The sequence below is a fragment of the Paraburkholderia sprentiae WSM5005 genome (genome assembly GCF_001865575.2).
Classification (GTDB): domain Bacteria; phylum Pseudomonadota; class Gammaproteobacteria; order Burkholderiales; family Burkholderiaceae; genus Paraburkholderia; species Paraburkholderia sprentiae.
In genome coordinates this window covers 745,672-803,342 of sequence record NZ_CP017563.2, presented here as the reverse complement: position 1 = coordinate 803,342, position 57,671 = coordinate 745,672, and the positions used below count along the sequence as shown (strand labels likewise).

Sequence of the window (57,671 nt, the reverse complement as noted above, 5' to 3'; positions counted from 1 at the left end):
CTTTCGATGGCCCGCACGTAGTCGTCGAGCGACAGCGGTCCCGCTTCGGGCGGCACGTCGCGCGCGTCGGCCCAATCGGTCACGAATACGTCGCGTTCTTCGAGCAGCGTCTCGACGGTCTCGCGCAGCATGACCGAATGATGTCCGGCGAGCGGCGCGCACAGCAGCACCGGCAGTTTTTCGTCAGCGCACGGCGCAGGTGGGTTGCGCTTGAACCTGAGCAGCGCGCCGAGCGCCAGCGAGGCGACGACGCTTTCGTCGACGGTCACGCGGCTGCCGTTGCCGGCAATGGAGCGGATGTCGAATGGCGGCGTTTGCCCGAAAGCGCAGGTGGACCGCAGTAGCCAGCAGCTGAACGCGTCGGCTGCCTGTTCCGGGGCGAGCCAGCCCGCTTGCAGCCCCAGCCCCGATTCCGATCCGGATCGAACACCCCCGACCATCGCGCGCGCGAGGCGTTGCTGCGCATCGATGAAGGCGTACCACATGATGAACTCCAACGTTCGTCGATCATGAGGGCAGCGTTGCCGCACCGGTACGAACTCGTGATGCGGATACCGTTGGAAAGGTTACCGCGAAACGTCGGGGCGAGGGGCGGGAAATCGGTGCATGCGGCGCGGCAAGCATGCGCCGTGCACAGGGTGTTGCGTGTTTTCCCGCAGGGTTTGCATACGGTGGCATGCGTTCGGCGTGTAAAGCCGAACGGGCCCGCGCGATGTGGTGACGATTTGCGTCGTCAACCGAGCCACGTTTTGATCGTCGTCGCCATCGCCTTCGTCGAGATGCCGTAGCGCTCGTGCAGCGTCGGCAGCGCACCGGCGGCGAGAAACTCGTCAGGCAGCGCGATCTGGCGGAACGGTGGTGTCACGCCCGCGCCGAGCAACGTGCGCGCGACGGCTTCACCGAGTCCGCCGATCACCGTATGGTTCTCCGCCACGATCACCATGCGGCCCGAGCGCTTCGCCTCGCGCAGAATCGTCGCCGTGTCGAGCGGCTTGATGGTCGGCACATGCAGCACGGCCACGCCTACGTTGTCCGCCTCCAGTGCTGTCGCGACTTCGAGCGAGCGCATCGTCATGATCCCCGACGAGATCAGCAGCACGTCGTTGCCGTCACGCAGCAGCTTCGCCTTGCCAAGTTCAAAGCGGTAGTCGTATTCGTCGAGCACGGCGGGCACGTTGCCGCGCAGCAGGCGCGCATAGACCGGACCCCTGTGTGCGGCAATGGCCGGCACCATCTGCTCGATATCGAGCGCGTCGCATGGATCGATGACGGTCATGTTCGGCATCGCGCGCATCAGCGCGAGGTCTTCGGCTGCCTGGTGGCTCGGGCCGTAGCCGGTCGTGAGCCCCGGCAGCGCACAGACGATCTTCACGTCGAGATTGTCTTCGGCGATGGTTTGATGAATGAAATCGTAGGCGCGCCGCGTGCCGAACACCGCGTAAGTCGTGACAAACGGCTGCGCGCCCTCATGGGCGAAGCCGGCGGCCGCGCCCATCAGCAGTTGTTCGGCCATGCCCATCTGGTAGTAGCGCTCCGGAAATTCCTTCGCGAAGACATGCAGATCGGTGTACTTGCCGAGATCGGCCGTCATGCCGATCACGCTGGACTTCGCGCGCGCCAGTTCGACCAGCGCGTGGCCGAACGGCGCCGAACGCGTGAGCTGTCCTTCGGTCGCGATCGACGCGATCATCGCCGAGGTCTTCAGGCGCGGCTTGTTTGCAACGGTACTCATGCTTGTCTCCCGGCTTCGAGTGCGTCGAGCGCGAGTTGCCACTCGTGCGCATCGACGCGGATGAAATGGTTTTTCTCGCGGGCTTCGAGGAACGGCACGCCGCAGCCCATCTTCGTATCGCAGACGATGATGCGCGGTTGCGATTTGCCGTGATGGCGCGCGTTGTCGAAAGCGCGCTTCACCGCTTGAATGTCGTTGCCGTCCACGCGCTGCGTGTACCAGCCGAACGCTTCGAGCTTCTGGACCAGAGGCTCGAACGCCATGATCTGCGTCGATGGGCCGTCGGCCTGCTGGTTGTTCACGTCGACGATGGCGATCAGGTTGTCGAGCTTCCAGTGCGCGGCGGACATCAGGCCTTCCCAGATCGCGCCTTCGTCGAGTTCGCCGTCGGAGAACAACGTGTAGACGAAGGAGTCCGAAGCCTTGCGCTTCAGACCGAGGCAGCGGCCGACCGCAATCGTCAGCCCCTGGCCGAGCGAGCCTCCCGACATCTCCATGCCCGGGGTGTAGCTCGCCATGCCGGACATGGGCAGGCGGCTGTCGTCGCTGCCGTAGGTTTCGAGTTCCTCGGCGGGCAGGATGCCTGCTTCGAACAGTGCCGCGTAGAGGGCAATCGCGTAATGGCCATTCGAGAGCAGGAAGCGGTCGCGGCCTTCCCACCCGGGGTCTTCAGCGCGGTAACGCATCGCGCCGAAGTAAGCGACAGCCAGCACGTCGGCGATGTCGAGCGCCTGTCCGATATAGCCCTGCCCCTGTACTTCGCCCATCAGCAACGCGTTGCGGCGGATACGGTACGCACGCTCGGCGAGCGTGAACGACTCGGTGATGGTCTCACTGTCCATCGGTAACTCCTGTAGGTCGAGAAAGAGGATTATCGGTTCACGGATCGGGCGGGCACCAGAAAGACCAGCAAGGCACCCAGCGTCACCGCGACGGAAATGAAGATCAGTCCGGCGGTGGATTTGCCGGTCAGATCGTTGAGCCAGCCGACGATCGCCGGAGAGAAGAAGCCCGCGAGATTCGCGAAACAGTTCACGGCGGCGATGCCCGCCGCGGCGGACATGCCGCCGAGCAGTGCGGTCGGCAGCGACCAGAACTGCGACGACGACGCGAGAATGCCCGCCGACGCGACGCTCAGACACACGATCGACGCGCCGACGCTGCCGAGCAGCGGCAATGTCGCGAAGCCCGCGGCGGCGATCAGCATCGGAATCGCCAGATGAAAGCGGCGCTCGCGGCGGCGGTCCGCGCTCATGCCGACGATCGGCAACGCGACGATCGCGCACAGATACGGAATCGCGGTGAACGCGCCGATCCACAACGGATCGGCGACGCCGGCCTTGCGGATGATCGTGGGTAGCCAGAACGTCAGGCCGTACTGGCCCAGTACCACGCAGAAGTAGATCGCCGCCATCAACCACAGGCGCCGGTCACGGATGAAGTCGCGAATCGACACGTGCGAGACCGTCTGCTGCGCATCGCTCGCAACGTTGCGTGCGAGCAGCGTCTTTTCCGTATCGTTCAGCCACTTCGCTTTCGCGATGCTGTCGTCGAGATACAGCAGAATCGCGATGCCGAGCACGAGCGAGGGCAGTGCTTCGAGGAGAAACAGCCATTTCCAGCCCGACATCGCCCACGCGCCGTGCAGCGAATGCATGATCGCGCCGGACAGGGGTCCGCCGATGATGCCCGCGAGCGGAATCGCCATGAAGAACAGCGACAACGCCTTGGCGCGGCGCTCGGCCGGGAACCAGTAGGTCAGATAGAGGATCACGCCGGGCGCGAAGCCGGCTTCGGCCACGCCGAGCAGAAACCGCAGCACGTAGAAGGCGGTGGGCGATCTGACGAACACGAAGCTAGCGGAGATGACGGCCCACGTCAGCATGATTCGCGCGAGCCAGCGGCGCGCGCCGACGCGGTGAAGAATCACGTTACTCGGCACCTCGAACAGGAAGTAGCCGAGAAAGAAGATGCCGGCACCCATCCCGTACACCGTTTCGCTGAAGCGCAGCTCGTTGAGCATCTGCAGCTTCGCGAAGCCGACGTTAACGCGATCCAGATACGCGCCGAGGTAGCACAGCATCAGAAATGGAATCAGCCTGCGGGCGACTTTCGCATAGGTCCGCGCTTCGAACGTGAGCGCGTCGTTTCGCGGCATCACGTTGCCGGCAACGGTCGCGGTGTATTTCGCTTTCATCGATGTCTCCTGAGTGGGCCGCAGGTGCTGCTGCGTATTGCCGCGGCCACGTGCCCCGGATTGTGTTCCGGGTGCGTTGCTGGCGCCGTCTGGCGGCGCCCGGTGTCAGTGGATCAGCATGCCGCCGTTGACGTCGAGGGTGATCCCCGTCAGATAGCTCGACAGGTCGCTCAGCAGAAACAGGCACGCGTTCGCGACGTCCGCGGCGTCGCCCAGCCGGCCGAGCGGAATGCCTTTGATGATGTCCTCGCGCATCGCGGGCGTCAGTTTGTCGCCGGTGATGTCGGTTTGAATGAGGCCCGGCGTGATCGCGTTCACGCGGATATGGTTCGCGCCGAATTCACGCGCCATCGCTTTGGCCAGACCGAGCACGCCCGCTTTCGCGGCACTGTAATGCGGCCCGCCGAAGATGCCGCCGCCGCGCTGCGCCGATACCGACGACATGCAGACGATGCTGCCGCCGTTCTGCTCCTTCATCGCCGGAAGCACCGCTTGCGACATGTGCAGCGTGCCGCGCAGATTGACGTCGACGATCGCGTCGAAGTCCTTGCCGGTGATCTCGAGCGTGCGCACCGGCTGCGTGATGCCCGCGTTGTTGACGAGACCGTCGATGCGTCCGAAGCGCTGCAGCGTATCGCGCGCGGCGGCGATGCAGGCGTCCTTGTCCGTCACGTCGCAGGCGAGACCGAGATGCGCCGCGCCGAGCCCGGCGGCCGCGCTTTGCGCATCGTCGAGGCGCAGATCGAGGATCACGACCCGCGCGCCTTGCGCGGCTAGCGCGCGGGCCGTGGCCTTGCCGATGCCTCGCGGCGACGCCGCGCCCGTCACGATGATGGTCCGGTTCTCGAGCAGCATGGTTTGTCTCCTAGGTGTTGACTGGTGCCCAGAGTGTCGGCTCGCGAGGCGCCCGCATCAACGCGGAAACGTTCAGCAATGGCTGAGAAAAATTCAGATGACGGCCGCGGCCCGCGCCTGGCGAATGCCAGCCGCGAACGTGGGCGCGGATTCAGGCCCGCAAGTCGGCGGCGGCTTCGCGCTCGATCCACGCGAGAAAGCGCTCGACGCGCGGCAACTCCGCGTTCTGCGCCGGATAGACGAGATGATGGGCGCCGACTTCGACCGCAAAGCTGACGTCGAATACGGGCACGAGCAGTCCTTCGCGCATCTTCACCGAGGCGAGCATCAGGCTTTCGAGCGCGATGCCGAGCCCGAGCGCCGCGGTTTCGAGCGACATGTACGAGCGGTCGAACGAGAAATCGAACGTCTTGTGCGCGGCAGAGACGCCGGTTCTGCCAAACCACTGTTTCCACTGCACGAGCGGCGACTCGGAATAGATCAACCGATGCGCCAGCAGGTCTTCCGGCGTCTTCACCGGATGCAGTGCGAGGTACCTCGGCGACGCGAGCGGCGCGATGAACTCGCCACGCACCGTTTTGACTTCGACATGGGTCCAGTTGCCGTAGCCGTGGCGCACGTCGATGTCGTAGAAGCCGTTCGAGAACGATACGTTTTCGTATGAGCAAGCGAGGTTCAGCTGGATGTCGCCGTTCGCTTGCTGGAACGACGACAGCCTCGGCAGCAACCACATCAGGCCGAAGCTCGGGCTCGAATGCACGCGCAGGATGTCGACATCGGTGCGGCTCGACGCGCGTTCGGTTGCGCGGCTCAGATCCGCGAGCGAGCCCGTCACGTCGGCCAGATAACGCTCGCCGGTCGGCGTCAGCACGAGCCCGCGGCCGGAGCGCTGGAACAACGCCTGCCCGATGATCGACTCGAGGTTGCTCAGCTGATGGCTCACCGCCGACGCTGTCAGGCCGAGTTCATCGGCCGCGCGATTCACGCTTTTCGTGCGGGCAACGCTTTCGAACGCAATGATTGCCTTCAGCGGTGGGATGCGCATAGTGATTTTTTTAAGTTGCGGTTGAATGCACGCAAAACAGCGCATCTCTCTCCTGCGACTAGCTGCACGAACGCGCAATAACCCGTTCGCGCGCACCACGCCGAGTCGCGCTATTCAGACGTCGTTTCGGCGGGTTGGCGCGCGCCGGATCATGCGTGTCTTAGATCCCGGTCGTCGGATCGACACGTGTCGCGGGATCGTTTTCGACTACCTCGCGCGTGGCTTCCCAGTACGGGTCACGATGATAGAACTGATGGACCGACGTACCCCATGAGCGATCGGCCATCGCGGGCCAATGGTCCTTGTCGAAGCCCGGCGAGCTTTTCACCTGCTCGGCCGTGGCGTCCAGCTGGAAGCACTTGCGGTCCGTGTCGAGCGTCAGCGCACGCCACGGGATTGCGTGCAAGGTCCCGCCGATGCCGAGAAAAGCGCCCTCCGTCAGCACCGCGTACGCGATGCGGCCGCTGCGCACATCGAGCATGATGTCGGAGATCTTGCCGAGGTCCTGGCCATCGGAGGAGATCACCTTGTTGCCGTCGAGCGTCGCGGCGGCCATCACCTCGGGGCCGGGACCGTCGCCGACGCCGCCACCGGCGATACGTGCGCCGGCGGCCGGCTGCGCGCGAGGCGCGGAGGCGTTCGGATCGAGGGGATCAAGCGGATCGAGCGGTGCGGCGGGATCGAGCGGGTCCATGACGAAACTCCTACATTTTGACGGGATACCTGCACCGCGCAAGGCGCATGCCCGACGCAAGATTCGAACGGGCGGGCACTGGCGTCGAGCAGCCGGCCCGCCACCCGCTACGAAAACGTTCCGGGATAAAGACCCTCGCTCATGTCGAGATTGCCGGTCTGAGCATAGATCAGCGGCGCGCCGTCCGTGCCGACCAGCGCGCCATCGACGACACGCCCGATGACCACGCGATGATCTCCCGCCTCGATGTCGTCGACCACCCGGCAGTCGAAATGCGCGAGCGCATCGAGCAATAGCGGCGCGCCGGTCACGCCGGCACGCCAGCGAGTCGTCGCGAGCTTGTCGACGGCGCGGCCCGACTGCGTGCCGAAGTGCTCGGCGAGCTTCTGTTGATCCGCGCGCAACACGCTGATCCCGAACACCGCGCCGCTGCGCAGAAGCGCGTACGACTGATGCTCGGGACTGATGCAGATCGCGACCAGCAGTGGTGAAAACGAAACCTGCATCACTGAGCTGGCGGTGAACGCATTGCGGCGCTCGCCACTCGCTACGCCGATCACATACACCCCCGCCGTCAAATGCCGGAAAAGCTTCGCGATTCCGTTGCTCATAGGGCCTCCTGTTTTACTGCTCTGCAAGATGCAAAACATAAACATCGAATCGATATAAACATATCGAAACAGAATGATTCTCAGCGCGGTTGTTCGTCGTTACGCTGTACTGCATATCGACAGCGAGGACCTATGACCGCATCTGCTTCAACCTCAATTTCGACACGGCGGCGCACGCTCGTGCGTGCGCTGGCCGCGACGCCGTTCGCCGCGGTATCCGCGTTTGCCAGCACGCATGATGCCCGCGCCGCCGAAGGCGTGAGCGTGGTGCTCGGCGATCAGGCCGGTGGCACGCGCGCCGTCGTCGAAGCGGCGAAGGTGCTCGATGGCACGCCATACACATGGCGCTGGGCCGACTTCCAGGGCGCGGCACCGTTGTTCGAAGCGCAACGCGCCGGTTCGGTCGATCTCGCGCCGGCGGGCGACTTGCCGGTACTCGCGGCGGCGCTCGGCGACCCGTCGCTGAAAATCGTCGCGACGCGAATGGGATCGGGCGCGCAACTCGGCATTCTGGTCGCGCCGCATTCAGCGATCAGTTCGGTCTCCGATCTGAAAGGCAAGACGGTGTTCGTATCGTCGGCGCGCGGCAGCATTTTTTCGGAGACCCATCTTGTCAACGCATGATTTCACCCTGACGGAGCGTGACGCCCGCTCGACTCGATCTCACGCTGTCGAACCGGCCGGCTTTCCCGACGCCGCCGGGCACGTCGCGCGCGAACGACGCAAGCGCGTCGTCGCGGTACTGGCCGCGCTTGGCTGGCTCGCCGGCGCCGCGCTCACGCGATGGTGGCCCGCGCTCGACGATTGGCCGTACACGCGCGAACTGCTGATGTTGAAGCTCGTGCTCGCGGCGGCGTCGCTGGCAATCGGCGTGGCCGGCTGGCGCGCGCGCAGCGCGGCAAAAGTTCGCCCAACCGTCGCGGCGGGCGCAGCGCTGAACGCACGGTTCGATCCGATGCCATGGCTACTCGCGTTGTCGCTCGGCATCACCGGATGGGAAATCGCCACCGCGCAACTCGAATGGCTGCCACGGCCGTTCTTCGCGCCGCCGCAGGCCCTGATCGCCGTCTACGCCGACGATCTGCCGCGGCTTGCCGCGAGCGTCGCCCATTCATTCGTGCTGCTTGCTTACGGCTACGCCGCCGGTGCGTTGACTGGCTTCGTGATCGGCGTCGCGATCGGCTGGTCGAAGGCGGTCGGCTACTGGGTGCATCCCATGCTGCGGCTGATTGGGCCGCTGCCCGCCACCGCGTGGCTGCCGCTCGCGTTCTTTTTCTTTCCGTCGAGCTTCAGCGCGAGCGTGTTCCTGATCGCGCTGGCGACCGCGTTTCCGGTTGCCGTGCTGACGTGGTCGGGCGTCGCGAGCGTCGACTCCGCTTACTACGACGTGGCCCGCACGCTCGGCGCGCGGCCGTCGTTCCTGATTCTGCGCGTGGCGATTCCGGCCGCGTTGCCGTCCGTGTTCGTGGGTCTCTTCATGGGCCTGGGTGCGTCGTTTGCCGTGCTGTTCGTCGCGGAGATGATGGGCGTGAAGGCGGGACTCGGCTGGTACTTGCAATGGGCGCAGGGCTGGGCCGCCTATCCGAACATGTATGCCGCGCTGCTCGTGATGGCCCTGATGTGCTCCACGCTCATCACGTTGCTGTTTCGCGTACGCGATCGTCTGCTGGCCTGGCAGAAAGGAATGCTGAAATGGTAACGGCCTCCGAAGCGCACTTCGCCGCTCACACACGGCAAGGCGCACGCCTCGACGTGCACAACGTCAGTCACCGCTTCGCGCTGCGCGGCGCCGCGTTGCCAGTGCTCGACGACGTCAGTCTGTCGATCGAGCCCGGCGAATTCGTTGCGCTGCTGGGACCGAGCGGCTGCGGCAAGTCGACGTTGCTGCGTCTCGTGGCCGGCCTCGATGTCCCGGCGCAGGGCACGATCCACGCCGACGGCGAGCGCGTCGGCGGCCCCGACCCATCGCGGGTGGTGGTCTTCCAGGACCCGACGCTGTTCCCGTGGCGGACCGTGCGCGACAACGTCGGGCTCGGTCCCGACGCGCGTCGCATGAAGCGCGACGCCGCCGCGCGCATCGATGCCGCGCTCGAACTGGTCGGCCTGTCCGAATTCGCGAACGCGTTCCCGCATCAGCTGTCCGGCGGCATGGCGCAGCGCGCGGCGCTGGCGCGCGCGCTCGTCAACGACCCGCAACTGCTGGTGCTCGACGAACCGTTCGGCAAGCTCGATTCGCTCACGCGCATGCGCATGCAGGGCGAACTCGTGCAACTGTGGCAGGCGCAGGGCTTTTCGGTGCTGCTCGTGACGCACGACGTCGAGGAAGCGCTGTATGTCGCGAATCGCGTGATCGTGTTCAGCGAGCGGCCCGCGCGCATCGTCGCGCAGGTGCGCAACGACGCGCCGTATCCGCGGCATCGCGACGACCCCGCGCTCGTCGCGCTGCGCCGACAGGTGCTGGCGCAGCTTGGCCTCGACACCTGAGACGGGTTCCGGCATCTCTAATCCGCTCACTCATCACCACACCTCCGGGGAAGCAAAGCAATGAATCATTTCGACGACGACCGCGTGCCGACGAACCTCGCGCGCCGCGCATGGCTCGGCCGCGCGGCACGGGCCGCGGGCGCGGCCGCGTTAGGCGGCGCCGCATTCGGGTTGCCGGGCGTACGCGCATCGGCCGATGAAGCGTTGAAGCCGCTCAAATTGTCGTGGAACGCGGGCGCGATCTGCACGGCGCCGGTGCCGGTCGCCGCGCAGCAAGGCTTTTTCCGCAAGCATGGGCTGCAAGTGGAGCTCGTCAACTTCGCCGGTTCGACCGACCAGTTGCTCGAAGCCATCGCGACCGGCAAGTCCGATGCCGGTGTCGGCATGGCGCTGCGCTGGATCAAGCCGCTCGAACAGGGCTTCGACGTGAAGCTGACGGCGGGCATCCACGGCGGCTGCATGCGGCTGCTCGCGACGCGCGCATCGGGCATCGTCGATCTGCAAGGGCTCAAGGGGCGCACGGTCGGCGTCAGCGACATGGCGAGCCCGGCGAAGAATTTCTTCGCGATCACGCTGAAGAAGCTCGGCATCGATCCCGATAACGACGTGCGCTGGCGCCAGTATCCGGCGCCGCTGCTCGGCGAGGCGCTCAAGAAGGGTGAGGTGCAGGCGATCGCCGACGGCGATCCGACCATCTGGACACTGCGCGAGACCGACCATCTGCACGAGGTGTCGAACAACCTGTGCGGCGAGTACGCGAACCGCGTGTGCTGCGTGCTGGGCGTGCGCGGCTCGCTGGTCCGCAAGGACCGCGCGAGCGCGCAGGCACTCACGCAGGCGCTGCTCGAAGCAACCGAATGGACCGCGAATCATCCGGCCGAGGCGGCGGCGATTTTCGCGCCGAATGCACCGGGCGCGAACGTCGCGCAACTGACCGAAATGCTGAAAAGCCACACCGATCGTCACCATCCGGTCGGCGATGCGTTCAAGCAGGAAATCGCGCTTTACGCGGACGATCTGAAATCGGTCGGCGTGCTCAATGCGGGCACGAGTTCGCAGCGCTTCGCGACACGAGTGTTTTCCGACGTGCTGGCTTGAGAGGGGGCCGCGCGCTTAACGCGCGGGCCGAATCTATGGAGTAGTAACCCCGGCAACCCCTGCAAACGCGGCGCGCCCGAGCTTGCCGAGCACCGTATCGTTCTGTGGCGTATGAATGCGCGCGCACAGCACGTCGCGGTAGTGGCGCTCCAACGGGTTGTTGCGGCTCAGTCCCGGATTGCTGCTCGCTTCGAGCGCCAGCTGCACGGCTTCGATCGCGTTCTGGCTGACCAGATACTTGATCGCCGGCGCCTGCGCCGCATCGACGAGACCGCCCGCGCCCGCGTCGAGCAGCGTGCGGTTGTTGAACAGTAACGCGTCGATGCGGCCCGCCGTCTGCTGAAACCGATCGAGGCTCGACAGCGGCGCGTCGAGTCCGGAAGGCGCGCGCTGCGCGGCCCATTGCACGAACCAGTCGCGTGCGGCGCGCGCAACGCCGTCGTAGATCGACGGCACCAGCACGTTCATCCAGATGCCGGTCAGCGGGTCCATGCCGGTGGCGTGCTGCGGCGGCTGCAGGTCGACCGCGTGGTCGAGCGGCACGCGCACGTTGTCGAAGATCACCTCGTGGCTACCGGTCGCGCGCATGCCGAGATGATTCCACCGCTCGCCGAAGCGGATGCCGGGCACGTCGCGATGCACGAGCCATGTGCCGACGCGCGGCGAGGCCTCGTCCGTGCGGCCCCAGACAGCGAACCATGTGAGGCCCGGGCTGCCGGTCGAATAAAGCTTGCGGCCGTTCAGCAGCCAGTGACCGTCTTCGCGCCGTCCGATCGTCGCAGGCAGGCCGCCGCGCGACGGCGAGCCGAGCTCGGGCTCGACGCGCAGCGAGTTGATCAGCGCGCCGCGCTCGGCGGCATCGCGCGCGATGCGTTCCTTCAGCGCGGCAGGCCAGTTCGGATTGGCCTGTAGACGCAGGTGATACAGGCATTGCATGACGAGAATCAGCGCCGTCGACGGCTCCGCGCGTGCGACGGCGCGGACCACGCGCAGCGTTTGCGCAAGCGTGGCTTGCCGTCCGCCGAGCGCGCGCGGCACGGTTAGCGACAGCAGGCCGGCGCGACGCAGGCGCGCGAGGTTGTCGTGCGGGAACAGCGGGCCGGCGTCGAGCGCGGCCGCGCCGGCCGCGAACTCGCGGGTCAGCGCGTCGAGCCACGCGGCGGCTTGCGCACTGTCGAGATCGGCGAGCGCATCGAGCGCAGCGGCGTCGCGCTCGGCTTCGGCAAGCGCGCTATCAGGGGGACGGCTGGTCATCGTGGAGAGATCGGTTGTGATTGCGACTGCGGCTTGCCGGGGCGTTTGCGATGTCATGGCGCGTCGAGCGGAAATTGCCGGTCGAAGCTTGGCGTGACGTCGAGGCGAGTCTTGATCACGTCCGCGCGGTGATAAAGATCGGCGGTCTTTTGCTGCTCGGCGATCAGGCCGTCGTCGATCGCGACGGGTCGCAATTGTGCGCGCTGGTAGACCGTTTTCAGCACGTCGGGCGGCAAGCCCGTCACCTTCGATTGCATGGCGGCGACTTCGTCCGGATGTGTGAGCGCCCAGCGCTGGCCGGCGGCGACGCGCTTCAGGAAGTCGGCGATTTGCGCGTGCTTGTCCTTGATCGACGTCTCCGTCGCCGCCTGAAAGCTGAGTCCGGACGAAAGATCGATGCCGTTGGCGATGCTGCGGTCATGATCCTTTTGCTCGGCGAGCGCGACGTACGGGTCCCACGTGGACCACGCATCGACGTTGCCCGACGCGAGGGCCGCTTTCGCATCGGCCGGCTGCATGAAACGCAGGGATACGTCGGACAGCTTGATGCCGGCGCGCTCCAGCGTCGCGATCGCCAGGTAGTGGCCGATCGAGCCGCGGGTCGTCGCGATGCGCTTGCCCTTGAGATCGGTAGCCGTTTTGATCGGCGAGCCGTCCGGCACGATGATCGCGAGATCGCACGGAATCGAGCGAGTCGCCGCCACCGCGCGCACCCGCGCGCCCGCGGCGTAGGCGAAGATTAGCGGCGCATCGCCGAGACCGCCGACGTCGATCGCGCCCGCATTGAGCGCTTCGCCAAGCGGCTGGGCCGCGGGGAAGTTGAACCACTCGATCGGGTACGGAAGATTGTTCAGTTGTCCAGACGCTTCGAGAATGCCGCGAGTCTGCAACTGCTGGTCGCCCACTTTGAGCGTGGAACCGGCGATAGCCGACAAGGATGCGAACGCGCCGAGCGCGCCGAGCAGAAGACCGAAAAACTTCATTGGAAACCGATTCGCAGGATAGGACATGGGAAGCGTTGCTCGGGAAAAATGGAAAAACACACGGTACGCCGTCAAGAAGAACGACGACGCCTGCGTTGCATACGTCGATCAGATCACGAAGAAGCCATGCGTGCCGTCGCGCTCGAGTTGCGCGACGAGACCGTACTCCCATTCCAGATAGGCGTTCATCGCTTCGCGCGCGTTGTCGGTGCCTTCGTACGGACGCCGGTAACGATCGATGCGTGGCGACGCGAGATGAGCGTCGCCGGCTTCTGTCGGCTGCCCCGCGCGAATCCACGCTGACGTGCCGCCTTCGAGCACCTGTACGGGCTTGCCAGTCAGCGCGGCTATCTCCGGCGCGGCGAAAGCCGCGAGCGCGCTGGTCGCGCACGTGACGACGTAGCGTTTCGCATCGGGTAGCGTGCGCAGATCGTCGACCGTGTCGGAGAGCCGCGAGCGCACGAGCCACCAGGCGCCCGGAATGTGGGCTTTCACATGATTCGCGCTGGCCGTCACGTCGATCACCACCGTGCCGCTCGATGGGTCTGCGAGGAGCGCCGCCAGTGCTTCAGCGCAGACGGTTGGCGTGGGCGCCGCCTCGTGCTTCGCGCCGCGCCACGCGCCGCTCGCGCTCAGCTCTTGCGGTGCAGCCCCGTCGACGACATACACGTCGACGTTCATCTGCGCGAGCCATGAGGCCGTCATGTTCGCGCGCACGCCGTCGTCGTCGAACAGCACGACACGCGCGCCGCGAACCGGCGCGAACACGTCGGTTTCCTGCACCAGCTGACCGCCCGGTGTGCCTTGAAAGCCGGGCGCATGCGCGCGTTCATATTCGGCGGGCGTGCGCACGTCGAAGCGATAGACGGTGCGCGACGCTTCGGCGGCCCAGCGCGCGGCTTCGGCCAGTGTCGTGCGGCTCACGCCCGCGCGCTGCGCCAGCGCGCGCGCCGCGCCACGCGACGCGGCGAGGTTCTGCGCATCGAGTCCGGCTTGCGGATCGAATTGCCGGTCGCTGCCATGATCGAGCGACCGACCCGCGAGCGTCCAGCCGATCGTGCCGTTGCGTAGCGCCGCGACCGGATTCGGCAGCCCCGCATTGACGAGCGACTGCGCGCCGATGATGCTGCGCGTGCGCCCCGCGCAATTGACGATCACCCGCGTCTGCGGGTCCGGCGCGAGCGCACGCGCGCGCAGCACGAGTTCGGCGCCGGGCACGCTGACGCTGCCGGGGATGTTCATCGTCTGGTATTCGTCGAAACGCCGTGCGTCGAGCACGACGACGTCGTCGCCATTCGCAAGCAACGCGTCGACGGCCTCGGCCGACAACGACGGTGTGTGCCGCCGCGCTTCGACGAATTCGCCAAACGCCTTGCTCGGCACGTTGACGTCTCGAAACACCTCGCCGCCGGCGCGAATCCAGCCGTCGAGGCCGCCCGCGAGCAATGCCACCTGGGTGTAGCCGAGCGCGGTCAGCTTGTCGGCTGCGCGTGCGGCGAGTCCTTCCCCGGCGTCGAACAGCACGATCGGCACATCGCGGCGCGGCAGACGCGTATAGGCGTCGAGTTCGAGTTTCGACAGCGGAAAATTGGCCGCGAACAGCGGATGAGCCTGCGCATGCGGGTCTTCTTCGCGCACGTCCAGCAGCGCGATTTCGCGGCGCGCGAGCAGCGCTTCGCGCACGTCTTCGTAAGTGCGAACCGGATAGGTCGTCATCGGTAATGCTGTTCCTTGCTGAGGCCCCACAGGTTGGGGAGCGTGTCGTTCGAGTAACCGGAGATGAAGGGCCTCGCCAGGCCGTCGGGCGTGTAGGTCGAGCGGCGCACCGCGCCGATGTTGGCGCCATACACGTGGATGCTGATCGACGTGCGGTCGTCATGCGCGTTGCGCACGCGATGAATGTCGCCGATGCCCGGTGACACCGCTTCGACGTCGCCCGCTTCGAGGCGCACTTCCGCGCCCGTCCGACGCAGCGTGCCGTCGTCGTTGCGCGCATACGGCGCGGCGAGTTCCGCGCCGCGCAGCACGCCGATCAAGCCCCACACCGTGTGATCGTGAATCGGCGTGTGCTGGCCCGGTCCCCACACGAAGCAGACGACGCTGAAGCGCTCGCGCGCGTCGGCATACAACAGGCATTGCTGATAGCGCTCGACGGACGGCTGCACGTACACGTCCGGTAGCCAGTCATCGACGCGGATCAGTTCGCGCAGCGCGTGTGCGCCTTGTTCGAGCAATCGGGCTTCGTTGACGCCAGAATCGACGAGCGTCGCGATGTCGCCGACAAAACGCCGCAGTTTATGAAGGCTCATCAGTCGAGCAGCGCCGGTTCAGCTTCGAGGAGCCCCTCATACAGGCTGTCGAATGCGTGTCGCGCACCGTTCGCGCGGCCGATCTGCTGATGCGTGAGCGCCGCCGTGTCGTGCGGGATCGGCTGCGGCGTGCCGGCCGCCTGCGCGAGCAGCTGCGCATGGCATGCGTTGTCGAACGCGATGTACCACCACGCGGCCGCTTCCACGCACGGACCGGCCGTCAGGATGCCGTGGTTCTTCAGAATCACGGCCTTGTACGAGCCGAGCGCGTCCGCAATGCGCGCGCCTTCGGTGGTATCGAGCACGACACCGCGAAAGTCGTCGAACAGCGCATGGTCTTCGTAGAACGCGCAGGCGTCCTGCGTCAATGGATCGAGCTTGCGCCCCAGCGTCGACCATGCCTTGCCGTACAGTGAATGCGTGTGCGCGGCAGCCACCACGTCGGGCCGCGCCTCGTGAATGGCCGCATGAATCGCGAACGCGGCCTGATTCACGGGGCCGTCGCCTATCACGATCTCGCCATGACGGTTGACCAGCAACAGATCCGACACGCGGATGCGGCCGAAATGACGGCCGAGTGGATTGACCCAGAAATGATCGCGCCATTCGGGATCGCGTGCGGTGATATGGCCCGCCAGACCCTGCGCGAAGCCGTAATGCGCGAACAGACGGAACGCGCCGGCGAGGCGCTGTTGCCGGTGCAAACGCTCTTGCGCGAGCGAGCGGGGCGGCTCGGCGTCGTCGTCGAACCAGAATTTGCGCAGCGGCGTGGGGCGCGACCCAGGCGAGTGCGTATCGGCGAGTACGGTGCTCATGATGTCGTCGCGCTCCTGTTACGCGGCGCGGCGTGCCCGCGACGTCAGTTCGCGCGTTGCGGGGATCAGTTCGCGGCCGTAGTCGATCGCGTCTTCGAGCGGATCGAAGCCGCGGATCAGGAACGTCGTGACGCCGAGCGCGTGATAGTCGGCGAGCGTTTGCGCAACCTGTGCCGGTGTGCCGACGAGCGCGGTCGAATTCGAACGGCCGCCGATTTCCTTGGCGATCGCGGTCCACAAACGCTCGTCCGCACGCACGCCGTCGCCCGCGGCCGCTAGCAGACGCCGCGCGCCTTCGCTTTGTTGCGGGCCGCCACGCGCGAAGCCCTGCTCGACGCGCAGCCGGCGCGTCTCGTCGAGAATCCGTTCGGCGCGTTCCCACGCGGCTTTTTCCGTCGATGCGAGGATCGGCCGGAACGACACGGAGAAGCGCACGCTGCGGCCATGTTTCGCCGCTTCGGTTCGAACGCGCGTGATCTGCTCGTGGACCTGCTGTTTCGATTCGCCCCACAGCGCGTAGACGTCCGCGTGTTTGCCGGCGACTGCAAGCGCCGGTTCGGACGCGCCACCGAAATAGATCGGCACATGTGGCGTCTGTTTCGGCTTGACGTCGGAGAAGGCTTTTTCGAAGCGGTAAAAGCGGCCCTCGTGATCGAACGGACGCGCTTCGGTCCAGACGCGCCGCAGGATCTGCAGGTATTCGTCGGTGCGCGCGTAGCGCTCGTCATGGCTCAGAAAGTCGCCGTCGCGCCGCTGGTCTTCGTCGCTGCCGCCCGAGATGAAGTGCACCGCGAGACGGCCGCCGGAAAAATGGTCGAGCGTCGCGATCTGCCGCGCCGCCAAAGTCGGCGCGACGAAGCCCGGCCGATGCGCGAGCATGAAATGCACGCGCGATGTCACGCTCGCGGCGTAGGCGATCGTGATGGTCGCGTCGGGGCTCGTCGAACTGTGGGGCACGAGGATGCGGTCGAAGCCCGCGTTTTCGTGCGCTTGCGCAAAGGCGCGCACGTAGTCGGTATCGATCGCGGGGCCTCGCGGAGCATGCGTCTCCGAGATCTTGCGTTGCTGGATCATGCCGATGAATTCGACGCTCACGGTAGCTCCTTTCCGGATATTCGTTTCGATGGAGAAATGGAAGCGGGAGCAGGCGTGACGCGGTGCACGCCTGCGCGACGAATTCAGGCTAACACCGGGCTATGCAACGACGAAATATTATATTGAGCTAACGATATGAACGTACGGGCCATAGACGAAGACAGGCATCGCGCCGCAGCTGTCAACGAAATGTCATTCGAACCGCCTAAGTTTAGACGTCCGAGCGATGGGAAGGATCGACGCGGCGATGAACACCCGGGCCGCGCGATGCGCACAAGACGGATCGCGGGCTGGAGCGTAGCTTGCGGCAACAATTGATTCTGTCAGTCAATCTCGTGGAGGCAAACGATGCTGTTCAAACGAGGCATTGCCATTCTTGCCGTTGCTCTGCCCTGCGCGGCCGCGCACGCGCAAACCGTCGACATCATCGGCGCGGGCAGCACTTTCGCAGCCCCGATTTATAACAAATGGGCTGACGCCTACCACAAGGCGGGCGGCGGCAAAGTCAACTACCAAGGCATCGGTTCAGCGGGCGGCGTCAAGCAGATCATCGCGAAGACCGTCGACTTCGCTGGCTCCGACGCACCGATGAAGGACGATGAACTGGCGAAGACCGGCCTGTTCCAATTCCCGACGGTGGTCGGCGGCGTCGCGCCGGTCGTGAACCTGCCAGGCGTGAAGCCGGGTCAACTCGTTCTGTCGGGTGCCGTGCTCGGCGACATCTATCTGAGCAAGATCAAGAAGTGGAACGATCCGGCGATCGCCGCGCTGAATCCGAACATCAAGTTGCCGGATACGGACATCGCCGTGGTGCGCCGCGCCGACGGTTCGGGCACGAGCTTCATCTGGACGAACTTTCTGTCGAAGGTGAACCCGCAGTGGAAGTCGAAGGTCGGCGAAGGCACCACCGTGAACTGGCCGACCGGTACGGGTGGCAAGGGCAATGACGGCGTGGCCGCCTTCGTGCAACGCCTGCCGGGTGCGATCGGTTACGTCGAGTGGGCGTATGCGAAGCAAAACAACATGGTCTACACCAGCCTGAAGAACTCGGCCGGTGCCGTGGTGGCGCCGAAGACCGAAACCTTCAAGGCAGCCGCGGCCGGCGCGGACTGGAAGACGTCGTTCTACCAGATTCTGACCAACGAGCCGGGCAAGGATGCATGGCCGGTCGTCGGCGCGACCTTCGTGCTGCTGCATTCGACGCAAGACAAGCCGGCGCAAGGCGCGGCAACGCTGAAGTTCTTCGACTGGGCATTCAGGAACGGCGGGCAGGCCGCCAGCGATCTCGACTATATCTCGCTGCCAGAGTCGGTCGTGTCGGAAATCCGCGCGCAGTGGAAGACGAAGATCAAGGACGCTTCGGGAAAGCAGGTGTTTGAGTGAACGCCTTAGTGCACCCGTAGCGACACATCGGCTGACCGCTCGGGCTCGTGTACTTTCGCGTTAATCGCCTTTGCGCGTTGCCGCGTCCGCGCCGAAGCGCTCGACCATAAATTCAATAAAGCTTCGAAGCTTCGGCGACGTCTGGCGCTCACGCAGATACAGCAGATTCAGTGGCCGCTCAGGCGCGGTGAACTTCGGCAGCACGTGGGCCAAGCGCCTGGATCGCAGATCCGCGGCGACCAGCATCTCGGGCAGCATTGCAATGCCCAGGCCGCGCAACACCGCCCGTCGCAGCGCTTCCGAATTGTCGATCCTCAGCCGGCCATCGACGGGCACGCTCACGCGTCCGTGCGGACCGTGCAGGATCCATTCCGGCTGCGCCGCGTGCCATTCCGAGCGCGGCGGATACGCGTACGTCAGGCACTGGTGGGAGAGCAGCGCCTCGGGCGATGACGGCGCGCCGTGCGTTGCCAGATACGCGCGCGACGCGCACAACACGAGACGGTACGGCTTCAGAGGCCGCGCGACGAGATCCGGATTGCCCAGCGCGCCGATGCGTACGGCCGCCTCGAAGCCGTCGTCGAGCAGGTCTGACAGCGCATCCGAGGCGACAATATCAAGCTTCACTTCGGGATAGCGCTCGCAGTAATCCGCGATCACGGGCATCAGGCATTCGTTGCTGAACACGACGGGCGCGGTCACACGCAGGCGTCCGCGTGGCGTTGCGAGATGGTCGAGCGCGAGCCGTTCGGAATCGTCGACCAGGCCAAGGATCTCGACGCATCTTTCATAGTAGGCCTGACCAAACGCGCTGATCTGCTGCTTGCGCGTCGTGCGATGGATCAGTCGCGCGCCAAGCCGCGTTTCCAGCGCCTGAAGGTGATTGCCGACCATCGTCGGCGACAGGTCGCATGCCACCGCCGCCGCCGTCAGGCTGCCGCTTTCGACTACGCGCACGAACACGGTCATCGCTTTGAGAAGATCCATTCCGCAATAATAATTGGTTCTGTTGCAATCTGGCGTCCATTTATCAATTTTCACTGTGGGAATAGGGTGTGCGCAGACGACCCCGACTTCATGCACGGACATCATGCGCAAACAACTCAGTTCACCGGCCCGATCATCGCGGCTTGCCCTGCTCGCGACGAGCCTCGGCTTCGTCATCATCTGTCTCGACGTGACGGTTGTGAACGTCGCGCTGGCACGAATGCGCGATAGCCTCACCCTCGATTCGACGGCGCTGGAATGGGTCGTCAACGCCTACACGCTGGCGTTTGCCAGTCTGCTGCTGTTCGGCGGCGCATTGGCCGACCGGTTTGGCGCACGCCGCATCTTTCTTGCCGGGTTCGCGGTGTTCACCTGCGCATCGGTGGGCTGCGCGCTGTCGAGTGGCGCGGCGATGCTTATCGCGGCGCGCGTGTTGCAAGGCATCGGCGCGGCGCTGTGCGTGCCGTCGTCGCTGGCGCTGCTCGGTGCGGCGTTTCCGGAACCGCATGCGCGGGCGAAGGCCGTCAGCGTCTGGGCGGGCACGGCAGCGCTGGCGCTGGGGGCGGGTCCGTTGGTCGGCGGACTACTCGTCGACCGCTTCGGCTGGCCCGCAATTTTTCTGATCAACGTGCCGATCGGCGTCGCAGGCATCTGGCTGACAGTCGCTCATGCGCCTGACACGGAGGCTCACGCGGCGCGTCGCATGGATCTGGCCGGCCAGACGCTTGCCGTGATTGCGTTGGTCGGGCTGACGTATGCGGTGGTCGAAAGCGGCAGGCTGGGGTGGACCATGACCATATTGGCGGGGCTCGCCGCCGCCGCCGTGGCGGGCGGGCTGTTTGTCGTGGTCGAGGCAAGGCATGCGCAGCCGCTGTTGCCGCTCGCGCTATTGCGCAACGCCGCGGTGAGTGTCAGCGCGTTGACGGGGCTGTCGCTGAATTTCGGCTACTACGGACTGATGTTCGCGATGAGTCTGTTTTTCCAGAACGCGCGTCACGACACCCCGCTCGAAACCGGCCTCGCGTTCCTGCCTATGACGGCAGTGGTGACAGTCGCGAATCTCGCGTCGGGCTCGCTCACGGCGCGTTTCGGTTATCGCCTGCCGATGCTTGTCGGCCAGGCACTGGCAGCGCTCGGCTATGTTTCGCTCGCGTTCGTGCGTGTGGATAGCAGCGCGCTAGCAGTGGGGTTGCCATTGCTAATGGTCGGTGTCGGCGCGGCGCTTGCGGTGCCATCGATCAACACGGCGGTGTTGGCGCACGTGGATCCGTCGCGCATGGGCATTGCGTCGGGCGTGCTGAATACCGCACGTCAGATTGGTGGCGTGCTCGGCGTGGGATTGTTCGGTGCGCTTGTGCGACCGGAGTCCGGCAACCTTGCCGAAGGACTCCATCTCGCTGCGACTGTGGCCGCTTTGGTGACGGTTCTAAGCCTCCTCGGCATCGTGCTGGGTCTCCGGACGTCAGGATCGATGGTCACGGGCGGCGCGCGCGACGTCAGCAGTCAATGACCGCCGCTTACAAGCGCACGACGATTTTGCCGTTGGCGGTGTTAGCTTCCATCAGGCGATGGGCCTCGCGGATCTCCTCGAACGGAAGGACCCGTGCGGCCTTTGCCTTGTAGAGGCCGCGTTCCACGCGGTCGACAATGAGCTGCATCGGTACTTCGGATATTGGAAATGCGGGTGTGCCGAACATGAAGCTGCCAAAGAAGCTGAAGTGCACGCCGCTCGGGAGCTGCGCCATCGGCGTGAAGTCCCTGATCGGGCTGGAGCCGCCTAGAAAGCCCGCCAGACAGAGGCGGCCGTGTCGACGAACCATCGTGAGCGAGCTGACGACGGTGCTGTTGCCGACCAGCTCCAACACAGCATCTATGCCATCGGGATGCAGATCGCGAACACGCCGGGGAAGGTCGGGTTCTTCCAATAACACCTGCGTGGCGCCTAGCGCCTCGAGAGACGCCGCGCGACCGGGGTTGCGCGTCGAGGCAATGACGCGGGCGCCTGCGTGCGCGGCGATGTCCACCGCCGCCCGTCCCAATGCAGAGGTGGCGCCACGAATGACAACCGTCTGGCTGGACTCGAGGTCGAGGTTGCCGAACAGGGCCACCCACGCGGTCGCATACGATTCCGGAATCGCCGCGAGATGCTCCCAGGCCAGATTCGTCTCGACCGGCACAACGTTGCTGGCGGGCACGTTGGTCAGCTCCGCATAGCTGCCGTTGATCGTGCGCCCCATGCCGCCCATCAAGGCGACGACCTTTTGTCCCGGAATCAGGCGCCCGTCCGGATCAGCCTTCACGATTCCAACGCACTCGATTCCGCTGATCTCCGTCGCTTCGGGCCATGTGCCTTCGCGCATATGGGTCTCGGCGCGATTCACGCCGAAGGCCTTGACCTCGATCAGAACGTGACCGGCCCGGCGCGAAGGATCGGGCCGCTCCTCGATGTTCAGCACATCGGGACCGCCGTACTGCTTGATGACGATGGCACGCATGAAATATCTCCAGATAGGTGGGTGCCGTCTAATATTAGGGATCGGAGATATTGCAATAAATAATGAAGTTTCGATGAACTCGATAGGGCCGACCGATGATTGAAGGTTTAACGCTGTATCAGTTGCAGTGCTTCGACGCAGTCGTTTCGGAAGGCGGCTTTCAGCCCGCGGCCGAAAAACTTCGGCGCACGCAACCGACGGTTTTCGCCGCCGTGAAGAACCTGGAGGGACAGCTAGGTCTGACCTTGCTCGATCGCAGCGGCTATCGTGTCGCGCTGACTGAGGCCGGGCGCTCGTTCCACGAACATGTCCGCGTGTTTCTGCTTGAGCTGCGTGGTTTGAAGAACCACGCTTTGCAACTGGCCATGGGCGAGGAGAGCGAGCTACGTGTGGTGATCGGCGATCTTTCGCCTGTGCGCGAGGTGCTCCGACTGCTGCGCGGCTTCTTCGATGACCATCCGGCTACGCGGCTGCATCTGCACGTCGAGGCTATTGCGGGTCCCTGGGAACGCCTCTTCGACGGCGAAGCCGATCTGATCATCCACCATATCGACAAAGCCGATCCTCGGCTCGAGTACATCGACTTGTGCGTGGTGAAACTCATCCCTGTTGTAGCGCCGGGATTTCTTCGCATGCCGATCTCGGACGAGATCACCCCTGAGCAGATGCGTGGCTACGTCCAATGCGTGATACGCGACACGGCGCGTCACATCGACCGGCCGAATTACTACATCATCGAGGGCGCGCAGACCTGGACGGTGGGCGATCAGTTGATGAAGAAGGAGATCATCGTACAGGGCGCAGCCTGGGGCCATCTGCACGATTATCTGATCGAAAAAGAGTTGCGTGACGGCCGCCTGCTGTCGATCGGCGGACGGCATCTGCAAGGCGGACGGATCGAAATCACCGCAGCGCGCCGGCGAGATCTACCTCACGGGCCGATCGCGGATCTGCTTTGGCACCACATCAGGGAGGCGGCCGCGGACTTCAGGATCGATTGAGAGGTGTGCCTCATGACTAGATGCCTGCGAATCAGCGACGTCAGTTACGTTCGTACCAGTCTTTCGAACGGTTGACGATACGCACCACGAGCAGCATGACGGGCACCTCGACCAGCACGCCAGCGACCGTTGCCAGTGCAGCCCCTGAATTGAAGCCGAACAGACCGATTGCGGTGGCGACGGCCAGTTCAAAAAAATTCGACGCACCGATCAGCGCTGACGGGCAGGCGATGTTGTACTTTTCGCCGACCGCGCGATTCAGCCAGTAAGCCAGTGCCGAGTTGAAGAACACCTGTATCAGGATCGGCACCGCGAGCAGCACGATAATCATCGGTTGCTTCAGGATCGCTTCGCCCTGGAACGCGAACAGCAGCACCAAGGTCGCGAGCAGCGCCGTGATGGACCAGGGACCGATCTTCGCCATCGCCGCGTCGAACGCCGCCGGGCCCTTTGCGAGCAGCATCTTGCGCAGGATCTGCGCGAGGATCACCGGAATCACGATATAGAGCACGACCGAAGTGAACAGCGTCGCCCACGGCACGGTGATGGCCGAGATGCCGAGCAGCAGACCGACGAGCGGCGCAAACGCGATCACCATGATGCTGTCGTTCAGCGCAACCTGGGAGAGCGTGAACAGCGGGTCGCCGCCGGTCAACCGGCTCCAGACGAATACCATCGCCGTGCATGGCGCGGCCGCGAGCAGGATCAGACCTGCGACGTAGCTGTCGAGCTGCTCGGCAGGCAGCATCGGCGCGAACAGGTTCTTGATGAACAGCCAGGCAAGCAACGCCATCGAGAATGGTTTGACCAGCCAGTTCACAAAAAGCGTGACACCGATCCCTTTCACGTGATGACGGACTTCATTCAACGATCCGAAGTCGACCTTGACGAGCATTGGGATGATCATCACCCAGATCAGCAGACCGACCGGCAAGTTGACGTGTGCGTATTCCACCCGCCCAATCGCCTGGAAAACACCAGGAAGGAACTGGCCAAGCAGGATGCCCGCGACGATACACAGCGCGACCCAGACAGTGAGATATCGCTCGAAGAAGCTGATGGCGGGCGTGGAAGCACGCTTTTTCGAAATCGCGAGATTGGGTACGTTCATGATGCTTCAGTTTTCCCGGATGTCGTTGAGTACTTGCCGAAGTTCGGCATTGCTCAGGAGGTCCAGCGGCAGATCAAGCAATTGCAGCATGCGATAGCCGATTGCCTGGCGCGTGATGTCGAACGCCTGGCGCTTGCCTTCATCGCCGCCTTGCGCGTTCGAAGGATCGGGGTAGCCCCAGTGAACCTTGACCGGGCTTCCAGGCCAGAACGGGCATTGCTCGGCGGCCGCGCTGTCGCACACGGTAATCACGATGCGCATCTGCGGCGCGCCATTGGCAGCAAATTCGTCCCAGCTCTTGCTGCGATAGCCTTCCGTATCGATGCCCGCATTCGTCAGTGCTTCGAGTGCCAATGGATTGATGCGGCCGCTCGGCGCACTGCCTGCGCTGTACGCGCGCACGTCCTTGCCGAGCTTGATCGCCCAATGGTTCAGCATCCCCTCCGCGAGGACGCTGCGCGCGGAGTTATGGGTGCAGAGAATCAGTACGTTCGTGGTCATGGTGAATCAATCGGCCGTGTTGGATTCGTTGGCTGTGCCGTCGCTTAGCAGCAGGCCGACCCGGCTGGCTTGACCGGAACGCCAACGGGTTCGCCGCGCGGAGCGCAGCACGACGTTTGCGCAGACAACGGCGACGACTCTTGCCGGCTTTCGCCGTAGACGGGGACACGGTCGAGGCTATGAAAGTGCTCCCAGGCGATACCCTGCGGATCGACAATCCAGTGCTTGTCGCTGCGTGCATAGCAGCAGGTGGTTTCGCCCTGATCGAGCAGGGCCATGTCCGCCGCCTCTGCCCGCTGCGCGAGTTCGGCGAGCTCGGCGGAGTCGTCTACCTGGAAACCGAGATGGTCCACACCTGTCTTCGTGCCACGCGTCGAAATGGCGAAGTTCACGCGAGGATCGTCCAGCATCCATTTAGCGTAGTCCGCTTCGACGCGCGCCGGTTGCGCGGCGAACAGCTTCGAATAGAACGCGACACTGGCTGCAATATCGTCGACGTGGACGTGGATGTGAAATCGCTTCATGGCAATTCTCCTTCAGCATTTGCGTGAGGCTGTGCCGGGTTGGCATGAGTCTGTTCCCGGCTCGCCGCATGTTTGGCCCTGGCAGCAGTTTTCGGTCAGGAAGCCCAGCAGCGCATTCATTTGGTCGAAGGCAGTCCGATAGATCAGGCTGCGCCCGTCGCGCTCCTGCGTGATCAGCTCCGCGCGCAGCAACTCCTTCAGATGAAAAGAGAGCGTCGCGTTCGGAATGTCGAGCTGCTCGGCGATGGCGCCCGGCGTCAGCCCTGCCGGACCGGCCACGACCAGCATGCGGAACACTCTCAGGCGAAGGCCGTGTGCCAATGCCGCGAGGGCGCGGATAACATCGTTTTCTTCCATGTTTCGAATATAGTCGAAATGACGTCTCTGCGCAAGGCGCAACGGGCAGTGGAGTGCGCGGCTAAAGCTAGCAGCCCGGCGCCCGCAACGGCTGCAGTGCGACAGGGTCAGTCCGACCGCGAGCCGTGCCGCGCGCACGGCCCGCAGAATGCGATTACGCTTCCCCGAAACCGCCGCCACCCGGCGTTTCCACCACGAACACGTCACCCGCGGCCATCTCGACGCTCGCGATATGGCCCAATGCGACGATCTCGCCGTCCGCGCGCTCGACGCGATTGCTGCCCCGCCTTCCCGCACGCCCACCTGCCGCGCCGAAAGGCGCGTGAACGCGATTGTTCGAGAGAATCGACGCGGTCATCGGCGCGAGAAAGCGGATGCGCCGGATCGCACCGTTACCGCCGCGCCAGCGTCCCGCGCCGCCCGACTCCGCGTGGATCAGGTGCGACTCGAGCCGCACGGGATAGCGCCATTCGAGCACTTCGGGATCGGTCAGGCGCGAGTTGGTCATGTGCGTCTGTACCGCGTCGACGCCGCAGAAGCCATTGCCCGCGCCGCTGCCGCCTGCGATCGTCTCGTAGTACTGGTAGCGCGCGTCGCCGAACGTGAAGTTGTTCATCGTGCCCTGACTGGACGCGACGATGCCCAGCGCGCCATAGAGCGCATTCGTAATCGCAGACGATGTCTCCACGTTGCCCGACACTACCGCAGCCGGATAGACCGGATTGAGCATCGAGCGGTCCGGCACGATCACCGACAGAGGCTTCAGGCAACCCGCGTTGAGCGGGATGTCGTCGCCGACGAGCGTGCGGAACACGTACAGCACGGCTGCCATGCAAACCGCCTTCGGCGCGTTGAAGTTGTTCGGCAGTTGCACGGACGTTCCGCTGAAGTCCACGGTCGCACTACGCGTCGCAGCATCGACGCGAATGGCGACGTCGATCACCGCGCCGTTATCGAGTTCGTAACGGTACGCGCCGTCCTTGAGCGCGCCGATCACGCGGCGCACCGCTTCTTCGGCGTTGTCCTGCACGTGCTGCATGAAGGCGAGCACCACGTCGCGGCCGAATTGCGCGACCATGCGGCGCAGTTCGTCCACGCCCTTCTGGTTCGCTGCGATCTGCGCGCGCAGATCGGCCATGTTCTGTGCGACGTTGCGCGCCGGATAGCGGCCCGACGCGAGCAGCGCGCGTGTTTCGGCGTCGCGCAGCACGCCCGCAGAAACAAGCTGCCAGTTATCGACCAACACGCCTTCTTCTTCGATATGCGACGAAGCGGCTGGCATCGAACCGGGTGTGATTCCGCCGATATCCGCATGATGGCCGCGCGAGCCGACGTAGAAGAGCGGCTCGGCCGAACCGTCTGCGAACACCGGCGTGATGACCGTCATGTCGGGCAAATGTGTGCCGCCGTGATACGGGTCGTTGAGCATGAATACATCTCCGTCGCGCATCGCGCCGCGATTTCGCTCGATGACGGTCTTGATGCTCTCGCCCATCGATCCCAGATGCACGGGCATGTGCGGCGCGTTCGCAATCAGATTGCCGGCAGCATCGAAGATCGCGCACGAGAAGTCGAGGCGCTCCTTGATGTTCACCGAATACGCCGTGTTTTGCAGACGCAATCCCATCTGCTCGGCAATCGACATGAACAGATTGTTGAATATCTCGAGGCGCACAGGGTCGGCCTCGGTGCCGATCGAGCGGCGCGTGGGCAGCGGTTGCACGCGCGTCATCACGACGTTGCCTTGTACGGTCAGCACCGCCTGCCATCCCGGCTCGACCACGGTCGTGCCGTTCTTTTCGGCGATGATCGCCGGGCCGTCGAGCGTGTCGGCGGCGCACAGCGTGTCGCGCTGGTAGAGCGATGCGTCGTGCCAGCTACCGCCCGAATAGAGGCGCACGACCGACTGCGCACGGAGCGCGTCGCCTGCCGCGCGCTGCGGCAGGCTGCCGGCATCGACGGGCGCGTCGGAATGGCCGATCGCTTCGACGCACGCGAGTTCCGCGATGAGCGGCGTATCGGCCATCAGGAACGCATAGCGTTGACGATACGCCGCTTCGAAAGCGGCGCGCATCGCATCGACGCTGCCCGCGGGCACGGCGAGCGCGGAATCGGTGCCCTGATAGCGCAGATGGACACGGCGTTCAGTCGTGATACGCGCGGCGTCCACGCCCTGTTCGAGCAGTGCGCGGGTGGCATCGGCCGCGAGCGCATCGAGCGCGGCTTGCAGCGCCGCAAGCGATGAGTCGTCGAGCGAGATTTCGAGCGCTCGCTCGCGCATCGCCGTCTGATCCGCGAGGCCCATGCCGTAAGCGGAGAGCACACCCGCAAGCGGATGCGCGAACACCCGCGTCATGCCGAGCGCGTCGGCCACACCGCACGCATGCTGGCCGCCCGCGCCGCCGAAAGTCGTCAGCACATACTGCGAGACGTCGTGGCCGCGTTGCACTGAAATCTTCTTGATCGCGTTAGCCATGCTGCCAATGGCGATTTCCAGGTAACCTTCGGCGAGTTCTTCTGGCGCGCGACGCTGACCCGTCGCCGCGAAAATTTCATCGGCGAGTGCCCGAAAGCGCTCCGCGACGATCTCGCGATCGAGCGGCTCGTTCCCGCTCGGACCGAAGACGCGCGGGAAATAGTCGGGCTGAATCTTGCCGAGCATCACGTTGCAGTCGGTGACCGCGAGCGGGCCGCCGCGCCGGTACGCCGCTGGACCCGGATTGGCGCCCGCCGAGTCGGGGCCGACACGCAGCCGGGCGCCGTCGAAGCCGAGCACCGAGCCGCCGCCTGCCGCCACGGTATGGATGCTCATCATCGGCGCGCGCATCCGCACGCCTGCCACCTGCGTTTCGAATACGCGCTCGAACTCGCCGTTGAAGTGCGAGACGTCCGTCGAGGTGCCACCCATGTCGAAGCCGATCACGCGCTCGAAGCCCGCTGCCTGAGCCGCGCGCACCATGCCGACGATACCGCCCGCCGGGCCGGAGAGAATCGCATCTTTGCCCTGAAATACATCGGCGCGTGTCAGTCCGCCGCTACTCTGCATGAACTGCAGGTTCACGCCCGGCATCTCGCTGGCGACCTGATCCACGTAGCGGCGCAGGATAGGCGACAGATAGGCATCCACCACGGTCGTATCGCCGCGCGAGACCATCTTCATCAGCGGCGAGACTTCGTGGGAAACCGAGATCTGCGTGAAGCCGATGCGGCGCGCCAGATCCGCAAGCTCGCTTTCATGCGACGTGTGGCGATAACCGTGGATCAGCACGATCGCTAGCGCGCGGATGCCTTTGTCGTAGACCTCGCGCAGTGCGCGCTCCGCTGCCGCGCGGTCGAGCGGCGCGACCACTTCGCCTTGCGCGCTCACGCGCTCGTCGATTTCCACCACGTTCTCATAGAGTGCTTCCGGCAACGCGATGTCGAGATCGAACAGGCGGGGGCGGTTCTGATACGCGATCCGCAACACGTCGCGGAAGCCGCGCGTGGTGACGAGCGCTACGCGCTCGCCCTTGCGTTCGAGCAGCGCGTTGGTCGCGACCGTCGTGCCCATTTTGACCATCTCGACGTCGCGCGACGTAATGGGTTCTCCGGCTCGTAGGCCAAGCAAATGGCGAATCCCGGCGACAGCGGCATCGCGATATTGCTCCGGGTTTTCGGAAAGCAGCTTGTGCGTGGTGAGCGTGCCGTCCGGGCGGCGCGCGACGATATCGGTGAACGTGCCGCCGCGGTCGATCCAGAACTGCCAGCGGGACGGCGTGCAAACATCGGAGGCGTGATCGTGCTTCATGGTGTCGTGGTCGTGATGCGAAAGTGGTATGGGTGTGCGCAAGATGAAATCAGGCCGATTCGAGTTCGCGGCCGCGCGTCTCGGGCAGCGTCAGCGCGGCGATGATCAGCACGCCATACGCGGCCACGGCGAAAATCCCGATGCTCGTGCCCAGGCCAAAACGGCTCGACAGCACGCCGATCAGCACTGGAAATAGCGCCCCGATCGCGCGGCCGACGTTGTAGCAAAACCCCTGGCCCGAGCCGCGCACACGGGTCGGAAACAGTTCGGTGAGGAACGCGCCCATGCCAGAAAAAATGCCGGACGCGAAAAAGCCGAGCGGAAAGCCGAGCCACAGCATCGATGCATTCGTGAGCGGCAACGAGGTGTACGTGAAGGCAATCGCCATCGAGCCCAGCGCGAACAAAATGAAGTTCGGCTTGCGGCCGATGCGGTCCGTGAGCCAGGCGCTGCACAGATAGCCCGCGTACGAGCCCGCGATGATCATCGCCAGATAGCCGCCGGTGCCCATCACGCTGAGATGACGTTCGGTCTTGAGGAAAGTCGGCAGCCACGTCGTGATCGCGTAGTAGCCGCCCTGTGCGCCCGTCGTCAGCAGTGCGGCGCGCAGTGTCGTCGAAAGCAGCTTGGGAGAGAAGATCTCGGTGAAGCGCGGCGTGTCTCGAGTGTCCTGCTGCTGAATCTTGGCCTGTGCGAATACTTCCGGTTCCTTCACATAGCGGCGGATCACGAGCACGAGCAGGGCAGGGACGAGTCCGATCAGGAACAAGGCGCGCCAGGCGATTTCAGGCACCATCACGGAGAACAGCACCGCGTAGAGCAGGGCCGCCATGCCCCAGCCGAGCGCCCAGCCCGACTGCACGAGACCGACCGCCTTGCCGCGGTCGCGCGCGCGGATCACTTCGCCGATCAGCACCGCACCCGCCGTCCACTCGCCGCCGAAGCCGAAGCCCATCAACGCGCGAGCCGCGAGCAACTGGCCGTAGTTCTGCGCGAGGCCGCATAGGCCGGTGAACACGGCGAACCACAAGACGGTGAGCTGCAACGTACGCACACGGCCGATGCGGTCGGAAAGAATGCCGGCAATCCACCCGCCCAGCGCAGACGACAGCAGCGTCAACGTGCCGATGAAGCCGGCGTCCGCGAGCGAGATGCCCCAGGTCGCGACGAGCGTCGGGATGACGAAGGAAAGCATCTGCGTGTCCATGCCGTCGAGCATGTAGCCGACCTTGCAACTCCAGAACGCGCGACGCCCGCGCGGACCGGCTTCGGCATACCAGGAAAGCTGCGGGCTCCCCGTTCTTGACTTCATGTCGGCGGCATCGTCGACGCCCGCCGTGAGTGTCTTGCTGTCCATCTTCTGCTCCTATGGATAGACGCATGGGTAACGATCGAAGTCACGCATAAACGTAGGGATGCGTCATTCCCGCCGGGCCGCGCGGCCAGATGGCTTCAAGGTGCTGTGAATCGCTTGTTGCGCGACGGCGGGCCGGTCAAAAAATAGCCAGCGACGCGTTGGTGATATCCGTCATCAGCATGTGGCCCGGCGCGTGCGCAACCGCGAGCGGCAGCTTCGCGGCCATCAGTGCCGTTTGCGGCGTCACGCCGCAAGCCCAGTAGACAGGCAGCTCGCCCGCGCGGATCGTCACCGCGTCGCCGAACTCGGGGCGCGCGAGATCGACGATGCCGAGCTCCGCCGGATCGCCGATGTGCACGGGCGCGCCATGCACGCCCGGAAAGCGGCTCGTGATCTGCACCGCACGGATCGCGTCGGCGCCGCGCAGCGGCCGCATCGACACGACGAGTTCGCCACCGAACACGCCCGCCCGCTGGTTGCGGATGTCGGTGCGGTACATCGGCACGTTGCAGCCTTCTTCGACGTGACGCAGGCCGATGCCTTCCTTCGCGAGCATGTGCTCGAACGAGAACGAACAGCCAATCGCGAACACAACGAAATCGTCCTGCCAGAGCGCTTCGATCGATTCGACGCGCTCGCTCAGGTTGCCGTCGCGATAGACGTTGTACGCGGGCACGTCGGTGCGGATGTCGATGTCGCGCCCCAGCATCGGTACGCGGAAGTCGCCAGGCTCGCCCACGCCGAGCAGCGGACATGGCTTCGGGTTCGCATGGCAAAAGCGCAGGAAATCGTGCGCGTGCGCAGCGGGCAGGATCGCGAGATTGGCTTGCGCGTAGTCGCCGCAATGGCCGGCCGTCGGGCCACGGAAGTCGCGGTGACGGACGGCCTGGCGGAATTCGAATGGAGTCATGGTCTCAGCGTGTTCTGGCGGTTGTATCGGTTTGTGCGCGGCGGGCGAGGCGTTTTGCCTACCGTCAGGCGAAGCATAGAAAAGAAGAAAATATGACGCCAGCTAGTTTTCCTTGCGCGAAGTGAATAGAATTTCTTAACGGAATCGCGGGTTTTCCCGAGTCACGTTGAGATTTTTGGAGCGGTTTGCTCCCGTTGCCTCGCCCACCTTGACCGATGAATACACGCTTCCTCGAAACCTTCGTCACGCTTGCCAAGCTGCGCAGTTTCCGCACGACGGCGAGCGCCCTTCACGCCACGCCGGCCGCGATCTCGCAGCGCCTGAAGGCACTGGAGGACGAATTGCATACCGTGCTCGTCGATCGCGAGAGCCGCGAATTTCGGCTCACGCCAAACGGCGAATATCTGCTCGGCTACGCAAAGGCCGTGGTCGAGGCGACGCGCCAGTTGCAGGCCGCCGCGTCACATGAAGGCGCGATGCGCGGCAAGCTGCGACTCGGCGTGATCGAGACGGTCGTGCATAGCTGGCTTGCCGACTATATGCGGCGGCTCTCGAAGGACTATCCGCAGCTCGAAGTGGAGCTTGCGGTGGACGTGAGCGTGGTGCTGCAGCGGCGTCTGATGGCGGGCGAACTCGACCTCATCATTCGCGTGGAAGGCAGCGACGAGGAATCGATCGTATGCGATGCGCTCGCGAATTATCCGGTGCACTGGATTGCGCGGGCGGGACTGCTACCGCCTTCGCGCAGCGGACTCGCGAAGCGCGTGCTGCGTCATCCGATCCTTACATTCGGGCGCGGCACGGCGCCTCATCGCGCACTGGAGGACATCGTCAGCAAGCTCGCGCTCGCCAACGGCGTGCCGCTGGCTGATACGCGCATTACGGGTTCACCGTCGATTTCGGTGATCGTGCAACTCGTGCGCGATGGCTTCGGCGTGGCGGCCATTCCGCGTCTGTTCGTCGACGATCTGATCGCGCGAGGCGAGGTGGTCGAACTGCCGCTGCAGCCCTCGCCGCCGTCCATCGTGGTGTCGATGTCCCGACGCGCGGATGCGCCGCTTTTTGTGCACGGCGCCGCGAACGCGGCACGCGCGGCGTGTCATGAATACTGCGAGCAGGGAGACCGGCGTTTGATCGAGCGGCTATAGCGCTCGGCTTCGTCGATCCTGGTCCAACAAAAGGAGCAGTCTGAGCCCTTCGGGCCAGTCGCCCAAGTCGCTATCTGCATTGAGATGCCCCTTCTCTCCGACTTCGATGAATTTGCTACCCCATGCGGTAGCGCAGCGACGCGCGTGGTCGGCATCTCCCGTTTCTTGTATCAGCCTGCGGTTGAGCCGTAGGGCCGCGTAATCACTTCGAGGAAGTGTCCATCCGGACCACGGAAGTAAACGCCCCGACCGCCGTCGTTATGGTTGATCTGGCCGGCGCGGCGTTGCGACGGGTCAGCCCAGTGTTCCAGGGCCTTCTCGCGTATATGGGCAAGGACAGCATCGAAATCGTCTTCCCCAATCAAGAAGGCGTAATGCTGTGACTGAATCGTCTCCTCGGTCTTGGCGAAGTCGAGCGAAGCGCCGTTGTCCAGTTCCACGACGTGCAAAGGGCCGAACCGGACTGGAGGTGGCAGGCCCAACATCTCGGTCAGGAACCGTGCGGACTCAGCCGGATTGGACGACCATACGATGGTGTGATTCAGTTGCGCGGGCATGCGTGTGCTCAGTAACCAGTCGTTATGCAAAGACCACCGGCTTGAAACCCCCTCGCACGAGCGACAGAAGCTAGCGGGTGTGCTGCGGTGTGCAGTGTCAGTCACGTCTTCTGTGTACTGTGATAGCACTTATCGGCGTAAAGTCCAGCACGTTTAACGAGAATCGGAACAAGCGGCATATAGTGCGACTTGTGATACTGCTCGCTCCGGTTCGATAGTCATCACTTCGCCTGTCTGTTTTTCACTGCCGATGTTCAACTCGGATATCCCTGCTAAACCGATCGCTCAAGAACGAATCGGCATAGGGCAGTTTGATATGCCACGAGACTGATTTAAAACATTTTAAACATGGCGCACTTCGAACATGGATTCTGAATCTTTGTGAGACCACGCGTTTCTGGTAAAGCTGTGCGGCTTGTCGGTCAATTCAATTCAAGTATCAAATTCACTCGCATCGAATTAACAATTATTTGCTTGCGCATGATATGTGAACAATCGTTAATTCCAGGATTGCGCTATTCCCATCGCAGCAACGCCATGATAATTTCGGCCTCGACATGATTCGGTGCGATGTTCAAGGGAGTCGGACGCTGTAATCAGAAAATCCAGATCTAAATCCAGAAACGACTACGAATTAGAAGCGAATATGGGGATCAGCTCTCGCCTTCTTGCAGCGCGCTTGTTGCAACGCGATCTTGCGCGCTTCGGCGCATTGATTGAGCGCCGTTTCGCTGTGTCATCCTGTGCCGACGGCTCGCCGCGTCCGCGTTGGATGCGCGTGACGGCGTGGATCATGGCGTTCGTCATGTATTTCGCGCCCGCTTTGCTGCTGGCCGAGGCGACCGCGCAGGCAGCACCGATCGTCGATCCGCGTGCCCCGCTCCCGTTCCAGCCGACCATCACGCAGACGAGCACCGGGGTCCCCGTTGTCAATATCACAGCGCCGAACTCGAACGGGTTGAGTTTGAACAGCTACCAGTCGTTCAACATCGACAGTCAGGGTCTCGTGCTGAACAACAGCCTGATCGGTGGAACGCCGCTGCTCGGTGGCACACTCGGCGCGAACCCGAATCTCGCGGGCCGTACGGCCACGACGATCATCAACCAGGTCACGTCTACGGGACCGGCCTCTTCCTTACTGGGGCCATTGGAGGTTTTTGGCAATCCAGCAACGGTGATCATAAGCAACCCCAATGGTATTTCAGTCAACGGCATGGCGCTAACGAACATGCCTGGACTGGTGCTGGCTACCGGCACGGTGCAGTTCCTGACCGGCGTAGGCGGTACGTCGACGGATTTCGCGAACGCCGGCGCGCTCGCATATAGCGTGAATTCGGGCAACATTTCGATCAATGGGCCGCCAGGGGTGAACGGACCCGGCGCCGGTATTGCGGGCACCGTGGGCAACATCGATCTTATCGGCCAGACGGTTTCCGTCAACGCGCCGCTGCAGGCAGACCGGCGCGTCAACCTCATCGCTGGTAATCAGCTCGTCACGCCGACCGCGACGGATTCCAACGGCACCAGCTACGGCACGGCATCGAACGGCTCCGTCAATACGGCCGCTGCGATCGGCAACGGCGGTGTTGCCATCGACGCGAACCAGTTCGGTTCGGTCACGAGCGGGCAGGTGTTCATCGTGTCGACTGCGGCCGGCATGGGTGTGAATACGCAGGGCGCGCTCACGGCGACCGCTGGCAATGTGGTCGTCAGCTCGACTGGCGATATCAATGTCGGCTCGACGTTCGCGAACCAGAACGTCAATCTCACGAGCGCGGGCACCACGACGGTGTCGGGCAATGGTCTCGCCAATCAGAACTACACGGTCACGGCGAATGGCGATATCAATGCGACAGGTCCCGTCTCGGCCGGACAGAATGTATCGCTGAAGGCAGGCGGAAACCTGAACTCATCGTCAGTGGCGGCCAATGGTAGTGCGACCCTTATCGCAGGGGGCTCGATGTCGTTGGGCTCGGTGTCCGCCAGTTCGCTCGACCTCGAAGCGACCAACGGCAATCTGACGCTCAATTCGGCCATCGCGGCGCCAGGCTCCATCACGGCCGTAGCGGGCCAGGATCTGACTGTCAACGGGGCAGTGCAGGGCGGTAGTACCGTGGCGCTCACCGGCGGCCGGAACGCAACCGTCAATGGTTCGGTCCAGGGTGTCGGTGACGTTTCGCTCACGGCACAGACAGGCACGGCAACGACCACCGGGGCAGTTGTCACGGACGGTCGACTGGCCGTGACCGGTCAGCAAGGCGTAAGTCTTGGCGGCACGGTTTCCAGTCAGGGCAATGCGACGCTGGTAGCAGATGCCGGGAGCGTCACGATCAGCGGTGCGCTAGCGACCCCCGGCGAACTTTCCGTGACTGCCGGACAGGATGTCTCGGTGGCGGGCCTCGTTCATAGCGGCCAGAGCAGCGTGATCACGGCAACGCGCGACGTGACCCTTGATGGTGGCCTCGAAGTCGACGGCACCGGCAACGCGACAGTGAGCGCCGGGCGCGACCTAACGGGCAGTGGCACACAGGGCGTCGCCCTCAGCGTGGCCAACGACACCACACTGACGGCCGGCCGTGACCTGTCGCTGGGCGGTGCGATTCAGACCGGTCACAACGTGGCCGCGACGGCGGCACGGAACCTGTCGGTTGGCGCAACCACTGCGGTCGGCACCGAAACCTTGACGGCGACCAACGGCAGCGCGACGCTCAACGGCAATGCGCTCTCGGGGGGTGACATGATCGTGACCGCCGGTACCGATGTCATCGGTACCGGCGGCATCCAGACGCTCGGCAACCTGAACATCAATGCTCAAGGCGGCAAACTCACCGCGTCGTCAGCGGTGCAGGCTGCAGGCAATGCGAAGCTGAACGCGGGACAAAGCCTTGCGCTGAACGCTCAGACCACCGTCTCGGGCGATGCGGCGCTGACCGGAACGGACATCACGACGCAAGGGTTGTCGGTAGGCGGCAACCTGACGGCTGTCGCGCAGAACAGTCTCGACACTTCAGCTGGCCAGTTGAACGCGGCATTCGACGCCAATGCTCCGGCGCTCACCGTCAACGGCAACGCGACGCTTTCCGGCGCGAACGTGACGACCGCCAATGCGGTAATCGGCGGTACCTACAACGCGACAGGAACGAACAGCGTCACGACAGGTGGCACCGCTGCGTATCAGGGTGACGCAACGCTCGCCGGCGGGACGGTGACGAACGTCGGCAAGCAGATGGCGGCGGGCAACCTGACCGTGTCGGGCACGACGGTAACGAATCAGGGTTCGCTGTCGTCGCTGCAGACGATGACGGTCAACGCAACCGACCTGAGCAACAGCGGGTCGATCTACGGTCCGACGAACACGCTGAACGTTTCGGGCAGCACGACCAATACAGGCGGCCTGCTCGCGACGAATGCACTGACGCTGACAACGAATTCACTTAACAACAGCAACGGATTGATCTTTGCCGGTGACGTCAATAACCAGACCTCTCCGGTCGGCGACGTGACGGTCAACGTCAATGGCGGCAACGGCGACTTCACTAATATCAGCGGCCAGATCCTCGCGCAGAACAACCTGACGGTGAATCTGCCGAACATGGCGATCGACCCATCAGCGGCGTCCTTCGGCACACTCAACGGCGGTAACGCGTTCAATCTGGCCGTACAGTCCGTCAACAACTCGGGGACATGGACACTACCCGGCACGGCAGTAGCGGTAACCGCGGCGCAGGGCATCAACAACACCGGCGCGATCAATCAGGGCGCCGGCACGCTGAGCCTCGATGGCGCGGTGTCGAACACCGGAACCGTTACCGCCAACAATCTGACCATCAACGGCTCGCTTGCGAATCAGGCAGGCGCCACCGTGCAGGCGAACGACGCGTTCACGCTGAACGGCTCGGGCACCAATGCGGGGACAGTCGAAGCGGTCAACACATTGAACATCAGCGGATCGACCTATGACAACTCGAACGGCGTGACGCAGGCCGGCAATAGCGGCAGCGTCGCCGGCGGTGGCAACATCAACGTCAATCTGTCCGGAAATCTCACCAATGCTGGCGGCACGCTAACGGCGACCAACGACCTGGCGATCACGGCAGCTGATGTCATCAATTCGTCGGCGGGAACCGGCACGACGACTACGACCACCACGACAGTGGACAACCCCGGGCTTGCCATGGGGCTTATCGTCGGCTCCGATACGATCGACGAGGCAGTCTCGTGGGGGAGCAACGGCAACCGCTTCTGCTGCAATGTCTACGGTCTGGGAAAAAATCAGGTCACGCTGGCTGACGCGCTTTCGGTCGACGGCGTCGCCGATCCGACGTCGATTGACGCGATTCTGGGACCGAAATCGGGATGGCGGTCGAGCAATGTCAGCCCGCCCGTCACGAACGGCAACACGGTCACGTTCGTGGAAGTTCCGACGGTCACGGGTACCGACAACAACGGCACTCCGATCATCCAGAATCTCTGGTTCGTCAAGACCGCGGACAATGCTTCGCAGGCCATCTCGACGATTACCGTCGCGTTACCCACGGCGATCGAGACGACCACGACCACGGGAGGCACCGCAGGCGGTACATCCATCATCGCTGCAGGCCACAACGTCAGCATCAGCGCGGCGAGCCTGAACAATCAGGGCGGAACGGTCAGTGCCGGCAACGACGCCAGTATCAACGTCCAGTCGCTGAACAACGGCAGTTCGGTGTCCACCTCGACAGTGACCGATACGATTGGCGTGGCCTCGATCAACAGCTTCCTGGCGCAGGCGCCGTCGACGATATCGCTGTGGAACACTTTCAACGGCCCGAATGGTCTGAACGGCTGTCCGTTCGGCATGGCGGGCGACTGTATCGATCCATCCGGCATCACGCTTGCCGCACCCGGAACGGTGCTCCCGCTCTCTACGTCCTCCTCTGCTACCGTCCAGGGCGCCGCCGGGCAGATCGTCGCGGGTCATAACCTGAGCCTGTCGGGCGGCGATCTGACGAATGCCGGCACGCTCGCGGCCAGCAACGACGTCAGTATCACAGCGAATAGCTTGACGAACCAGGGTACGAATACCGGCACGATGACGACCGTGTCGGGTTGCGCATCTGGGTTTACCGGTTGCACAGCGGCCTCGACTTCGAATCCGAATTCGCAGACATACGCGTACCAGCAGATCAACAGCAACGTCACGGCGGGCCACGACATCGTGATCGCCGCCGGTACCGTCAACAATACGTACGGCAATCTGGTGGCGGCTCATAACGTGGTAATCGGTGGTGCGGGCACCACGGCGACGTCCCCGACCCAAGCCGGGAGCGTAACGAATACCTCCGGTGCCATTGATGCGGGCAATGACGTCAATATCAATGCGGCGACGCTCACGAACACGATCGCGGCACCCGCGCAGGTTCATCAGAACTACGGCAGCTCGACGCCGTTCGCGGGTTGCGGCCAGGACTGCGAGGCATACGTCGATGTGCAGTCGGCCAACCCTGCGACGATCGCTGCCAACCACGACGTCAATCTGCAGGCGGGGGTATTCAGCAACAGCGGCAGTCTCGTTACCGCGCTGAACAACGTGACGATCAGTGCGGCCAGCAGCGCATCAAGTAACAACCAGTACCTGAATGCGTACTGGCATGCGAACCTGGTGAGCAATACGTGGGGCTGTGCGGGGAACCCGGCGCGATGTGCGACGCTGTATGGCAGCGCGTATTCGTCGGCCGACATTCAGGACCCCGCGGGGCTGCCGTCCGCAGTAGGCCTGCCCGACTTCGTGCCGGCCACGATTCAGGCAGGTAACACGCTTTCGGTGAATGCGCCGAACCTGGGCAACACTGGCAATGTGATCGGCCAGACCGTCGCGCTGTCTGGTGCGCAACTGGTGAACGGCCTGACGAATCCGAACGTCTACACACCGCCTCCCGCGATTTCCGGGCAGGTAATCACGCTTGGGCCGCCTGCGGTGCCTGGCAGCGCGGCCACGACCGTCAATGCGGCGGGGCAGGTCACGAACTCGAACGGCCAGCCGGTTTCGGTGACGGGTTCGGCGGGTGTTCCGGCCGGTGTGCCGGTGGGTGTGCGGACGGTCGGCAAACCGATTGTCCAGCCAGTACAGACAGTTGCCGGAGGCGCGGCATCAACGCCTTCGTATCTCGTCAACAATCCCGCCTCGCTGGTGTCGGGTGACCTGTCTCCGGCAGCGCTGCTGGCCGCGCTGCCGGCGAGCCTGCAGCCAGATACCACGCAGTTCTACTACGATCCGTACACCCAGGCGCAGCAGGTCGAGCAAGCGGCGCTACAGGCGACCGGCAAGGCGAGCTTCTACAGCACGACCAGCGCGACGGACAGCGTCAGCCAGGCGTCGATTAACAACCAGGACACGCGGGCGCTTTATGGCGCGGCGCTCCAGTACGCGGAGCAGAACAATGTCGCGCTGGGCACGCAGCTGAGCGCGGCGCAGCTGGCGCTCGTGAACGAGCCGATGCTCTGGTATGTCGAGGAAACCGTGCCCGAGCCGGGCTGCACGGTCACCGGCAGCGGCGCGTGCCCGACCGTGCAGGCGTTGATGCCGGAAGTGCTGCTGCCGCAGAACCATGCGGCAGTGAACGCGGATGGGGAGATCAGCGGTACGAACGTAACGCTCAACTACGCCGACAGCATCCTCAATACCGGGACGGTCAACGCGCAGAACCTGACGGTCAACACCGGCACGCTGACGAACGAAGAACGGTCCGTGAACGTCGGCACGATCTACCAGTATCAGACCGAGCTCGACGGCAGCATTACCCAGACGACGGGCACGGTCGTGCAGCAGGGCGGCTTCATGTCGGCCGCAAACTATGATCTGAACGCGCAGACGATCAACCAGATTGGTGGCGCGCTGCGGCAGGTCAATGCGGACGGCAGCATGGATACGGCAGGGACGCAGGCCCTGCTGGCCAGTCTGCAGAACCGGCTGGGTGGCAACTTCACGCAAAGCACCGTCAGCGACACTCTGACGACGACTGTGATGTACCAGCCGTCGGCGTTCGATAACGCGTTCATGATGGTGGTGATCAGCACCATCAGTATCGCTGCCTCGGTCGGTGTCGGAGCGGCTGTGGGCGCGATGCTCGCGAGTTCGATGTCGCAGCTGAACAGCGGGCAGGCATTCAGTTTTGCGAAAGTCCTTGAATCCATGGGGGTCGCGGTAGTTACCGCGGGCGTCGACGCGGGGCTGGGGTTCGATTCGTTCAGCTCGCTCGGCACGAACATTGTGTCGTCCGATCCGGCGGTGACGCTCGCCAATCTTGGCGACACGGCGCTGCAGATCGGCGAGCAGAGTGTCGTGAATGCGGGGATTTCGACGGCGATTCAGGGCGGCAGCTTTCTGACGGCGCTGAAGAATAACGTCGTCGCCGACGTTGCTGCGGTTGGGGCAAATGCGATCGGTACGGCGGGTGCGGATCCGTCTTCCATTCTTGCGCAGGGTTCGGTTGGCTACGATCTCGCGCATGCGGCGCTGGGTTGTGCCAGTTCGGCGGCGCTTGGGACCGGGTGCGCAGGTGGGGCGGTTGGCGGGGCGGTGTCGGCCGGATTGAACCCAATCATTAACAGCAGTGGCAACCTCTCGCCTGCTGCCCTGGCTGCGGTCGAAACGCTGGTTAGTGGAAGTGTCGCGGGCGCGCTTGGGCTAAATGTTCAGGGCGCAGTGACAGCAGCACAGAACGAGACGCTGAACAATTTCTGCGAGCACAACTCCTGCGGGAAATGGCTTACGGCGGTTGCGAACAACGTCAGCAATGCACTCAATTCGGGAGCCGACGTTCCGGCGATGGAGTCGGCGGCCGGGACCGATGTGCTCGCGGGTATCGGGAATACGGCGCTGAACGCGGCAACCTTCTCGCTGCCGGGGATGCCGGATTACGTGCCGTATTTCCAATACAATAATTCGGCGCTTGGTGCGCTGGGTGAGCTTTACGGCACGTTCGGACTTGGCACTCTTGCTTCTTCGGCGTTCGCCGAATCAGTTGCCACAAGCACTGCGAGTGAACTGACGTTCGGTGCTAACGGGCGCAAGTTGGACTTTCTGTTCAACAGCAATATTGATTCGTCGAACGCATATAACGCAGCTAGAGCAGCTGGAAACGCAAGCAGAATCGGAATTGCAGATACTCCCGCAAATCGTGCTGAAGTGACGCAGTTGTTTAACCAAGCCTACAATGACCCATCAACCATTGTCGGCCCGGGCACGGTGCCTGGTAGTAACCTTCGGGAATTCTATTTGCCAGGCGTAACCGGTACGGGTTCCAAGATTCAGTTTGTTGAGTTAAATGGGAAAGTACTCACCATTATGGCTAAGTGACCATGACTGGATTTGACATTCTGAAGTGGGTACCCTGCGATTCTCGCAGTGACATGGAAGCCGGCGCTTTCGGAGAGAAGGTTGTGGGAACGCTGTTGACCTCTGATGCGAATACGTGGGGATACTTTCAAACGCCGGGAGGCGGACATCTGAACATTGGCTATGCGAACATAGGGCTAGTGCCGCAGGCCGTGCTCGTAGGCCACCGTATGCTTGTGGGAGCCAACGAATGTTTGGTCGGCTATGACTTATCGGTCGGTGCCCAGTATTTCTCCTACCGCATGCCTTTGGTGTTTCACGAATTCATCTATGCTGGTGATTCGCTTATTGTTCGAGATGAGATGGGGTTTGTTGGCATTGCGCCAACCGGAAGCGAGCTCTGGAAATTTGTAACTGAAGGCGTCATTGAAAGTTATACGATTACTTCTTCCGAAATCATCGGGAAAACGACCGAGGGTTCCAGTTTCTCGTTTGAACTGCCTGTGAGAGGGTAGTTGCCTTGACGGCTGTTGCCAAGCAGCGAGCGTGAATGACAGACCCGGCTTCGGCCGGGTTTGTTCTTTATGGCATCAGGGAGCATTGCGGCGCTGTTGCTCGGTTCCAGCAACTCGCCGTTGATCGGGCGTTCAGCACGAGATGGCTAAAATAGCCTTTGCGCGACTTCCTTGCGGGCGTCCTCGTTCTCGTGCATTTCCTTAATTCCGTCGATCGCGCGCCGTAGCCATTCGGCGGCAATAGCGCGATGTGCGTCGTATTGCGGGTCGGCCGGTGCGGCCTCCAAATTGTTCGATTGGTCGCCGTGGTCCGCCATCGAAATCCCCTCTTGAAGAGTACACACATTACGCACCCGCCAAAGCGCGTTCAAAAACCCGGAAAACCAGCGCTGGTATTGGGTTTGCGGTGGTGTCGTGAAAAAGTGTAGCAGCTCACGCCGAAGATCAGGGCCTTGCGTGAAAGCCTGATGGAGAAAGGGTTTGCGGGTTGGTACTATTTGCAACCAGAGGTGTTGCACATCCCGCTTACCGAAGAGGCCCTGATGCGAGACAAGTCGATCCACATCCGTCTTGAACACGACGATTGTAAGCAACTGGCGAAGCTGGCCGGAGCGCTGAAAACGACGCCAAGCGCGCGGCACGCGCCCTGGTATCGGAGGGTATCGGGCCGTTTGATCGCAAGCATGAGGTGCTGCTGTACCGCATCGAGCAACTGACGGATCTGCTGCACAAGACGGGTATCCTGGCGGCCAGTTCGATTGCATCGTCGGCGATGTCGCCTGCCTGGCAGGGTGTGGACGAGAAAGCAGAAAAGCAGCGTTTGCGCGCGCATATCAAACGGGCGGTGAAGTACGGCAAGGAGATCGACGTGGCCTGGGATGAGGGGAAGCTTGACGAAGCCGATACGCCAGTGTCTCCCGGCCACGCCTGAGTGAATCACCGCTGCGTTGGTGCGCACAGCGCCTGCACGGGTCGAAGGCGACGATGCCGGAATGATGGCTTTATCGTGGCGGTCTGATTGATGTCGTTGAGCTTACGCCGCCTGCGATGCTGGTGGCGATTTCGATGCTGGCCGGTGGCGGTCTTGCCGGTGCGCTGGGCTACAACGCACAGGGCGCGGCAACGGCGGCAGAGAATGAGACGCTGAACAATTACCTGAATCACTGGCAGGTGCAAAGCCTGCTGACGACGCTGAAGGGGTGTGCGCAGGGGGATACGTCGTGCGTCAGCCAGACAGTTGCGAACTACCAGTCGATTTCCACGCAGCAGCAACAGGCTGCACAGAACTGCAACAGCACGTCCGACTGCCAGCAGGTGCAATACGACGCGATGCAATCGGGCGGAGTGAGCGAAGCCGACATCGAGGCGGCCTGGCAGGGCGGCACGAAATGCACGCAGTTCATGGAGTCGCTGGCGAATCAGGCTTCCAGTGCGAAGTCCATCGCAACGTCGAACTGGAACAGCGTTTCCAACGCGGTCGCCCAACAGAATCAATATCAGGCAATGTTAGCTTCGTCGGGCTCCTCGACGTGGGCGACCATGTTTGCCGCAATCTCGCCATTGGACGTCTCTGGCGCGGTTGATGGAATTACTGGACTTGGCAGTCGGGCCCCGAACAATTTGGTCTCGTTTTCGTTGCCCAACGGTTCAACCATAGAGGGTGTTCCGGCGAGCCCTTCGCTTGCTCCCGGCGCACCGACATCACGGTATCAAATTACATCCGACTAGGCAGCGCAATATCTGCAACAGATGGGGCTGCCGCGAAGCCAGATCGATAGTTTCGTAAGTTCGTTTCAGGGGCCAATCTATGTCCGCAACGCTCTGCCCGGAGAAACCTTTGGAGCATACTCTGGTGGCTCTGCTAACCCGGCGTCCGGACAGTTTCTTACTCCGGGGACTGCAGGTCAAACGCCGGGGCAGGTGACGAATACACTGGCATTGCCACCGAGCAATCCTGCAACGGCGCTCAACGTGGCGACGATTAACCGTCCGATTCCCGTGTCAGAGGGCATCGTCGCCCCGCAGAATTGGAACGGAGTTCAGACCGGGGGTGGGTGGCAGGTATTTGTACCCGGTGGGGCGAGATACGGTAGCAATCCGCCAGTTACGATCGGCCCGAAATTGAATTGAGGATATGGATTATGAAGCTAAGCCCTGAGTTGAGAGCGGATCTCGATTGGCTGGCATCGAACTGGGAAAGAAAGCGGCTCGCTAACCTTTCCCAATACAACGCCGCCTTTTATTCCGCGTTGCGGAATATCTTGAACGACTGTGCGAGTGAACAAGAACTTACGCTTGTTGTCGAGGGAACGTTAGGAAAGGTGGCGGATGGGTATGCTCATCTGCTGGATGTCGATCCCCAGGAGCTTGCCTCGGACCCTTGGGTCGCATTACGTCGGCTCGGAGACATTTCGGAACGCCTCAAGCAATCTGGTGCTATTTAGGGCTTGAATGAGTTGCCCCGAACAGCAATCCCGTCGCGACCTAAACGAACACGGCATTCTTCTGGTCAGGGCGAACTAACGGAGTTGGCGGCCACGATATTGCAGCCCAAATCGCTCCACTGAACGACCGCACGACGCTCCAAATGTTGATTGCGCAAAACGGAATCCAAATGCGAGCGTGGGATGCATCGAATCCAGCGGTGGTGAAAGCATGGCATATTTCCGCGCAGTACGCGGCAGGGGCATCGGGATCAGTTCGCGCGGTTATCGGCTCGAATCTCTGGCATGGCAACGTTTGTGAAACGGCTGATTTCCCGGGTTGATGAGCAGTGCCAAGGTCACCAAGATCACTACTATCGACCCAGAAACGGGCGCTAGAGCGTGTTAGGAACGTCGCGCCAGACCTGGTATCCTGGCGGGATGAAAAAACGCAGGCTCTATCCAACGGATGTGTTGGATGATGGGTGGTATTTCGCTGCTCGTATCTGACCTTGATGAGCAAAGACACACCGCAGCGCCGCTACGAATTGCGCGAGATGTTCAACGCGCTGCGCTGGATCGTGCGCGCGGGCGCGCCGTGGCGGTTGTTGCCCAACGACTTTCCGCCGTGGGAGTTGGTCTACCAACAGACGCAACGGTGGATTCAGGCAGGCTGTTTCGAGGCCATGGTGAGCGACCTGCGTTCGATCATCCGGGTTGCGCAGGACCGTCGAGGTCAACCCAGCGCAGTCATTCTCGACGGGCGGACCCTGCAGTCGACTTGCGAGAGTGGGCCTCGCGCCGGTTACGACGGCTACAGAAGCAAACGTGGCAGCAAGGTCCACATGGCGGTTGATACGTTGGGGCAATTGCTAGCTGTACACGTTACGCCGGCCAACGAACAGAAACGCGCGCAGGTCGGAGAACTGGCCCGCCAAGTTCAGCAGGCCACGGGCCAGACGGTCAGGGTGGCGTTCGCCGATCAGGGATATACCGGCGAAGAACCTGCGCAGGCGGCCCTCGACGAAGGGATCGAGCTTCAGGTCATCAAGCTGCCGGAGGCGAAAAAGGGCTTCGTGTTGCTGCCGCGTCGCTGGGTGGTCGAACGCAGCTTTGGCTGGCTCAACCGCTTCCGCCGGCTGGCCAGAGACTATGAGCGATTGCCCGAAACCCTGGCTGGTTTGCACTTCGTCGTATTCTCGGTGCTTATGCTTGTCCACTTTGCAGCCCTTAACAAAAGTGCCTAACACGCTCTAGATGCGGCGTTAGGGCGCGCGAGTTCCGCTGCCTGGGGAACTGGACGCGCAGGCGGTGGCGTTCGCGGGGCCGTGTCGGCTGCGACGGCGAACTCGATGGCCACGGCGGTGACGGACGGCCAGGGCGTCACCGATCAGGGTCAGCCTGCGACGATCGTTGCGGCGACGTCGCTGCTCAGCGGCTCTATGCGGGTGAGCTCCGGGCGCTGAAGGACATCCACACAGCGACGCATCCGGCGCGGCTCACAAGATCGACGCCGAACCCCATCGACGTCGAAGACGGGCCGCCCGCTACGGCGACCGACCTGCTGGCGGCGCTCGATGACGAGACGGGCGAGGAAAGCGGCGGGTAAGCTCGCCATCCCCATACCGCCCATTCGTACAAGCCGGCTCCGGCAGTCCAGCCTGCGCAGCCAGCGCCTCTCCTTTAGCCGCAGCCGCCAGGCGGCTTCACAAACCTTGACAGTTTGACCAGTGCAGCGCGGTTAGACTTCGTGCATCCGCGCGCGGGGGCTGCTGCGCATTGCTCTTTAACGAAGCTCGCGCGTGCGCCGGGAAAGTGCGTCGGGGCAAAAAATCCGGAAAGCAGGATGGCATCAGGTCGTTTGCCAATGCGAGGTCGCATGGTTATTTGGCGGGATAACGTACCGACTGCAAAAGAATTGTGTTTGATCGGGCGAGACCATTCGATTCCAGAATGAGCAGGTGTCGCGTTGACAAGCGTAGGCAACTCGTGCGCAACAACAGAACGATATGGCTGTCGCGCCTTTGTGTATGTTTTGCCCAATCGAACGAGTTGAGGTTGGACGGTGACGAAATTTCAAAAATCATGGGCTATCACGGGTCTCTGCTGTTTCATAATTGCAGCGATTTCTGCGTGTGTTAATTTGATGTTCTGCAAAGACTACGACGGGGTTGTTCAGCCTGGCTTTATTACCTACGTGCATGTCGCAACGGCATTCGTTGGCGCAGGTTTGCTTGCCCGATTCATTCAGGGAAGTGGGCATCTGATAGACGAACCTGCTCCGGGCAAGGTGCTGGGCACGTACTTTATTGCTCGAGCAGGGGAATACGCTCGACATGTTCACGGCAAAAGCGCGTTCTTCTCGACCAGGCGAACGGCTCTGTTGCTCGGCTTCCTGATCTGTCTTATGTCGCAGTTTGTATTCGTTGCGGCGCCTGACGAACTCCATGGACCAGATCGCCATGTAGGCCTGTCTGCTATCCGCGCCGTACCTGCATGATCAAGGGTGGCCAATGGCATGTAGAGAATTCTATTTTTAGGGTGACGAACTTACTGGAATAAGATTTAAATGAAATTTGGTCGAACATGGTGCGTTGGTTCAATCAATGCGGGGAATGTCTTTTTTGCCGTTGGAATGCTCGGTTTGGGCAGGGCGTTCGAGATGTTTGACATGAACGTTTATTTTTGGCTGTCGTTCGGGATTGGAGTCGGCGCGTTCGCTATGGGATTTTTTTGTGTTCATTTTGGAACCCGACAGCTCGGGCTGCAACCTCTGCATGGGACTCCGGGTCGGCTGCCGGCTCGAACTGCCAGAGTACGAGCCGAATGAAATCTTTACTGCGACTAATCGTAACTGCCCCAGCAGTTTCTTTGCTGACCGCGGCATCCGGGATGTTCGGTTGTGCCGGCTTTGCGAATAGCGGGGGCGGTTTGGGTGGATTCAGTGCTGATGCTCGCTTCTGACGAAATCAAAATGAGAAAAACTAAGGAAGGAAAGTCCGAGCGCGGCTTAAGCGGCTCAATGGCGTTGAAACCGTTGTGCGTCGGGATTGCGCTTGCGCTGGCGCTCCCGGGCTCATATGCCGCGGGGATCGTCGCAGACGGTGGCACCGCGACAGGCGTTTTGACTGCTGCAAACGGTCACCAGACAGTTGCCATCGCGCCGCCAGTGGGCGGGGTATCGAACAACACATACCGTTCGTTTAACGTATCGTCTGCAGGCGCGGACCTGAATAACACGGGCATCAACGCTCGCACCATCGTGAACCAGGTGACGAGCACGAACCCCTCGCTGATCCAGGGGGCGGTCAATGTGCTGGGCCCTCGCGCTAACGTTATCCTGGCGAATCCGAACGGCGTGACCGTCGATGGCGGCAGCTTCATCAACGCGGGCCACGTCGTGCTCTCCACCGGTCAGGTCAGCTTCAGCGACATCACACTCGCGCCGGGGCAGATCCAGCGCGACGTCGTGCTGACGACGAACGGCGGTGCGATCACCATCGGCGGGGGCGGTCTTACGGGCACGCTCATCAACCTTGACCTCGTCTCGAAGCAGCTCGCGGTCAACGGCCCGGTCACGAACGACTATTCGAGTTCGACCGGTGGTATCCGCGCGATTACCGGCAACAGCACGACGACGTGGAACACCGGCTTCTCGCCATCCGACAACGGCCACGACTGGCTCGTTTTCCTGAGTTCGCCCCGCGTGCCGGGGGCGGGTTATGCGGTCGACATCACCCGGGCGGGCGGTCTTACCGCGGGCCGCGTGCAGCTCATTGTCACCGATCAAGGGGCGGGCGTACGCAGCCTCGGCAACATCTACGCGAGCGCGGGCGATGTCGTTGTCACGACGAACGGCGACGTGATGGCTGCGGACGGTTCGATCAAGGCCGAACACGACATCGCGATCACGACGCCCGGCACCGTGTCGCTGCACGGCGCGCAGATGAGCGCGGCGCACGACGTGACGGTGAACGCCGGCACGATCGCATTGAACGACGATGCCACCGGCCCATCGACGCTGAGCGCGCTCGCGGGTTCCGTCAACCTGACCAGCACCGGCGACATTACGAACACCGGCAGCGTCATCCAGGCGGGCGCGATCGCCGCAGATGGCAGCGCCACCGGCGGCAACGTCACACTCACCGCGAACGGCAACATCACGAACCGCTCCACCCCTGCGAATCTCGGCATCATCTTCGCTGCGAACGGCACGACTTCGCTGACAGCGCAAGGCGACATCACAAACGACAACGCCCGGATTCTCTCGAACCAGGACGTAACGCTCACCGCGCAAGGCGGCATACAGAACGTCATCGATCACACGAGCGGCGTCAACGACGGCACGCCCGTTGCCTACTCACACACCGGCGGCAGCTTCCTGTTCTTCACGCACGCGACAAGCGGCTTCGACGTCGACTACGGTACCGTCAATGACCCGACGCAACTCGCGTACATCGCATCGACCTCGGGCGCAGTGAAGATCTCCGGCAACAACGTGACTAACTCGGGCGGCATCATCCAGTCGAATGACGGCCGGATCAACATCAGCGCGAAAGACACCTTTACCAACGGCGCGGTGTTCTCCGGCCAGGCAAGCTATTCGCGCAGCTGCTGGATCTTCTGCCACTCGAGCGCATCGAGCGACGTCATGCCCTACGGCGGCACGATCCAGTCCGGCGCCGGTCTGTCGATCACCGCAGGCAACGTCGCGCGCAATCTCGGCGGCAACGTGTTCGCGATAGGCGATATCGACGTCACCGCGCCCGTCACCTACGCACAGGGGGTCACCGGCTATTCGGCGATCAATCAGGATCACGGCTTCAAGGCGTTCTTCGGCAGCACGTGGGCGCAGATCATCGCGAGCGACGTCGGCGGCGGTTTCAGCGCCGACGGCGCTGTGCATTTGACCGGCGATGCGGTCATCGACGGTGGTTCTATCAACGGCGTGAAGGGCGTGAGCGCCACCGGCACGATCACGACCGCGCGCGCACCGTCGACCACCCCTGTGCAGATTGGCCAACATCTGGGTCTGACGACGTGGATCGGCTACTGATGCGCAGGTCTCCACTCCGCGTCCGCAAGAGCATGACACTGGCTGCAGCAGCGGCGCTGCAGGTTGCCACCGCGATACCGTCGCTCGGACAAACGCCACCGCCTGCGTTGCCTGCGGGCACGCTAGTGCGCCCGGTACAGGACCCCGGTCAGCAACTGATCGACGAACAGCGTCAGCAGGCGCGGCAGCGGCAGCTCGCGCAGCCGCCTGCGTCGATCACTGTCGCGCCGTCGACTGAAGAAACCACACTCGACATTCCGGCTGATACCCCGATCGACGAGATCGTCGAAAAGGGCCCGACGTTCCAGGTCAACCATATCGTGTTGACTACACCCGGCAACAGGCCGTTCGTGTCTCCATCTGGTGTGCCGCAGGTGAAGCTCGACGCGATCGTCGCGCCGTTCATGGGCCACGCGCTCGGCTCCCATCGCATCAACATCCTGCTGAAGCGGCTGACCGACGCGTTCGTGGGTGCCGGTTACGTCACCACTCGCGCGCTGCTCGGGCCGCAGAACCTCGGCAGCGGCACCCTGACGATCACGATTCAGGTGGGCCACATCGGCAGCTATACGGTCAACGGCAAGCCGATTCAGCGCATCGGCGAGGGCGAGAGGTCCGCGGGCGGGGGCTGGCTCACGGATGCGGGCTACGGCAACGCATTCCCGGCTGCGCCCGGCGCGCCGTTGCGGCTGGAAGATATCGACCAGGGCGTCTCGCAGATCAACCGCCTGCGGCGCAACCAGGCGACGGTGCAGGTGCTGCCGGGGCAAAGCGTCGGCGATTCGGTCGTCGACATCAGTAACCGTTCCGGCGACGGCCTCTACTACAACCTCGGCGTCGATAACTACGGCAGCTCTGCGACGGGGATCACACGCTATCGCGCGGGCATCGAGGCGGACAACCTGATCGGCTTGCAGGAATCGCTGAGCCTGAGTTTCATCGACAGCACCGACAGCAACGCGCTGGTCGGCGCCTTCGCGGTGCCATTCGGCCGCCATACGTTCAGCTATACGTTGTCGGATTCGGAGTACCAGCAGGTGGTCGGCACGAGCGCGTTGCTTTACGGCCGCACACTGAGCCACATCCTCGGCTGGAACTATGCGCTCGATCGCACTCAGGCCGATATCGTCAACCTCGATGCGACGCTGTCGTGGCGGCGTACGGATCGCGAGGTCAACGACATCGGTCTCGATCCCGAACGTATTGCCGTGCTGCGCGTGGGCGGCAACTGGTTGCACAAGTTCGTGCTCACCGATGCGCCGGGCAGTGTCACGTTCGATGCCGGCATCTCACAGGGGCTGCCGTGGTTCGAAGCGGATCACAACGGGCAGGACATTGCGCGCGCCGACGCGCATAGCCAGTTCACGAAATTCGATGCGACCGCGACCTTCACCGTCCCGCTGCCTTCGCTCGGTCGCGCGCAACTCGCGTATCGCGGCGTGTTCGGCGGACAGTACACGAACGTCGCGCTGTACGGCTCCGAGCAGCTTTACATCGGCGGCATGGACACCGTGCGCGGATTCCGTTCTGGCGAGATCGCGGGCGATCGCGGTTTGTACTCGCGCAACGAACTCGCATGGGTCAATGCGCCCGCATGGCAGGATGGGCGCATCGAACCGTACCTGTTCCTCGATGCGGGCAAGGCGTCGCTTGTCGCGGTGCCGGGTTTTCCGTCGCTCGTCGGCGCTGGACTCGGCGTGCGGACACAGTGGCAATGGCATCGGCAACTGCTCTCTGGCGAATTGCTCGCGGGACGCGCGCTGACGCAACCGGCGGCACTCGGACCCAAGGCAACACTCATTCTTGGCACAATCAACTGGACCTACTGAACATACCGAGGACGAAACATGATCAAGGCAGAAAACATGAACAGGACTTTTTACAGAACGGTGCTTGCTACCGCATTGGCGCTTGGCTTCGGTGTTGCAGCGCCTGCATTTGCGCAGACGGCATCTGGACCTGTCTCTTCCCTGTCCGCCGGCACGATGGCTATCGTCAACGGCGTGGCGATCCCGCTGTCGCAACTCGACGAAGCCGTGCGGCTCGCCGGGCAGAAGGGGCATCAGCCCGATACGCCACAGCTGCGCCAGCTGCTCAAACAGCAACTGATCGCGCGCGAACTGTTCCGCCAAGGCGCAGAGAAGGCGCATTACGATGCGAAGCCTGAAGTGCAGCAGGCGATCAACGCGGCGAAGATCAACGCCGAGACGCAGCTGTACCTGAAGGACAGCATCCATCCGGAGCCGGTGACCGACGCTCAAGTGAAGGCGCGCTATGACGAGATCGTCGCGTCGCTCGGCAAGGAAGAGTACAAGCCGCGTGTCATCGCGGTCTCCGATCCGATGACGGCGGCGACCGTGGTCAGTGAACTGAAGGCGGGCAAGGCGTTCGATGTGCTGGCCCAGCAATACAGCGTTGCCCCCAGCAAGGCGAGCGGCGGGCAGTTGCCGTGGGTCAGCTTCAAAACACCTGTGATCGAGGGCAAGACGAACGGCCTGCCGCTGGCGGTCGCGCAGGCGATCACGCAACTGCCGGTCGGCGGCGTGACGTCGGAGCCGATACCAGCGGGCAATGCGCGCTTTATCCTGAAGCTCGACGCGAAGCGCCCGACTCAGGTGCCGGTGTTCGATCAGATCAAGGACACGGTTCGTCAGCAGTTGCAGGCACTGGCGTTCGAAAAGGCGGTCATGCAGTTCACGGGCGACCAGATGAAGCATGCGACGATTCAGCAATAGAGCTGGCGCTCCGATCGGCGCACCCGCTGTGGATGTGAGCGTGACGGTACGGGCAAGGGCTTTCGAGCCGACCGTGCCGTTCCAACAGAATGTGGCCAATGAAAATGGCCTGTTCAAGCCGAGGCCGGCTTCGACTTGACAGGCCCCGCGAAAGATGGCCCGCAAAAAACAAACGCTATTCGATGGGAACAGGGACCCGGATGCACGCAACCCGCCGCGCCTCCCCTAGCCAGGAAACCGCTTGCGGTTGCGCATCGCCGCATGCGTCGATCGCGGCGGGGCAGCGCGTGCGGAACGCGCATCCCGACGGCGGTTGCAATGGCGACGGAATCTCGCCTTGAAGCAGCACATGGCGTCGCGCGCGCTCGACGCTCGGATCGGGAACCGGTACGGCCGACAACAATGCACGGGTATAAGGATGCGCAGGTGCAGCGTATAACGCGCGTTTTTCGCCGAACTCTATCACTCGGCCCATATACATCACCATCACGCGATGGCTGATTGCTTTGACCACGGCCAGATCGTGTGCGACAAACAGCAGCGACAAGGACAGTTCACGCTGCAAGTCGCGCAGTAGATTGACGATCTGCGCCTGAATCGACACGTCGAGCGCGGACACCGGTTCATCGCAGATCACCAGTTGCGGTTCGCTGATCAATGCCCGCGCAATCCCGACGCGCTGACATTGCCCGCCCGAAAACTCATGCGGATAGCGCCGCGGATGGTGCGAATTCAGGCCGACGCGTTCGAGCATGGTCAGGACGCGAGCGCGCACATCGGCACGCGCGACATTGGGCCGATGCGTGATCAACGGCTCCGCGACGATCTGCTCGATCGTCATACGCGGATCCAGCGACGCCAGCGGGTCCTGAAAGATCATCTGCACGTCGCGCCGCAAGATCCCGAGGTCGCGCTTCGTGCCTTGCACGGTTTCGACGCCATTGAGCTTGATGCTGCCGCCCGACGCAGGCGCGAGTCCGACGATCGCGCGGGCGAGCGTGGACTTGCCGCAACCGGATTCACCCACCAGTCCGACAGTTTCGCCGCGCCGCACGTCGAACGACACGCCGTCGACAGCGCGCAGCGTGGCCTTGCCGGCCCACGGCAATTTGCCGCGCGGCACGCTGAAGTGCACTTTCAGTTCGTTCACCGACAGCAGCGGTTCGGTACCGTTCCAAGCGGAATGCTGGCTCATCGAACGGCCTCCAGAATGGCTTGAACCGGACGATGGCACGCGCGCAATGCACCGGCCAGATCGCTGTGCACGTCGAGCGATGGCACTTTGTCGCGGCAAGTATCGTCTGCAAACGAACAACGCTGTGCAAACGCGCAACCCGAGCCGATGTGCCCCGGCAAAGGCGGACTGCCCGGAATGGTTTGCAATGGACGGTCGTCGTCGTCGGAGATGCGCGGCAGCGCGTTCAGCAGGCCGATCGTGTACGGATGGGTCGGCGCGTCGAACAGCGCGCGCGCGTCTGCGTGCTCGACTGTGCGCCCTGCATACATCACCATCACGGAGTCGCACAAACCGGCGACCACGCCCATGTCGTGCGTGATGAGGACGATTGCCGTGCCGCGCTCGCGATTGAGTTCGCGCAGCAATTCGATGATTTGCGCCTGGACGGTGACGTCGAGCGCGGTCGTCGGTTCGTCGGCAATCAGGATTTCCGGCTCCGTCAGCAACGCCATCCCAATCATCACGCGCTGGCGCATACCCCCAGAAAACTCATGCGGATACATACCGATGCGGCGTGCGGCATCGGGAATCCGCACCGCGTCGAGCACCTCGATGGCACGCCGACGCGCTTCGCGACGCGACATCTGCTTGTGCAATTGCAGCGATTCCGTCATCTGCCGTTCAATGGTCAGAAACGGATTGAGCGCCGTCATCGGGTCCTGAAACACCATGCCGATCCGGTTGCCGCGAAGCTTGTTCAGCGCTGCGTTGTTCATCGTCAGCAGATCGCCGCCGTCTTCGCCACGATACAGTGCGGCGCCCGACGCGCTGCCGTTGGACGACAGTAAACCGAGCAGCGCCATCACGGTCTGACTTTTGCCCGAGCCCGATTCGCCGACGATGCCCAGCGTGCTGCCCGCGTCGAGCGAAAACGACACACGTTGGACCGCGTCGACCGGCGGCCCTTCGCGGCGCGTAAAGCGCACACTCAGGTCTTTCACTTCGAGTAGCGCCATGTCAACGATCCTTTGGGTCGAGCGCGTCGCGCAAACCGTCGCCGACGAAGTTCACGCAATAAAGCGTCACGCACAGCATGACGGCAGGGCAGAGCAGCAGCCACGGCATCGATTCGAGTTTCTGGGCACCGTCTTCGATCAGCACGCCCCAGCTTGTCATCGGCTCCTGGACGCCGAGCCCGAGAAACGACAGGACCGATTCCGTCAGCACGATCGAGGGGACCGTGACGGTGGCATACACGACCACCACGCCGATCAGGTTCGGCACGATATGGCGCGCGATGATGGCGCGGGTGCTGACGCCAGTCGCACGCGCCGCGTCGACGAATTCGCGCGAACGCAGCGATAGCGTCTGTCCGCGCACCACGCGCGCCATATCGAGCCATGAAAACGCGCTGATGGTCAGCACGACCAGATAGAATGCGCGGCCGAACAGCGTCATCATCATGATGGCGATCAGCATGTACGGAATCGCGTACATCATGTCGACGATGCGCATCATCACCGCATCGACGCGTCCGCCCATGAAGCCGGCTGTCGCGCCCCACGCGACGCCAATCAGTCCGGATACCAACGTGCCGAGCAAACCGACTTCGAGCGATACCCGGCCGCCCACGAGCGTGCGTGCGAGCAGGTCGCGACCGAGCTCGTCGGTGCCGAACAGATGCATACCGATCCGCGACGGCGGCAGACTGATCGACCCCCAGTCGCTGTCGACCGGATTGTTCGGCAGCAACAATGGGCCCGCAAAGCATGCGGCGACGATCAGCAGCAGGATCACCAGACTTGCAAATGCCGCGCGATTACGCAGAAAGCGCATGCAGGCAATCGCCAACGGTCCGCGCGAAGCCTTCGTGACGATGCCGCCGGACTGGCCGCCCGCGGACCCCGCATCGGTCGGCGGCGCGACGAACGCAGGCGCGGCCACGGTGAATAGACGAATCTTCATGTCAGTACCGGATGCGCGGATCGAGCCATGCGTAAGCAAGATCGACCAGCAGGTTAAACAGGACCGCGACTGCCGTGATCAATGCGACCAGACCGAGCACCAGCGTGTAGTCGCGATTGATCGCGCCGTTGACGACCAGTTGCCCGAGGCCGGGCAGCGCGAATACGGATTCGGTGACAACCGCGGCGGTGATCGACGAGATGCACAGCGAGCCGAGCAGCGACACGACCGGCATCAGCGCCGGTTTCAGCGCATGACGCAATACAACGGTTCGGCCGGGCAGACCTTTCGCGCGCGCGGTGCGGATGAAATTGCCGGACAGCACTTCGATCATGCTGCCGCGCATCACACGCGCAATCGTCGATACATTGATGACCACGAGCAGGACGATCGGCAAGACGCGGTAATGCCAGTCGCCGTCACCCCAACCGCCGGCGGGCAGCAGCCCCTGCTCGCCGCGCTTGATCAGGATCGCGAAGACCCACACCAGCATGGGGCCGAGAATGAATGGCGGCACCACGCTGCCGAGATTGCCGAGCAGCATGACGCCGTAGTCGATCACGCTGTTGCGGAACACCGCCGCAATGGTGCCGAGCGCCACACCGATCACCAGCGCGATCGGCACCGCAATGCCGCCGACGCCGAGGCTCACCGGTAGGGCTTTCCACACCAGTTCGCTGACCGACCAATCCGTGTAACGGAACGACGCGCCGAGATCGCCGTGCAACAGCGAGCCGATGTACAGCAGATACTGCTTCCACAGCGGCTGGTCGATGTGATATTTCGCGTCGAGATTGGCGAGCACAGCTGCGGACAGATGCTTCTCCGAATCGAACGGGCCGCCGGGCGTCAGGTGCAGCAGCAGGTAGCAGGCGGTGATCACGGCGAGAATCGTCGGGATCGCCCATAACGCGCGGCGCAATGTATAAGCCAGCATGGCGAGGCTCCTTGCGCTCAGTGCTTGATGATGTACATGTCCTGCGATTGACGCTGGTCGACGTAGTTGGTCGGCGAATAGCCGCCCACATACGATTTCACGAGCCGCACCGCCGAGTACTGGAACATCGGAATCAGCGGATAGTCGTTCATCGCGATATCGTGCGCCTGCGTCAGCATCGAGGTGCGCTTCGCTTCGTCCATCTGCTGGTTCGCCTGATCGATCAACGCATCGACCTTCGGATTGCAGTAGTGCTGGTCGTTTTGCACGCTGTTGCAGCGGATCAAATCGAAGAACGACATCGCGTCGTTGTAGTCGACGAACCAGCCGTCGCGCGACGCCTGCACCTTGCCGTCGTGGCGCATTTTGAGCAGCACGCGGTTCTCGACGTTTTCGAGCTTCACGTTGACGCCGAGCTTGGTGCGCCATTCCGAGGTCGTGAACAGCGCGACCTTCTTGTGCAGGTCGTTGGTGTTGTATGTCAGCGTGAACGTCAACGGCTTTGCATCGGAATAGCCCGCCTGTTTCAACAGGTCTCGCGCGGTTTGAATGCGCTTCGCCATCGGCCACGCGGCCCAGTCGGGCTGGAATTGCGCCGCGCCTTGCGTGCCTTTTGCAATCAGGCCGTACAGCGGCAACTCGCCGCTCGCCGTCAGTTTCGACGTCAGCAGGTTGCGGTCGATCACCATCGATAGCGCCTCGCGCACGCGTTTGTCTCTGAAGGCCGGGTCGGCGTTGTTCAGCGAGTAGTAGTAGGCGGCGATAAACATCCCGCTCTTCAACTCGGAACCGAACTGCTTGCTGACCTGGCTATAGATGCCGGACGGGATCGAATACGTGTAATCGAACTGGCCGGCCTGATACATCCGCATTGCCGTTTCGTCGCTTTCGATCGGCAGATAGGTGACTTTCGTGATCACGACCTTGCTCGCATCCCAGTACTTGTCGTTTTTGACCATCACGAGACGGTTGCCCGGCTGCCAGTCGCTCAACGCATACGCACCGTCGCTGACCATGTGGCCGGCCCGGGTCCACTCGTCGCCGTATTTCGCGACCGTCGCGCGGTTCACCGGCGCCATCGTCGACATGGCGGTCAGTTGCGGAAAGAACGCGGTCGGGTCTTCGGTTTTGACCTCTAGCGTGTACGGATCGACCGCGCGTACGCCGAGACTGGAGAGCGGCGCCTTGCCCGCCAGAATGGCCTTCGCATTCTTCACGAACTCCACCAGGATGGTGTATTTCGAGGCGGTTTTCGG

48 protein-coding genes and 2 pseudogenes (2 of these 50 only partly in view) are annotated in these 57,671 nt (G+C 63.2%); 18 read left to right on the top strand and 32 right to left on the bottom strand.

From position 1 onward, the window contains the following. The 8 genes from phaZ to BJG93_RS32195 all read right to left on the bottom strand — a co-directional run. A protein-coding gene (phaZ, locus tag BJG93_RS32230) for a polyhydroxyalkanoate depolymerase (protein ID WP_027194519.1) crosses the window boundary here: on the bottom strand, window positions 1–485 show its 5' end (the start). Its footprint begins 814 nt before the window's first position; only the first 485 of its 1,299 coding nucleotides appear in the window; it begins with the start codon at window positions 483–485; the stop codon falls past the left edge of the window. Between the two features lie 248 nt (window positions 486–733). After that, window positions 734–1,732 (bottom strand): transketolase family protein, encoded by a 999-nt coding sequence (locus BJG93_RS32225; protein ID WP_027194518.1) that lies wholly within the window; start codon window positions 1,730–1,732, stop codon window positions 734–736. Beyond that, window positions 1,729–2,574 carry a transketolase gene (locus BJG93_RS32220; protein WP_027194517.1) on the bottom strand — a complete coding sequence of 282 codons (846 nt, stop codon included), beginning with the start codon at window positions 2,572–2,574 and terminating at the stop codon, window positions 1,729–1,731. Before BJG93_RS32220 ends, BJG93_RS32225 begins: the two co-directional genes overlap by 4 nt. 29 nt (window positions 2,575–2,603) lie before the next feature. Next, window positions 2,604–3,929 carry an MFS transporter gene (locus BJG93_RS32215; RefSeq protein ID WP_027194516.1) on the bottom strand — a complete coding sequence of 442 codons (1,326 nt, stop codon included), beginning with the start codon at window positions 3,927–3,929 and terminating at the stop codon, window positions 2,604–2,606. Between the two features lie 105 nt (window positions 3,930–4,034). Continuing rightward, window positions 4,035–4,784: an SDR family NAD(P)-dependent oxidoreductase gene (locus BJG93_RS32210; protein WP_027194515.1), complete on the bottom strand. Its 750-nt coding sequence runs from the start codon at window positions 4,782–4,784 to the stop codon at window positions 4,035–4,037. A 151-nt stretch (window positions 4,785–4,935) separates the two neighbouring features. Beyond that, window positions 4,936–5,829, bottom strand: a complete 894-nt coding sequence (locus BJG93_RS32205; RefSeq protein ID WP_027194514.1) for a LysR substrate-binding domain-containing protein — start codon at window positions 5,827–5,829, stop codon at window positions 4,936–4,938. Between the two features lie 160 nt (window positions 5,830–5,989). After that, entirely contained in the window at window positions 5,990–6,523 is a 534-nt protein-coding gene (locus BJG93_RS32200; protein WP_027194513.1) for a PRC-barrel domain-containing protein, read from the bottom strand. Between the two features lie 107 nt (window positions 6,524–6,630). Beyond that, window positions 6,631–7,134: a flavin reductase family protein gene (locus tag BJG93_RS32195; RefSeq protein WP_027194512.1), complete on the bottom strand. Its 504-nt coding sequence runs from the start codon at window positions 7,132–7,134 to the stop codon at window positions 6,631–6,633. Window positions 7,135–7,266: 132 nt separating this feature from the next. Between BJG93_RS32195 and BJG93_RS32190 the strand changes: the two are divergent. The 4 genes and pseudogenes from BJG93_RS32190 to BJG93_RS32175 form a co-directional block, all read left to right on the top strand. Then, a pseudogene (locus BJG93_RS32190) lies at window positions 7,267–7,728 on the top strand (ABC transporter substrate-binding protein); the annotation flags it as partial. A 16-nt stretch (window positions 7,729–7,744) separates the two neighbouring features. Next, window positions 7,745–8,833 (top strand): ABC transporter permease, encoded by a 1,089-nt coding sequence (locus BJG93_RS32185; protein WP_027194511.1) that lies wholly within the window; start codon window positions 7,745–7,747, stop codon window positions 8,831–8,833. Further along, complete coding sequence (locus BJG93_RS32180) at window positions 8,827–9,618, top strand: ABC transporter ATP-binding protein (protein ID WP_027194510.1); 792 nt, start codon at window positions 8,827–8,829, stop codon at window positions 9,616–9,618. The genes BJG93_RS32185 and BJG93_RS32180 overlap by 7 nt, the downstream gene beginning before the upstream one ends. Window positions 9,619–9,678: 60 nt before the next feature. Beyond that, the gene (locus BJG93_RS32175; protein WP_027194509.1) at window positions 9,679–10,716 is read left to right on the top strand and encodes an ABC transporter substrate-binding protein; all 1,038 of its coding nucleotides are present in this window, start codon (window positions 9,679–9,681) and stop codon (window positions 10,714–10,716) included. Between the two features lie 33 nt (window positions 10,717–10,749). On the opposite strand, the gene BJG93_RS32170 is transcribed toward BJG93_RS32175, so the two are convergent. From BJG93_RS32170 to BJG93_RS32145, 6 genes are all read right to left on the bottom strand, one after another. Further along, a complete protein-coding gene (locus BJG93_RS32170; protein WP_027194508.1) occupies window positions 10,750–11,970 on the bottom strand; it encodes an acyl-CoA dehydrogenase family protein in 1,221 nt (406 codons plus the stop codon). Window positions 11,971–12,023: 53 nt separating this feature from the next. Next, entirely contained in the window at window positions 12,024–12,980 is a 957-nt protein-coding gene (locus tag BJG93_RS32165) for an ABC transporter substrate-binding protein (protein ID WP_027194507.1), read from the bottom strand. Window positions 12,981–13,061: 81 nt separating this feature from the next. Further along, window positions 13,062–14,669, bottom strand: a complete 1,608-nt coding sequence (locus BJG93_RS32160; RefSeq protein ID WP_027194506.1) for a rhodanese-related sulfurtransferase — start codon at window positions 14,667–14,669, stop codon at window positions 13,062–13,064. After that, window positions 14,666–15,262 carry a cysteine dioxygenase family protein gene (locus BJG93_RS32155; protein ID WP_027194505.1) on the bottom strand — a complete coding sequence of 199 codons (597 nt, stop codon included), beginning with the start codon at window positions 15,260–15,262 and terminating at the stop codon, window positions 14,666–14,668. The genes BJG93_RS32160 and BJG93_RS32155 overlap by 4 nt, the downstream gene beginning before the upstream one ends. Next, a complete protein-coding gene (locus tag BJG93_RS32150; RefSeq protein ID WP_027194504.1) occupies window positions 15,262–16,077 on the bottom strand; it encodes a class II aldolase/adducin family protein in 816 nt (271 codons plus the stop codon). Before BJG93_RS32150 ends, BJG93_RS32155 begins: the two co-directional genes overlap by 1 nt. 18 nt (window positions 16,078–16,095) lie before the next feature. After that, on the bottom strand, window positions 16,096–17,172 hold the full coding sequence (locus BJG93_RS32145) for an LLM class flavin-dependent oxidoreductase (protein ID WP_027194503.1): 1,077 nt from the start codon (window positions 17,170–17,172) through the stop codon (window positions 16,096–16,098). Window positions 17,173–17,520: 348 nt separating this feature from the next. Between BJG93_RS32145 and pstS the strand changes: the two genes are divergently transcribed. Then, window positions 17,521–18,555, top strand: coding sequence for a phosphate ABC transporter substrate-binding protein PstS (gene pstS / locus BJG93_RS32140; protein ID WP_027194502.1), 1,035 nt, complete (start codon window positions 17,521–17,523; stop codon window positions 18,553–18,555). A gap of 60 nt (window positions 18,556–18,615) precedes the next feature. Here the strand turns inward: pstS and BJG93_RS32135 are convergent, their stop codons facing one another. Beyond that, window positions 18,616–19,542 carry a LysR family transcriptional regulator gene (locus tag BJG93_RS32135; protein ID WP_027194501.1) on the bottom strand — a complete coding sequence of 309 codons (927 nt, stop codon included), beginning with the start codon at window positions 19,540–19,542 and terminating at the stop codon, window positions 18,616–18,618. Window positions 19,543–19,645: 103 nt separating this feature from the next. On the opposite strand from BJG93_RS32135, the gene BJG93_RS32130 reads away from it, so the two are divergent. Further along, window positions 19,646–21,052 carry an MFS transporter gene (locus BJG93_RS32130; protein ID WP_027194500.1) on the top strand — a complete coding sequence of 469 codons (1,407 nt, stop codon included), beginning with the start codon at window positions 19,646–19,648 and terminating at the stop codon, window positions 21,050–21,052. 7 nt (window positions 21,053–21,059) lie between these two features. Here BJG93_RS32130 and BJG93_RS32125 read toward each other — a convergent pair whose 3' ends face one another. Next, window positions 21,060–22,037, bottom strand: coding sequence for a zinc-binding dehydrogenase (locus tag BJG93_RS32125; protein ID WP_027194499.1), 978 nt, complete (start codon window positions 22,035–22,037; stop codon window positions 21,060–21,062). A 98-nt stretch (window positions 22,038–22,135) separates the two neighbouring features. On the opposite strand from BJG93_RS32125, the gene BJG93_RS32120 reads away from it, so the two are divergent. Continuing rightward, the gene (locus BJG93_RS32120) at window positions 22,136–23,038 is read left to right on the top strand and encodes a LysR family transcriptional regulator (protein WP_154671718.1); all 903 of its coding nucleotides are present in this window, start codon (window positions 22,136–22,138) and stop codon (window positions 23,036–23,038) included. Between the two features lie 40 nt (window positions 23,039–23,078). Here BJG93_RS32120 and arsB read toward each other — a convergent pair whose 3' ends face one another. The 7 genes from arsB to BJG93_RS32085 form a co-directional block, all read right to left on the bottom strand. Then, on the bottom strand, window positions 23,079–24,149 hold the full coding sequence (arsB, locus tag BJG93_RS32115; RefSeq protein ID WP_027194497.1) for an ACR3 family arsenite efflux transporter: 1,071 nt from the start codon (window positions 24,147–24,149) through the stop codon (window positions 23,079–23,081). Between the two features lie 6 nt (window positions 24,150–24,155). Continuing rightward, complete coding sequence (locus BJG93_RS32110) at window positions 24,156–24,650, bottom strand: arsenate reductase ArsC (RefSeq protein WP_027194496.1); 495 nt, start codon at window positions 24,648–24,650, stop codon at window positions 24,156–24,158. Window positions 24,651–24,694: 44 nt separating this feature from the next. Continuing rightward, window positions 24,695–25,174: an ArsI/CadI family heavy metal resistance metalloenzyme gene (locus BJG93_RS32105; protein WP_027194495.1), complete on the bottom strand. Its 480-nt coding sequence runs from the start codon at window positions 25,172–25,174 to the stop codon at window positions 24,695–24,697. 12 nt (window positions 25,175–25,186) lie between these two features. Next, window positions 25,187–25,531, bottom strand: coding sequence for an ArsR/SmtB family transcription factor (locus BJG93_RS32100; RefSeq protein WP_027194494.1), 345 nt, complete (start codon window positions 25,529–25,531; stop codon window positions 25,187–25,189). Window positions 25,532–25,685: 154 nt separating this feature from the next. Beyond that, window positions 25,686–29,318: a hydantoinase B/oxoprolinase family protein gene (locus BJG93_RS32095; RefSeq protein ID WP_027194493.1), complete on the bottom strand. Its 3,633-nt coding sequence runs from the start codon at window positions 29,316–29,318 to the stop codon at window positions 25,686–25,688. 49 nt (window positions 29,319–29,367) lie between these two features. Then, window positions 29,368–30,675, bottom strand: a complete 1,308-nt coding sequence (locus tag BJG93_RS32090) for an MFS transporter (protein ID WP_027194492.1) — start codon at window positions 30,673–30,675, stop codon at window positions 29,368–29,370. 136 nt (window positions 30,676–30,811) lie between these two features. Continuing rightward, window positions 30,812–31,585: a putative hydro-lyase gene (locus tag BJG93_RS32085; protein ID WP_027194491.1), complete on the bottom strand. Its 774-nt coding sequence runs from the start codon at window positions 31,583–31,585 to the stop codon at window positions 30,812–30,814. A gap of 215 nt (window positions 31,586–31,800) precedes the next feature. Between BJG93_RS32085 and BJG93_RS32080 the strand changes: the two genes are divergently transcribed. Continuing rightward, entirely contained in the window at window positions 31,801–32,733 is a 933-nt protein-coding gene (locus BJG93_RS32080) for a LysR family transcriptional regulator (RefSeq protein ID WP_027194490.1), read from the top strand. Here the strand turns inward: BJG93_RS32080 and BJG93_RS32075 are convergent. Then, complete coding sequence (locus BJG93_RS32075) at window positions 32,728–32,841, bottom strand: hypothetical protein (protein WP_407675363.1); 114 nt, start codon at window positions 32,839–32,841, stop codon at window positions 32,728–32,730. The genes BJG93_RS32080 and BJG93_RS32075 overlap by 6 nt on opposite strands. 62 nt (window positions 32,842–32,903) lie before the next feature. Continuing rightward, window positions 32,904–33,290: a VOC family protein gene (locus BJG93_RS32070; protein WP_027194489.1), complete on the bottom strand. Its 387-nt coding sequence runs from the start codon at window positions 33,288–33,290 to the stop codon at window positions 32,904–32,906. Window positions 33,291–34,083: 793 nt separating this feature from the next. Between BJG93_RS32070 and BJG93_RS32065 the strand changes: the two genes are divergently transcribed. After that, window positions 34,084–41,628, top strand: a complete 7,545-nt coding sequence (locus BJG93_RS32065; protein WP_231337633.1) for a two-partner secretion domain-containing protein — start codon at window positions 34,084–34,086, stop codon at window positions 41,626–41,628. Between the two features lie 2 nt (window positions 41,629–41,630). Next, window positions 41,631–42,122 (top strand): hypothetical protein, encoded by a 492-nt coding sequence (locus tag BJG93_RS32060; protein WP_034477457.1) that lies wholly within the window; start codon window positions 41,631–41,633, stop codon window positions 42,120–42,122. Between the two features lie 146 nt (window positions 42,123–42,268). On the opposite strand, the gene BJG93_RS32055 is transcribed toward BJG93_RS32060, so the two are convergent. After that, a complete protein-coding gene (locus BJG93_RS32055; protein ID WP_154671694.1) occupies window positions 42,269–42,763 on the bottom strand; it encodes a hypothetical protein in 495 nt (164 codons plus the stop codon). A gap of 47 nt (window positions 42,764–42,810) precedes the next feature. Between BJG93_RS32055 and BJG93_RS32050 the strand changes: the two genes are divergently transcribed. From BJG93_RS32050 to BJG93_RS32030, 5 genes and pseudogenes are all read left to right on the top strand, one after another. Beyond that, window positions 42,811–43,053 (top strand): hypothetical protein, encoded by a 243-nt coding sequence (locus BJG93_RS32050; protein WP_027194487.1) that lies wholly within the window; start codon window positions 42,811–42,813, stop codon window positions 43,051–43,053. Between the two features lie 116 nt (window positions 43,054–43,169). Next, window positions 43,170–43,850, top strand: coding sequence for a VENN motif pre-toxin domain-containing protein (locus BJG93_RS32045; protein ID WP_027194486.1), 681 nt, complete (start codon window positions 43,170–43,172; stop codon window positions 43,848–43,850). Window positions 43,851–44,263: 413 nt separating this feature from the next. Beyond that, window positions 44,264–44,566 (top strand): hypothetical protein, encoded by a 303-nt coding sequence (locus BJG93_RS32040; RefSeq protein ID WP_027194485.1) that lies wholly within the window; start codon window positions 44,264–44,266, stop codon window positions 44,564–44,566. Between the two features lie 420 nt (window positions 44,567–44,986). Then, window positions 44,987–45,792 (top strand): annotated as a pseudogene (locus BJG93_RS32035) (IS5 family transposase). A gap of 818 nt (window positions 45,793–46,610) precedes the next feature. Beyond that, window positions 46,611–47,045: a hypothetical protein gene (locus BJG93_RS32030; protein WP_154671693.1), complete on the top strand. Its 435-nt coding sequence runs from the start codon at window positions 46,611–46,613 to the stop codon at window positions 47,043–47,045. A gap of 99 nt (window positions 47,046–47,144) precedes the next feature. On the opposite strand, the gene BJG93_RS32025 is transcribed toward BJG93_RS32030, so the two are convergent. Next, entirely contained in the window at window positions 47,145–47,324 is a 180-nt protein-coding gene (locus BJG93_RS32025) for a hypothetical protein (protein ID WP_154671692.1), read from the bottom strand. Between the two features lie 243 nt (window positions 47,325–47,567). Here BJG93_RS32025 and BJG93_RS32020 point away from each other — a divergent pair, with 243 nt between their 5' ends. The 3 genes from BJG93_RS32020 to BJG93_RS32010 are packed head-to-tail and all read left to right on the top strand — an operon-like array spanning window position 47,568 to window position 52,336. Beyond that, window positions 47,568–49,601 (top strand): two-partner secretion domain-containing protein, encoded by a 2,034-nt coding sequence (locus BJG93_RS32020; protein ID WP_051374191.1) that lies wholly within the window; start codon window positions 47,568–47,570, stop codon window positions 49,599–49,601. Window positions 49,602–49,633: 32 nt separating this feature from the next. After that, a complete protein-coding gene (locus BJG93_RS32015) occupies window positions 49,634–51,430 on the top strand; it encodes a ShlB/FhaC/HecB family hemolysin secretion/activation protein (RefSeq protein ID WP_051374190.1) in 1,797 nt (598 codons plus the stop codon). A gap of 36 nt (window positions 51,431–51,466) precedes the next feature. Then, the gene (locus tag BJG93_RS32010) at window positions 51,467–52,336 is read left to right on the top strand and encodes a peptidyl-prolyl cis-trans isomerase (protein ID WP_027194482.1); all 870 of its coding nucleotides are present in this window, start codon (window positions 51,467–51,469) and stop codon (window positions 52,334–52,336) included. Between the two features lie 175 nt (window positions 52,337–52,511). Here BJG93_RS32010 and BJG93_RS32005 read toward each other — a convergent pair whose 3' ends face one another. The 5 genes in view from BJG93_RS32005 to BJG93_RS31985 are tightly spaced (at most 17 nt apart) and all read right to left on the bottom strand, a layout consistent with a single transcriptional unit that may run on beyond the window. Next, on the bottom strand, window positions 52,512–53,531 hold the full coding sequence (locus BJG93_RS32005; RefSeq protein WP_027194481.1) for an ABC transporter ATP-binding protein: 1,020 nt from the start codon (window positions 53,529–53,531) through the stop codon (window positions 52,512–52,514). Continuing rightward, window positions 53,528–54,529, bottom strand: coding sequence for an ABC transporter ATP-binding protein (locus BJG93_RS32000; protein WP_027194480.1), 1,002 nt, complete (start codon window positions 54,527–54,529; stop codon window positions 53,528–53,530). Before BJG93_RS32000 ends, BJG93_RS32005 begins: the two co-directional genes overlap by 4 nt. A 1-nt stretch (window position 54,530) precedes the next feature. Beyond that, window positions 54,531–55,478: an ABC transporter permease gene (locus BJG93_RS31995; RefSeq protein WP_269217475.1), complete on the bottom strand. Its 948-nt coding sequence runs from the start codon at window positions 55,476–55,478 to the stop codon at window positions 54,531–54,533. A gap of 1 nt (window position 55,479) precedes the next feature. Beyond that, the gene (locus BJG93_RS31990; RefSeq protein ID WP_027194478.1) at window positions 55,480–56,415 is read right to left on the bottom strand and encodes an ABC transporter permease subunit; all 936 of its coding nucleotides are present in this window, start codon (window positions 56,413–56,415) and stop codon (window positions 55,480–55,482) included. Window positions 56,416–56,432: 17 nt separating this feature from the next. Beyond that, window positions 56,433–57,671, bottom strand: partial view of a peptide ABC transporter substrate-binding protein gene (locus BJG93_RS31985; RefSeq protein WP_027194477.1) — the 3' portion only. 378 nt of this gene lie beyond the right edge of the window; only the last 1,239 of its 1,617 coding nucleotides appear in the window; the start codon falls outside the window, past its right edge; its stop codon occupies window positions 56,433–56,435.

What these genes read in the sequence shown, in the direction of transcription:
- BJG93_RS32225 (WP_027194518.1), bottom strand. Translation starts at nt 1,732, where the DNA reads ATGAGTACCGTTGCAAACAAGCCGCGCCTGAAGACCTCGGCGATGATC.
- BJG93_RS32220 (WP_027194517.1), bottom strand. Translation starts at nt 2,574, where the DNA reads ATGGACAGTGAGACCATCACCGAGTCGTTCACGCTCGCCGAGCGTGCG.
- BJG93_RS32215 (WP_027194516.1), bottom strand. Translation starts at nt 3,929, where the DNA reads ATGAAAGCGAAATACACCGCGACCGTTGCCGGCAACGTGATGCCGCGA.
- BJG93_RS32210 (WP_027194515.1), bottom strand. Translation starts at nt 4,784, where the DNA reads ATGCTGCTCGAGAACCGGACCATCATCGTGACGGGCGCGGCGTCGCCG.
- BJG93_RS32205 (WP_027194514.1), bottom strand. Translation starts at nt 5,829, where the DNA reads ATGCGCATCCCACCGCTGAAGGCAATCATTGCGTTCGAAAGCGTTGCC.
- BJG93_RS32200 (WP_027194513.1), bottom strand. Translation starts at nt 6,523, where the DNA reads ATGGACCCGCTCGATCCCGCCGCACCGCTCGATCCGCTTGATCCCCTC.
- BJG93_RS32195 (WP_027194512.1), bottom strand. Translation starts at nt 7,134, where the DNA reads ATGAGCAACGGAATCGCGAAGCTTTTCCGGCATTTGACGGCGGGGGTG.
- BJG93_RS32180 (WP_027194510.1), top strand. Translation starts at nt 8,827, where the DNA reads ATGGTAACGGCCTCCGAAGCGCACTTCGCCGCTCACACACGGCAAGGC.
- BJG93_RS32175 (WP_027194509.1), top strand. Translation starts at nt 9,679, where the DNA reads ATGAATCATTTCGACGACGACCGCGTGCCGACGAACCTCGCGCGCCGC.
- BJG93_RS32170 (WP_027194508.1), bottom strand. Translation starts at nt 11,970, where the DNA reads ATGACCAGCCGTCCCCCTGATAGCGCGCTTGCCGAAGCCGAGCGCGAC.
- BJG93_RS32165 (WP_027194507.1), bottom strand. Translation starts at nt 12,980, where the DNA reads ATGTCCTATCCTGCGAATCGGTTTCCAATGAAGTTTTTCGGTCTTCTG.
- BJG93_RS32160 (WP_027194506.1), bottom strand. Translation starts at nt 14,669, where the DNA reads ATGACGACCTATCCGGTTCGCACTTACGAAGACGTGCGCGAAGCGCTG.
- BJG93_RS32155 (WP_027194505.1), bottom strand. Translation starts at nt 15,262, where the DNA reads ATGAGCCTTCATAAACTGCGGCGTTTTGTCGGCGACATCGCGACGCTC.
- BJG93_RS32150 (WP_027194504.1), bottom strand. Translation starts at nt 16,077, where the DNA reads ATGAGCACCGTACTCGCCGATACGCACTCGCCTGGGTCGCGCCCCACG.
- pstS (WP_027194502.1), top strand. Translation starts at nt 17,521, where the DNA reads ATGCTGTTCAAACGAGGCATTGCCATTCTTGCCGTTGCTCTGCCCTGC.
- BJG93_RS32135 (WP_027194501.1), bottom strand. Translation starts at nt 19,542, where the DNA reads ATGGATCTTCTCAAAGCGATGACCGTGTTCGTGCGCGTAGTCGAAAGC.
- BJG93_RS32130 (WP_027194500.1), top strand. Translation starts at nt 19,646, where the DNA reads ATGCGCAAACAACTCAGTTCACCGGCCCGATCATCGCGGCTTGCCCTG.
- BJG93_RS32125 (WP_027194499.1), bottom strand. Translation starts at nt 22,037, where the DNA reads ATGCGTGCCATCGTCATCAAGCAGTACGGCGGTCCCGATGTGCTGAAC.
- arsB (WP_027194497.1), bottom strand. Translation starts at nt 24,149, where the DNA reads ATGAACGTACCCAATCTCGCGATTTCGAAAAAGCGTGCTTCCACGCCC.
- BJG93_RS32110 (WP_027194496.1), bottom strand. Translation starts at nt 24,650, where the DNA reads ATGACCACGAACGTACTGATTCTCTGCACCCATAACTCCGCGCGCAGC.
- BJG93_RS32105 (WP_027194495.1), bottom strand. Translation starts at nt 25,174, where the DNA reads ATGAAGCGATTTCACATCCACGTCCACGTCGACGATATTGCAGCCAGT.
- BJG93_RS32100 (WP_027194494.1), bottom strand. Translation starts at nt 25,531, where the DNA reads ATGGAAGAAAACGATGTTATCCGCGCCCTCGCGGCATTGGCACACGGC.
- BJG93_RS32095 (WP_027194493.1), bottom strand. Translation starts at nt 29,318, where the DNA reads ATGAAGCACGATCACGCCTCCGATGTTTGCACGCCGTCCCGCTGGCAG.
- BJG93_RS32090 (WP_027194492.1), bottom strand. Translation starts at nt 30,675, where the DNA reads ATGGACAGCAAGACACTCACGGCGGGCGTCGACGATGCCGCCGACATG.
- BJG93_RS32085 (WP_027194491.1), bottom strand. Translation starts at nt 31,585, where the DNA reads ATGACTCCATTCGAATTCCGCCAGGCCGTCCGTCACCGCGACTTCCGT.
- BJG93_RS32080 (WP_027194490.1), top strand. Translation starts at nt 31,801, where the DNA reads ATGAATACACGCTTCCTCGAAACCTTCGTCACGCTTGCCAAGCTGCGC.
- BJG93_RS32070 (WP_027194489.1), bottom strand. Translation starts at nt 33,290, where the DNA reads ATGCCCGCGCAACTGAATCACACCATCGTATGGTCGTCCAATCCGGCT.
- BJG93_RS32065 (WP_231337633.1), top strand. Translation starts at nt 34,084, where the DNA reads ATGGCGTTCGTCATGTATTTCGCGCCCGCTTTGCTGCTGGCCGAGGCG.
- BJG93_RS32060 (WP_034477457.1), top strand. Translation starts at nt 41,631, where the DNA reads ATGACTGGATTTGACATTCTGAAGTGGGTACCCTGCGATTCTCGCAGT.
- BJG93_RS32045 (WP_027194486.1), top strand. Translation starts at nt 43,170, where the DNA reads ATGCTGGTGGCGATTTCGATGCTGGCCGGTGGCGGTCTTGCCGGTGCG.
- BJG93_RS32040 (WP_027194485.1), top strand. Translation starts at nt 44,264, where the DNA reads ATGAAGCTAAGCCCTGAGTTGAGAGCGGATCTCGATTGGCTGGCATCG.
- BJG93_RS32025 (WP_154671692.1), bottom strand. Translation starts at nt 47,324, where the DNA reads ATGCAGAGGTTGCAGCCCGAGCTGTCGGGTTCCAAAATGAACACAAAA.
- BJG93_RS32020 (WP_051374191.1), top strand. Translation starts at nt 47,568, where the DNA reads ATGGCGTTGAAACCGTTGTGCGTCGGGATTGCGCTTGCGCTGGCGCTC.
- BJG93_RS32015 (WP_051374190.1), top strand. Translation starts at nt 49,634, where the DNA reads ATGACACTGGCTGCAGCAGCGGCGCTGCAGGTTGCCACCGCGATACCG.
- BJG93_RS32010 (WP_027194482.1), top strand. Translation starts at nt 51,467, where the DNA reads ATGAACAGGACTTTTTACAGAACGGTGCTTGCTACCGCATTGGCGCTT.
- BJG93_RS32005 (WP_027194481.1), bottom strand. Translation starts at nt 53,531, where the DNA reads ATGAGCCAGCATTCCGCTTGGAACGGTACCGAACCGCTGCTGTCGGTG.
- BJG93_RS32000 (WP_027194480.1), bottom strand. Translation starts at nt 54,529, where the DNA reads ATGGCGCTACTCGAAGTGAAAGACCTGAGTGTGCGCTTTACGCGCCGC.
- BJG93_RS31995 (WP_269217475.1), bottom strand. Translation starts at nt 55,478, where the DNA reads ATGAAGATTCGTCTATTCACCGTGGCCGCGCCTGCGTTCGTCGCGCCG.
- BJG93_RS31990 (WP_027194478.1), bottom strand. Translation starts at nt 56,415, where the DNA reads ATGCTGGCTTATACATTGCGCCGCGCGTTATGGGCGATCCCGACGATT.